The following is a 55200-nucleotide window of genomic DNA, read 5'->3' on the forward strand; positions in this document are numbered from 1 at the left end:
CCTGCTGCGCCACCGCTGGGCCGAAGGCAGGATGCAGGCCGCCCTGCCCGACGAACTGCTCGAGCGCCTGGGCCGGCGCGTGGCCGCGAGCGAACGGCGCCACAGCGGCGAGATCCGCATCTGCGTCGAGGCCGGCCTGCCGATGTCCTACCTGTGGCGCCATGCGCCGCCCCGGGAGCGCGCCGTCACGCTGTTCGGCAAGCTGCGTGTGTGGGACACCGCGCACAACAACGGCGTGCTCATTTACCTCTTGCTGGCCGAGCACGCCATCGAGATCGTGGCCGACCGCGGCATCGACGCGCACGTGGGCAGCGCCGAATGGGCCGCGATGACGCAGCGCATGGGCACGGCCTTCCGCGAAGGCCGCTTCGAGGACGGCATCACGCTGGCGCTGGAAGAGGTGTCCGCGCTGCTGATGACCCACTTCCCGCTGGCCGACGACCAACCCGACACCAACGAACTGCCCGACACGCCTGTGGTGCTCTGAGGCACCGTGCCCTGCGCGCCCGCGCCTTGCAATCCGCGCGCGCGGCCCCTATTTTTCGGGCATGACCGAATCCGAATCGCTGCACATCGTCTGCCCGCACTGCCACACGACCAACCGGGTGCGCACGGCGCAACTGGGCAGCGCGCCCGACTGCGGCAGCTGCCATCGCCCGCTGTTCACCGGGCACTCCACCGCGCTGCCGGACGTGGCCACCTTCGATCGCCACATCGCGCGCAACGAGATTCCTGTGCTGGTGGATTTCTGGGCGCCCTGGTGCGGCCCGTGCCGCCAGATGGCACCCGCCTACGAACAGGCGGCGGCGCAGCTCGAGCCGCACGTGCGGCTGGCCAAGGTCGACACCGAGGCGGTGCAGGCGCTGGGCGCGCGCTTCAACATCCGCAGCATCCCGACGCTGGCCCTGTTCAAGGGCGGCCGCGAAGTCGCGCGACAGGCCGGCGCCATGGGCGCAGCCGACATCGTGCGCTGGGTCAAGGCGCACGGCGCGGGCTGACGGATCGAGCCGGCCGCGCTCACTTGCGCGCCGGCATCTTCGCCATCGCGTCGAGCATGTTCATCTTCATGCCGTTGGCCATGACCATGTCGCCCGGCTTCTGGCCCGGCTTGCACGGGCCGACCCATTTGGCGTCGATGACGCTCGTGCCTTCGGTGCGGCCCATCAGCGGCGGGTTGTAGGTGGACTTGCTTTCCACGCGGTAGGCGCTGCTGAAGTCGCCGCTCATCACGGCGCGCGAGGTCGCGGTGCTGGAGCCGATCTTGCAGACCGAGTCGATGACCAGCTTCACGCCTTCGAGGCGCAGGTCCTGCTTCGAGCACATGTCCTTGCCCATGCCCTGCCCCATCTCGCGCATCGCCTTGTCGGTGGCCGCGTCGATGCATTGCTGGATCGTCTGGCCGGGTGCCGCCTTGGCAGTTGTCGCGCCGCCCTCGCCGGTCTGGATTTCCCACAGGCCCGGCTTGCGCGCAGGATAGTCGATGGCCAGTGCGGGGCCCGCAAGAAGACAGGCTGCGACAGCGATGGAGAACAGTCTGAAGGTCATGGCGGGCTCGGTGGACGGCGATGCCGCTTTGTACCGTCGGCGCCCGTGCGGCGGAATACCGCGATCGGTCTACGCCGCGCGCGCCGCGCCCGGCACCAACGCTGCCGAGGGGCGCTCGCGCAACGCGAAGCCCAGCGCCAGGCCCAGCCCGAGACCGCCCAGCACGTCGATCAGCACATGCTGGCGCACGGCCATCGTCGAGTACACGATGGCCACGGCCCAGACGAGGTTGAGCAGCCGCAGCCAGCCCGGCGCGCCGACTTCGCGCAGCTGCCGTGCCAGCACGATGCACGCGAACACCGAGAACGACACGTGCAGCGAAGGAAAGGCGTTGCCCGCCGCGTCGAAGGTCTTGAGGAAGTGCAGCGACGAGCCCGGCACGGCGTCGATCGCGAAGTTCGGGATCGCCGTGGGCATCCACCAGAACACGGCCAGTGCGATCGCCGTCATCACCGCGCAGCCGATGGCGATGGTGTCGAGTTCGCGCCGATCCTTGGCCAGCAGCACGGGCAGCGCGATGTAGGCCCAGAGCGTGAGGTACACCGGCAGCATCGCCGGCCAGAACGAGATCATCCGGTCCACGCCCGTGAGCGGCAGCACCCATGCGGGCCCGGCGTTGTGCATGACCCAGAAGTACAGCGGAAAGAAGCCCAGCGTCGCGATGGTGTTGCCCACCAGCTTGAGCAGCCACAGCGTCCGGCAGCGCTGCCAGAGGGCGCGCGGCCACGGCAGGGGTGAAGTCGTTGCTAAAGAAGATGAATGAGTCATGGCGGCTCCGGGTGCCACGCCCCACCCCGGTGAATCAACGGGGCCTGTGTGCGGCTACCAGGGCGTCCACTTTAATTCGCTTCCTGCCGATGCCACCGTGCGTTCGATGAAGCGCACGCCGCGCGCCCCATCTTCCACGCGCGGGTAGTCGGCCGCGAGCGGGTCGACCGCCTGCCCCGCGAGTCGTGCGCGGATGTCCGCCACCACGCCGGCATAGACGTTCGCAAACGCCTCGATGAAACCTTCCGGATGGCCGGCCGGCAGGCGACTCGCACGCCGCGCCGACTCGCACAGCCAGGGCGCGCCGCGCGTGAGCACGCGCCGGGGTCCGTCGTGCGGCAGGTGCACGAGCTGGCTCGGCTGTTCCTGGCGCCATTCGAGCGTGCCCAGCGTGCCCGAGACGCGCAGGCGCAGGTCGTTCTCCACGCCGGTGTTGATCTGCGACGCCACCAGCACGCCGCGCGCGCCGCCCTTGAAGCGCAGCAGCAGGCTGCCGTCGTCGTCGAGCATGCGGCCCGGTACCAGCGCGCCGAGGTCGGCGCACAGGCTGTCGATCTCCAGGCCGGTGACGGTGGCCACGAGGTTCTCGGCGTGCGAGCCGATGTCGCCGATGGCGCCGGCCGCGCCGCTGCGCGCGGGGTCGGTGCGCCAGTCGGCCTGCTTGTTGCCGCCCACGGCTTCCACATGGCTGGCGAGCCAGCCCTGGTTGTATTCGACGACGACCTTGCGGACCTCGCCGATCTCGCCCGTGCGCACCATCTCGCGCGCCTGCCGCACCATCGGGTAGCCGGTGTAGTTGTAGGTCACGCCGAACACCGTGCCTTGTTTTGCCACGGTGGCGACCAGCGCGTCGGCCTGCGCGCGCGTGTGCACCAGGGGCTTGTCGCACACGACGTGAAAGCCCGCCTCCGCGAAGGCTTGCGCCACCGGGTAGTGCACGTGGTTGGGCGTGACGATCGAGACGAAATCGATGCGCTCGCCAGCGGGCCGCTTCAACTCGTCGGCCAGCAGCGCCTGCCAGTCGCCGTGGTTGCGGTCGTCGGCCAGGCCGAGGTCGCGGCCCGAAGCGCGCGCCTTGTCCGGACTGGACGACAGCGCACCCGCGACCAGCGCGATCTGGCCGTCGAGTGCCATGGCCTTGCGGTGCACGGCGCCGATGAAGGCGTCGCGGCCGCCGCCGACCATGGCGCAGCGCAGCGGGCGAAGAGATGTGTCGGTCATGTCGTCTTTTTCAAGGAACACCGCGGAACCGGCTTGGCCGGGCCGTTGGTGCTGCCCCGGCTGGGGGAAGGCGCGCGCGACACGAAGTGCGCGCAGCCTGGGAGCGAGCTCAGAAAGGCGAGTTCGGGTGGTAGAAGTCCTTGGCGTTTTCCTTGGTGATCAGCACCGAAGGAATGATCGTCGTCGCCGGCAGCTTCTCGCCCTTCAGGCGCGCCTCGGCCGTGAGCTTGATCGCGTCGTAGATGAACTTGGGCGAGTAGCTCACGTCGGCGCCGATGCGCTTGTCCTTGCCGTCCATGATGGTCTTGACCATGCCCTTGGCACCCGCGCCGCCGAACACGATCTTGATGTCGTCGCGCTTGGCCTGCTCGATGGCCTTGAGCACGCCCACGGCCATGTCGTCGTCGGCGGCCCAGATGGCGTCGATCTGCTTGAAGCGCGTCAGGTAGTCCTGCGTGACCTTGAAGGCGTCGTCGCGGTTCCAGTTGGCGTACTTGGCGTCGAGCAGCTTGATGTCGGGGCTGCCCTTGAGCACCGCGTTGAAGGCGTCCATCCGCTCGTTGTCCAGCGTGGTCGCGATGCCGCGCAGCGCCACCACGTTGCCCTTGCCGCCGAGCTGCTTCACGATGTACTCGGCCGGGATCTTGCCGAAGGCGGTGTTGTCGCCGGCCACATAGGCGTCTTGCGCGCTGGTGTCGGTCAGGCCGCGGTCGACCACGGTGACGTAGGCGCCCTTGGCCTTCACCTGCGCGACCGGCTTGGTGAGCGCGGCCGATTCGAACGGGAACACGACCAGTGCGTTGATCTTGGTGACCGTCGACAGGTCCTGCAGCTGGTTGGCCTGCTCGGGCGCGTTGGCTGCGGTCTTGATCGTGATCTTCAGGTCCTTGTGCTGCTTCTCGAGGTCCTTCTTCGCCTGGTTGGCCCAGTAGTTGATGCCGCCCATGAAGCTGTGCGTGGCCGCGGGAATCGACACGCCGAGGTTGACCTTTTCCGCGGCAAGCGCGGGCAGGCTGGCGAACGCAGCAGCGGCAACGGCCGTGAGTGCGAGGCGTCGGGTGAAAGTCGTCATGCTGGATGTCTCCTCTTGGTGGGTGGAACGGAACGGGAAAGGATTAGCGGCGGCCTCTTTGGAGGAACGCAACGATGATGATCACGAAGCCCTGCACCGCCGCGTTCAGGTACACGCTGATGATGCTGGTGAGGTTCAGGATGTTGCTGATGACCGAGAGCAGCACGGCGCCCACCACGGTGCCCGTGATGCTGCCCGCACCGCCCTTGAGCGCGGTGCCGCCGACGATCACGGCCGCGATGGCCTCCAGCTCCCACAGCAAGCCGGTGGTCGGCGAAGCCGAACCGAGGCGCGGCACGTACAGCAGCGTGGCGATGCCCACGCACACGCCGAGCAGCACATAGGTGAGGATCTTCACGCGGTCGACGTCCACCGCCGCGTAGCGTGCGACCTGCTCGTTGGAGCCGATGGCCTGCACGTAGCGCCCGTAGGCCGTGCGGTTGAGGATCACGCCGCCGACGATCGCCACGAGCACGAACACCCACACCGGCACCGGAATGCCCGCAAGGCTCGCGTAGTAGACCGGCGCATAAAGGTCCGACAGCTCGTTGTCGAGCGTGAGCGCGCCGCCGTCGGCGAAGTACGTGAGGTAGGCGCGGAAGATGCCGAGCGTGCCCAGCGTGACGATGAAGGGCTCGATGCGCCCCTTGGTGATGAGCAGGCCGTGCGCCAGGCCGAACAGCGCGCCGAGCACCACGGCGAGCACCGCGCCCATCATCACCGCCATCAGCGGCGAGCCCGACGCAGGCCCGGCCCAGTTGATGAACATGATCACGCTGCCGGCGATGAGCGCCGCCATCGAACCCACCGACAGGTCAATGCCGCCCGAGATGATCACGAAGCACATGCCCACCGCGATGATGCCGATGAAGGCCGTGCGCGTGAGCACGTTCATCGCGTTGTCGACGGTGGCGAAGTCGCCGTTGAGCAGCGTGCCGGCGATGCACAGCAGCACGAGGCCGATGACCGGGCCGAGGCCGTGCAAACGCTCGGTCCAGCGCGGCTTGGCCTCGCTGCGGTGCGCTGCTGCAGCGGTGGCCGCTTCAGGCTGCGGTGGAGGTGTCTGCGGTTCCGGTGGCATGAGCGATGAGTTCCTCTTCAGTCAGGTGGGTCGCGTCGAGCGTGGCGACGAGCTTGCCGGCGCGCATCACCGCGACGCGGTGGCACAGGCCGATGAGCTCCATCAGCTCCGACGAGACGACGATCACCGCGAGGCCTTCGCGGGCGAGTCGCTGGATCAGGAAATAGATGTCGCGCTTGGCACCCACGTCGACGCCGCGCGTGGGCTCGTCGAGCACCACCACCTTGGGCTGCGGCTGCAGCACCTTGGCCAGCGCGAGCTTCTGCTGGTTGCCGCCCGACAGCGACGAGGCCCGCACGTCGAGCGAACCGGTGCGGATGCCGTAGTCCTTCACCGCCTCGGCGAGCGCGTCGCGTTCCGCATCAGGCTTGAGCCAGGGCTGTGCGTAGCGTTCGAGCGCCATCAGCGTGAGGTTCTGGCGCAGGCCGAAATGCACGTGCAAGCCCTTGCCTTTGCGGTCTTCGCTGAGGTAGGTGAGGCCGTGCTTCGCGGCGTCGCGCGGATTGCGCCAGCCCTTGCCGTGCGGCACGGGCTCGCCGCGCATCTCGACCGTGCCGCTGGCGGGGCGCAGCCCGAGCAGGCCTTCGAACAGCTCCGTGCGACCCGCGCCGACGAGGCCCGCGAAGCCGAGGATCTCGCCGGGGCGCACCTCGAAGCTCGCGTCCTGCGCCCAGCCGGGCACGCTGAAATCGCGCACGCGCAGGGCGGCCGGTGCGCCGTCCGCGACCACGGGGTCGCGCGTCGGGTACAGGTCGGCGAGTTCGCGCCCCACCATGAGGTTCGCCATCTGCTGACGCGAAACCTCGGGGGTCGGCGCGCGTGCCACGAAGCGGCCGTCGCGCATCACGATCACTTCGTCGGTGACCTGCTCCACCTCGTCGAGCTTGTGCGAGATGTAGACGATGGTCACGCCGTCCGCGCGCAGCTGCGCGATGAGCTTGAACAGGCGCTCGGTCTCGCCGGGCGTGAGCGTGGCGGTGGGCTCGTCCATGACCAGCAGGCGCGCGCGGCGGGCGATGGCCTTCGCGATCTCGACAAGCTGCTTCTCAGCCACGATGAGGCGGCGTACCTTGGTGCGCGGATCGACGCTCAGGCCGACGGCCGCGAGGGCCGTGGCGGCGTCGCGCTCCATTGCGGCGTCGTCGAGCAGGAACCCTTTTTTCTTTTCGTGGCCCAGGAAGATGTTCTGCGCCACGCTCAGGTCTTCCGCGAGGTTGAACTCCTGGTGGATCAGCACGATGCCCAGCGCCTCGGCATCGCGCGAACTGGTGAACTGCTGCGGCTGGCCGTTGATGCGCAGCGTGCCGCCGCTGAGGCTCTCATAACCCGACAGGATCTTCATCAGCGTGGACTTGCCCGCGCCGTTCTCGCCGAGCAGGCCGTACACACGCCCCGGCGCCAGCGCGAAGCTCACGCCATGCAGCACCTGCACGGGGCCGAAGGCCTTCACCACGCCGTCGAACTCGACAGCCACGCTGCCCTTGTCCTTGTGGGTCGCCGTCGTGTTCATGGCGCCACTCCCCGGGCCTTGAGCGTTTCCTGCATCGCCAGCACACCCGCGCCGACAAGGCCGCCCTGCGTGCCCAGCGGCGTGTACTGGATCTCCAGGTGCCGCGTCGACAGTGCGAGCGAGCGCTGGTAGACGCTCTGGCGCACCGCCGCGAGGAACAGCGGCCCGATGCGCGTGATGCCGCCACCGATGAACACGTGCGACGGATTGAAGAAGTTGACGACCGACGCGAGCATCTGCCCGATCAGGCTGCCCGCGCGCTGGATGATGGCGTTGGCCGCCGGATCGCCGCCGCGGCTGGCCTGCCCCACGTCGAAGGCGTCGATGCGCCCACGCGCGCGCAGGCATTCGGCCAGCGTCTGGCTTTCGCCGGCTTCGGCCGCCTGCATCGCCATGCGCGTGATCGCCGGGCCCGCCGCCATCGCCTCGACGCAGCCCAGGTTGCCGCAATGGCAGCGCGGGCCTTCCTGGTCGACGCAGATGTGGCCCACGTCACCGGCCGAGCCGGCCGCGCCGCGGTACACCTCGCCGTGGCAGACGATGCCGCAGCCGATGCCGGTGCCGATCTTGATCACGAGGAAGTTCGAGAGCGAGCGCCGCAGCCGCCACAGCTCGCCCAGCGCCATCAGGTTGACGTCGTTGTCGACGAACACCGGCGCGGCGTAGTCCTCGCGCAGGTAGTCGCGGATCGAGAAGCTGTCCCAGGCCGGCATCAGCGGCGGGTTCACGAGCTGGCCGATCTCGAAGTTGACCGGCCCGGGCACGCCGATGCCGATGCCCATGACGTTCCTGGCGCCCTGCCCGCAGCGAGCCAACAACTCGCGCATCAGCACGCGCACGCGGGCCAGCACCACGGCCGGGCCTTCGCGCACGTCGGCGGCTTCTTCATGCTGGGCCAGCACCGTGAGGTCGGGGCGCAGCACCGCGACGTCGAGGCTGGTGGCGCCGATGTCGATACCCACAAGCACGCCAAGTTCGGCATTGAGCTGGAGATTCTCGGCACGGCGTCCACCCGAGGAGCGCTGCAGGCCCGCTTCGGCGAGCAGGCCCTGATCGACCAGGCCCGCGATCAGCCCGTTGGCCTTGCTCTTGGAGAAGCCGAGCTGTTCCGCCATGGCATGGCGCGAGCCGCCGGCCGACCAGAAGGTCGATTCCAGCAACCGCATCTCGTCGGTCGTGATGCCGCTCCAGGGTGCCACGCGTTTATCTCCGCTCTTCTTTGGAAAGGCTCCGGTCGGACGATCACACGATCGGCTGCCGGGCGAAGGCGAATACTAGGAGGCCATCTTCAGCCGGACAAGGCTTAACTTCGACCAAATTCAGTCCAAACTAAAGCACCACTGAAGAGCAGACGAAAAAAAGCCGCCCGAGGGCGGCTTCTTCCTAGCGGCTGCCCGAGGGCAGCGGCGCATTTACTTTTTCTGGCGGTACTTGCGCAGCGCAGCAATCTGCGCGGCCATCACGGCCAGTTCCGATTGCGCCATCGCGATGTCGATGTCGCTCTTCGCGTTCTTCAGCGCTTCCTCGGCGGCCGCCTTGGCCTTGTTGGCCTTCTCGTCGTCGAGGTCCTTGCCGCGGATCGCGGTGTCGGACAGCACGGTGACCGCGTCGGGCTGCACTTCGAGGATGCCGCCGGCCACGAAGACGAACTCTTCGCCGCCGTCGGCCGTTTCGATGCGCACGGCGCCCGGGCGGATGCGCGTGATCAGCGGGGTGTGACGCGGATAGATGCCGAGCTCACCGGCTTCACCGGGCAGCGCGACGAACCTGGCTTCGCCCGAGAAGATCGACTCTTCCGCGCTGACCACGTCGACGTGAATGGTGTTGGCCATCTGAGTTCCCATGCCGCCTTAGGCGACCTTCTTGGCTTTTTCGAACGCTTCGTCGATGGTGCCGACCATGTAGAACGCTTGTTCCGGCAGGTGGTCGGCTTCGCCGTTCACGATCATCTTGAAGCCGCGGATGGTTTCAGCCAGCGGCACGTACTTGCCCGGCGAACCCGTGAACACTTCGGCCACGTGGAACGGCTGCGACAGGAAACGCTGGATCTTGCGGGCGCGGGCCACGGCGAGCTTGTCGTCGGGAGCCAGTTCGTCCATGCCCAGAATCGCGATGATGTCGCGCAGTTCCTTGTAGCGCTGCAGCGTGCCTTGCACGGCGCGGGCCACGTTGTAGTGCTCTTCGCCGACCACGTTCGGGTCGAGCTGGCGCGAGGTCGAGTCCAGCGGGTCCACGGCGGGGTAGATACCGAGCGAAGCGATGTCACGCGACAGCACCACGGTCGAGTCCAGGTGGGCGAAGGTGGTGGCGGGCGACGGGTCGGTCAAGTCGTCGGCAGGGACGTACACGGCCTGGATCGAGGTGATCGAGCCGACCTTGGTCGACGTGATCCGCTCTTGCAGACGGCCCATTTCCTCGGCCAGCGTCGGCTGGTAGCCCACGGCGGAAGGCATGCGGCCCAGCAGTGCCGACACTTCGGTACCGGCCAGCGTGTAGCGATAGATGTTGTCCACGAAGAACAGCACGTCACGGCCTTCGTCGCGGAACGACTCGGCGATGGTCAGGCCGGTCAGGGCCACGCGCAGACGGTTGCCCGGGGGCTCGTTCATCTGGCCGTAGACCATGGCGACCTTCGACTCTTCGAGCTTCTCGAGGTTCACGACGCCGGAGTCGGCCATCTCGTGATAGAAGTCGTTGCCTTCGCGGGTACGTTCACCCACACCGGCGAACACCGACAGACCCGAGTGGGCCTTGGCGATGTTGTTGATGAGTTCCATCATGTTCACGGTCTTGCCCACGCCGGCACCACCGAACAGACCCACCTTGCCGCCCTTGGCAAACGGGCACACCAGGTCGATCACCTTGATGCCGGTTTCCAGCAGGTCTTGCGACGGCGACAGTTCGTCGTACGCGGGGGCCTTGCGGTGGATGGAGGCGGTCACAGCCTGGTCGACCGGGCCGCGCTCGTCGATCGGCGCACCCAGCACGTCCATGATGCGGCCCAGCGTCGCCTTGCCCACGGGCACGGTGATCGGGGCTTGCGTGTTGGTGACGATCAGGCCGCGGCGCAGGCCGTCGGAAGAACCCAGCGCAATCGTGCGGACCACGCCGTCGCCGAGCTGTTGCTGGACTTCGAGCGTCAGTGCGCTGCCTTCGAACTTGAGGGCGTCGTACACCTTGGGCATCTTGTCGCGCGGGAACTCCACGTCGACCACAGCGCCAATACACTGAACGATCTTGCCTTGAACTGCTTCTGCTTGAGCCATGTCTGCTCCGATAAAAATTTAAATCTGTTGAGGTCCGAAGGGCTCAGACGCCGGCGGCCGCCGCAGCGCCCGAAACGATTTCCGAGAGCTCCTTGGTGATGCCGGCCTGGCGGGTCTTGTTGTAGACCAGCTTCAGCTCGTTGATCACGTTGCCCGCGTTGTCCGTGGCCGACTTCATGGCCACCATGCGTGCCGACTGCTCGGAAGCCATGTTCTCGGCCACGGCCTGGTAGACCAGCGACTCCACATAGCGCACCAGCAACTCGTCGATCACGCTCTGCGCATCGGGCTCGTAGATGTAGTCCCACGCATGCTGGCCCTGCTCGACCTTCAGCGAATCGGCCGCGAGCGGCAGCAGCTGCTCGACCACCGATTCCTGGCGCATCGTGTTGATGAACTTCGTGTAGCAGAGATAGACCGCGCTGAGCTTGCCTTCGGCATACGCATCGAGCAGCACCTTGACGGGGCCGATCAGCTTGTCGAGGTGCGGCGTGTCGCCCAGCTGGGTGACATGCGACACCACGCGTGCGCCGATGCGGTTCAGGAAACCCAGGCCCTTGTTGCCGATCGCGACCGCCTCGATGGCGGTACCGGCCGCCTGCTGCTCGCGCAGCTTGGCGGTCACGGCGCGCAGCACGTTGGTGTTCATGCCGCCGCACAGACCCTTGTCGGTCGTGACGACGATGAAGCCCGCGGCCTTCGCCTCGTTGGTCTTCATGAACGCGTGCGTGTACTCCGGGTTCGCCTGGCCAAGGTTGGCCGCGATGTTGCGGATCTTCTCGCTGTAGGGGCGGGCGGCGCGCATGCGTTCCTGCGCCTTGCGCATCTTCGACGCGGCCACCATCTCCATGGCCTTGGTGATCTTCTTGGTGTTTTCCACCGATTTGATCTTGCCGCGGATTTCCTTACCAGCTGCCATGAGGATTCCTTGCTTGGTCGATCAGGCGAACGACTTCTTGAACGAAGTCACGGCGGCCAACAGCTCGGCTTCCGCGTCCTTGTCGATGGCCTTGGCTTGTTCGATCTTGTCGAGCAGCGCTGCATGGCTGGACTTGAGGAACTGGTGCAGGCCGTGCTCGAAGGGCAGAACCTTCTTCACGTCGATGTCGTCCATGAAGCCCTTGTTCACCGCGAAGAGCGAAGCGCCCATCAGCGAGATCGACAGGGGGCTGTACTGGGCCTGCTTCAGCAGTTCCGTCACGCGGGCGCCGCGGTCGAGCTGCTTGCGGGTGGCTTCGTCCAGGTCGGAAGCGAACTGCGCGAACGCAGCCAGTTCACGGTACTGCGCCAAGTCGGTACGGATACCGCCCGACAGGCCCTTGATGACCTTGGTCTGCGCCGACGAACCCACGCGCGACACCGAGATACCGGCGTTGATGGCGGGGCGGATACCGGCGTTGAACAGGTTGGTTTCCAGGAAGATCTGGCCGTCGGTGATCGAGATCACGTTGGTCGGAACGAAGGCGGACACGTCGCCGGCTTGCGTTTCGATGATCGGCAGCGCGGTCAGCGAACCGGTCTTGCCCTTGACCTCACCCTTGGTGAAGGCTTCGACGTAGTCGGCGTTCACGCGGGCTGCGCGCTCGAGCAGACGGCTGTGGAGATAGAACACGTCGCCGGGGTAGGCTTCGCGGCCCGGGGGACGGCGCAGCAGCAGCGACACCTGGCGGTAGGCCACAGCCTGCTTCGACAGGTCGTCATAGACGATCAGGGCGTCCTGGCCACGGTCGCGGAAGTATTCGCCCATCGTGCAGCCCGAGTAGGCCGACACGTACTGCATGGCCGCCGATTCGGAAGCCGATGCGGCCACGACGATGGTGTAGTCCATCGCGCCGGCTTGTTCCAGAGCACGCACCACGTTCTTGATCGACGAAGCCTTCTGGCCGATCGCAACGTAGACGCAGGTCATGTTCTGACCCTTCTGGTTGATGATGGCGTCGATGGCCACGGCGGTCTTGCCGGTCTGGCGGTCGCCGATGATCAGCTCGCGCTGGCCACGGCCGACGGGCACCATCGAGTCGATCGACTTCAGGCCGGTCTGCATCGGCTGGTCCACGGACTTCCGTGCGATCACGCCCGGTGCAACCTTTTCGATCACGTCGGTCATCTTGGCGTTGATCGGACCCTTGCCGTCGATCGGCTGGCCCAGTGCGTTCACCACGCGGCCGATGAGCTCGGGGCCCACGGGCACTTCCAGGATGCGGCCCGTGCACTTGACGGTGTCGCCTTCGGAGATGTGCTCGTACTCGCCCAGAATCACGGCGCCGACCGAGTCGCGCTCGAGGTTCAGCGCCAGGCCGAACGACGGCGTGCCGTCAGCCGTGGGCGGGAATTCCAGCATTTCGCCTTGCATCGCGTCCGACAGGCCGTGCACACGCACGATGCCGTCGGTCACCGAGACCACGGTGCCCTGGTTGCGGATGTCGGCGCTGACGCCAAGGCCTTCGATGCGGCTCTTGATCAGTTCGGAAATTTCTGCGGGATTGAGTTGCATGACTCTTTCCTTCTTTCAATAAATAGGGCCAACCGCGGCTCGCCGCCTCAGGCGGTGAGCGCTGCTTTCATTTGTTCGAGACGCGCCTTGACGGAGGTGTCGAGGACTTCGTCCCCCACCACCACACGGATGCCGCCGATCAGCGAGGGATCGGATTCCACACGCGTGTTCAGCGTGCGACCGAAACGGCGCTGCAGCGCTGCGGCGACTTCGGCGAGATTCGCCGCGTCGATCGGGAAGGCGCTGTAGATGATCGCGTCGGAAGTACCGCCCTTGGCGTTCTTGAGCTCGAGGTACTGGGCCGCGACTTCGGGCAGCGCAGCAAGGCGGCCGTTGTCGATCACCGTGCGCAGGAAGTTCTTGCCGGCGTCCGGCAAGGCTTGCGGCAGCAGGCCGGAGATCAGGTCGAAGACCTGTTCCGGCGACACCTTCGGGTCGGCAGCGAACTGCAGGAGCTGAGGATTGGCAGCGATGGCGGCCAGCTGGCCGATCCATCCGGCCGTGCCTTCGAGGTCGCTCGAAGTGGCCTCGAAGAGCGCTTCCGCGTAGGGGCGGGCAATGGTCGCAAGTTCGGCCATATCGTCCTCAGAGCTCGGTCTTCAGGCGCTGGAGCAGGTCGGCGTGGACACCGGCGTTGACTTCCTTGCGGAGAATCTGCTCGGCACCCTTGACGGCCAGTGCAGCCACCTGCTCACGCAGGGCTTCACGGGCACGCACGGACTGCTGTTCGGCTTCGGCGTGCGCGGCGGCCACGATCTTGTTGGCCTCTTCCGTTGCACGGCCCTTGGCCTCTTCGATGATCTGCTGGGCGCGGCGCTCGGCATCGGCCAGGCGGCCGGCGGTCTCGGTGCGAGACTGAACCAGTTCCTGCTCGACGCGCTGGTTGGCGGAAGCGAGTTCAGCCTTGGCCTTCTCGGCGGCCGCCAGGCCCGCAGCGATCTTTTGTGCGCGTTCATCCAAAGCCTTCGCGATGGGCGGCCACACGAATTTCATCGTGAACAGCACCAGCAGCAGGAAGACGATGGCCTGAACGAACAGGGTCGCGTTGATACTCACGGCAACACCTTTCTGGAGTGGCGTTGAACCGGCTTACTTGGGCAGGTTGGCCAGCAGGGTTGCGGCGAACGGGTTGGCGAAGGCGAACAGCAGGGCGATGGCCACGCCGATCAGGAAGGCCGCGTCGATCAGACCGGCCAAGATGAACATCTTGGTTTGCAGGTCGTTCATGAGCTCAGGCTGACGGGCCGACGATTCCAGGAACTTGCCACCCATCAGCGCGATGCCGATGGACGCACCGATGGCGCCGAGACCGACGATCAGACCACAAGCGAGAGCGACGAGACCGAGAATGTTTTCCATGATGACTCCTTAGGACAGATTTAAAGCAAACGAAAAGAAAAAGGGAAACTCAATGCGCCTCATGCGCCTGGCCCAGATAGATCAGGGTCAGCATCATGAAGATGAAAGCCTGCAGCGTGATCACCAGGATGTGGAAGATCGCCCAGACGGTTCCGGCAATGACGTGCCCGATGGGCAGCATCACACCGGAGAACGAGGCCGCCATGGCGCCACCCATGAGGGCGATCAGCATGAAGACGAGCTCACCTGCATACATGTTGCCAAACAACCGCATGCCGTGAGAGACCGTCTTGGCCAGGTACTCGATGACCTGCATCAGCAGGTTGACGGGCCACAACAGGGGGTGGGCACCGAAAGGCGCGGTGATCAGCTCATGGCCCCAGCCGCCCAGGCCCTTGACCTTGACGCTGTAGAAGAGGCACAGGAGCAGCACGGAGGTGGAAAGACCGAGCGTGGTCGAGAGATCGGCGGTCGGCACGGCACGCATGTAGGCGTGGTGCGGATCGTGGCCCAGGGCCACATAGACCTTGGTCCAGATGGCCGGCAGCAGGTCGACCGGCAGCATGTCCATCGCGTTCAGCAGGAAGATCCAGACGAACACGGTGAGCGCCAGCGGCGCAATGAACTTGCGGCTCGCAGCGTTGTGAATGTTGGCCTTGGCCTGGTTGTCGACCATCTCGACCAGGATTTCGACCGCCGCCTGGAAACGGCCGGGCACGCCGGGCGTCGCCTTGCGGGCAGCCAGCCATAGCACGAAGCAACCCAATGCACCGATGATCAGCGCGTAGAGCACCGAATCAAGGTTGATGACATTGAAGTCGACAATGGCGGATTGAACGACGGGCTTGAGGCTCCAGTCGACTTGCCAGTGCTGGAGGTGGTGAACGATGTATTCACTCGCGGTCGGGGCGTGTCCTTCGGCGGCCATCTTTCAGCGTCTCTCTTCCAAAACAGTCAAATCCGGTTCAAAAATTTGGGCCGCACCAACAGTGCCACCCAGTACATCTTCATGGCGACCACCACGCCAGCCACCATGGCCAGCCAGACGAGCCCCCCGATCAGCCACGGCGCCGCAGCCAGCAAGGCAACGGTCAGCGCGATCTTGATCATCTCCCATACAAAAAACCTCAACATGACAGCCTGCGACGGCATGCCCGGCTTGCGCCGGACACCGCGGACAAACAAGGCCGCGGGGATCGCCACTGTCATGGCTCCGTAAAACGCCGAGACCGCAGCCTCGGTTCGACCCGTCCAAATCCACGCCAGGCAAGCCACCACCACACCTGCAGCCACTTGGGCCGCGATCACCCACCAGGGTGACAGCTCGGGGTTTTGCTCGCGCAACTTCTGGGCCTCTTCGGCCGTGAGTGGCTTGAAATCGGATTCTTCGGCGTCAACCTCAGGGACAGGGGCGTTGGTTGTCATTCGAATGCACCCCGTGTTTGTCCCCGGAGAATTTTACAAAGCCATTGATTATAAGTAAAACCTAGCGGGGTCCCGCCATTACGCGTCACTTCGTCGACAGTTCGGCATCAACTGTGGCGTCCGCCCATAATTTGCGGATGCAAGACATCACCTCGGCACTGCCCGACACGCCGTGCTTTCTCAACGGCGAATACACCCCGCTGCGCGACGCGAAGATCAGCGTCCTCGACCGCGGCTTCATCTTCGGCGACGGCATCTACGAAGTCATCCCCGTCTACTTCGGAACGCCCTTCTGTTTCGACGAGCACATCGCACGCCTCGAGCGTTCGCTGGCCGAGCTGCAGATCGACAACCCCCACACCCGCGACGAATGGCGCGCCATTGCCACGCGGCTCGCCGCGCCGCTGGGCCAGGCACCGCAGGCCGTGTACTTCCAGGTCTCGCGCGGCGTGGCGCCGCGCGACCACGCCATGGTCCGCGGCCTGCGCCCCACGGTGTTCGCGATGGTGAACCCCCTGCCGCCCGTGGCGGATGCGGTGCGCGCCAAGGGCGTGACCTGCGTCACCGCCGACGACTTCCGCTGGCAGAAGGCCCACATCAAGAGCACCAGCCTGCTGGGCGCGGTGCTCGCACGGCAGATCAGCGTCGAGGCCGGCGCGACCGAGACCGTCATGTTCCGCGGCGACTGGCTCAGCGAGGCCTCGTCGAGCAATGTGTGGATCGTGAAGGACGGCACGCTCATCGGCCCGCCCAGGGACAACCTCGTGCTGACCGGCATCCGCTACGGCCTGCTCGAGCGGCTGTGCCAGGAGAGCGGCATTCCCTTCGCGCTGCGTCGCGTGTCGCGTGACGAAGTGTTCGGCGCCGACGAGCTGCTGCTTTCCTCGGCCACCAAGGAAGTGCTGCCCGTGACCACGCTCGACGGCCGCCCCATTGGCAATGGCCATCCCGGCCCCATCTACAAGAGCTTGTATGCCGCCTACCAACAGGCCAAGCAACGCAACGCTGAGAAGCCAGGAGCCACTGCATGACCGAGAACACGACCCCCACCGACACCGCTTCGATCCCCGATCCGCGCAAGGAATCGCTGATCGAGTACCCCTCGCAGTTCCCCATCAAGGTGATGGGCGCGAAGGTCGACGGCTTCGTGCACGCCATCACGCAGATCGCCGAGCGCTTCGACCCCGCCTTCGACGCCACCACCGTCGAGCTGCGCGACAGCAAGGCCGGCAACTACCTGGGCGTGACGATCACCGTCACCGCCACCAGCCGCGAACAGCTCGACGACATCTACCGCGCGCTGTCCTCGCACCCGATGGTGAAGGTCGTTCTTTGACCATCGAGGCGCAGTGGCTCGGCCGGGCCGACTACCTCGCCACCTACGCGGCGATGCAGCGCTTCACGCAGGAGCGCACGCCCGAGAGCCCTGACGCGCTATGGATTTGCGAGCACGACCCCGTATTCACGCAAGGGCTCGCAGGCAAGACCGACCACATCCTGAACCCCGGCCCGATCCCGGTCGTGCAGACCGACCGGGGCGGGCAGGTCACGTTCCATGGCCCGGGCCAGGTGGTGGCCTACCCGCTCATCGACCTGCGGCGCGCCGGCTACTACGTGAAGGAATACGTCTACCGCATCGAGGAATCGGTGCTGCGCACCCTCGCCCATTTCGGCGTGACCGGCCACCGCGTGACGGGCGCGCCGGGCATCTACGTGCGGCTGGACGACCCGTTCTCCCACGCGGCCCTCACGGGTCCGATGCCTGGTACGGACCCGTTCCGGGGCCTGGGCAAGATCGCCGCGCTGGGCATCAAGGTGAGCCGCCACGCCACCTACCACGGTGTGTCGCTCAATGTCGCGATGGACCTCGAACCCTTCTCGCGCATCAACCCTTGCGGCTACGCGGGGCTGAAAACGGTCGACCTTTCTACAATCGGCGTCCAAACCACATGGGAAGAAGCCGCCAAGGTGCTGGGCCAGAAGCTCGGCGCCTTCCTCGCGCCTTGACACACCAATGAGCACCACAGAAGTCGTCCGCGACGCGCAAAGCACCGAAAACTACAACCCGCTGGCCAAGCAGAAGGCCGCGGCCAAGCTCTCTCGCATCCCCGTCAAGGTGGTGCAGACCGGCGAAGTGCTCAAGAAGCCCGAGTGGATCCGCGTCAAGGCCGGCAGCCCGACCACGCGCTTCTACGAGATCAAGCAGATCCTGCGCGAAAGCAACCTGCACACGGTCTGCGAAGAAGCCTCGTGCCCGAACATCGGCGAATGCTTCGGCAACGGCACGGCCACGTTCATGATCATGGGCGACAAGTGCACGCGCCGCTGCCCGTTCTGCGACGTGGGCCATGGCCGCCCCGACCCGCTGGACAAGGACGAGCCGCTCAACCTCGCCAGGACCATCGCCAAGCTGCGCCTGAAGTACGTGGTGATCACCAGCGTCGACCGCGACGACCTGCGCGACGGCGGCAGCCAGCACTTCGTCGACTGCATCAAGAACATCCGCGAACTCTCGCCGATGACGCAGATCGAGATCCTGGTGCCCGACTTCCGCGGCCGCGACGACCGCGCACTCGAGATCCTCAAGGCCGCGCCGCCGGACGTGATGAACCACAACCTGGAAACCGCGCCGCGCCTGTACAAGGAAGCGCGCCCCGGCAGCGACTACCAGTTCAGCCTGAACCTGCTGAAGAAGTTCAAGGCGCTGCACCCCGACGTGCCGACCAAGAGCGGCATCATGGTCGGCCTGGGCGAGACCGACGAAGAGATCCTGCAGGTCATGCGCGACATGCGCGCCCACGACATCGACATGCTGACCATCGGCCAGTACCTCTCGCCGTCGGGCTCGCACCTGCCGGTGCGCCGCTACGTGCACCCCGACACCTTCAAGATGTTCGAGGAAGAGGCCTACAAGATGGGCTTCAGCCACGCCGCCGTGGGCGCGATGGTGCGTTCCAGCTACCACGCCGACCAGCAGGCGCACGCCGCCGGCGTGTAAGCCGACCAGCGCGAGGCTGGGCTGCTGTCCGGCCTGTGCGGTGATCTCGGCCGGTCACGCACCGATCGATGCAGGCTGCGTGACCTGCCCGATGGAGGCGGGTGGAACCATGCGTCCTGGTCCACCACCCTGAGCACCAACCGACGCACGACGTCGCCCATGTGCTGGCCGATGGTGAGCAGTCCGCTATCCTGCCGGCTCGCCCCGACAAAGGACCTTCCGCCCATGCACCCCGCCCTCGAAGCCGCCATGAACCAGGAGTTCGGCGCGATCGCCGACCTCGTTCGCCTGCACGCGCAACACACGCCCGACCGCCCCGCCCTCGCGGACGCGCAGCACACGCTCGACTACCGCGCGCTCGACGCGCTGATGGACCGCGTCGCGGCCGCACTGCAGCGCGACGGCCTGCGCGCCGGCGACGCCATCGCGGTCTGCGCCGCCTCGTCGGTCCACTACACCGCCGTGTTCCTCGGCGCGTTGCGCGCGGGCGTGGCGGTGGCCCCGCTGGCCCCCGGCTCCGCGCCGGCCAGCCTGGCGCGCATGATCACCGACGCCGACGCGCGCTTGCTGTTCACCGACGCCTCGGCGGCCGAGGTCATCAGTGCGGCAAAGGCCACCGGCCTGCCGCACATCGCGCTCGACGGCTCCGAAGTCGGACGTGCCCTCGACGACTGGCTCGCCGCACCCGACGCCAGGCCGGAGCCCGTCCAGACACAACCCGGCTGGGCCTTCAACATCATCTATTCGTCGGGCACCACCGGCGAGCCCAAGGGCATCGTGCAGGGACACGGCATGCGCTGGTCGCACATCCAGCGCGGTGCCAAGTACGAGTACGACAGCCACACCGTCACGCTGCTGTCGACGCCGCTGTACTCCAACACCACGCTGGTGGTGTTCTTCCCCACCATCGCCTTCGGCGGCTGCGTGGTGCTGATGCCCAAGTTCGACGCGCTCGCCTACCTGCAGCTGGCCGAGAAGCACCGCGTGACGCACACCATGCTCGTGCCGGTGCAGTACCAGCGGCTGATGGCGCACCCGCGCTTCGATGCGCACGACCTCTCCACCTTCCGCCACAAGTTCAGCACCAGCGCGCCCTTCAACGCGGCGCTCAAGGCCGACGTGCTCAAGCGCTGGCCCGGCGGGCTGGTCGAGTTCTACGGCATGACCGAAGGCGGCGGCACCTGCATCCTCGAGGCGCACCTGAACCCGACCAAGCTGCACACCGTGGGCCAGCCCGCGCCGGGCAGCGACATCCGCCTGATCGACGAGGAAGGCAACGAGCTGCCGCGCGACAACCTCGATGCCGCCGGCGAGGTGGTGGGCCACTCGGCCGGCATGATGACCGGCTACCACCGCCAGCCCGAGAAGACGCGCGAGGCCGAATGGTTCGACGCCACCGGCAAGCGCTTCATCCGCACAGGCGACGTGGGCCGCTTCGACGCCGACGGCTTCCTCACGCTGTTCGACCGCAAGAAGGACATGATCATCAGCGGCGGCTTCAACATCTATCCGAGCGACCTCGAGGCCGTGGTGCGCGGCCATGCGGCCGTGGCCGACGTGGCCGTGGTCGGCGTGCCGTCGGAGCAATGGGGCGAGACGCCGGTGGCCTTCGTGGTGCGCCGCGAGGGCGATGCCACCACCGAAGACGCGCTGCTGCAGTGGGCCAACGCCCAGGTCGGCAAGACGCAGCGGCTGGCGCGCCTGAGCTTCATCGACGAGCTGCCGCGCAGCGCGATCGGCAAGGTGCTCAAGCGCGAACTGCGCGACCTGAGTGCCTGAGTGAGCGCATCCCCGAGCGCTGCGAACGCCGACACCGCGCCCGCCGAACAGGGCGGCGGCAACGGCCTGCTGTGGGTGCTCATCGCCGTCGCGGTGGTGTTCGCCTTCGTGCGACCGCGCGCGCCGATGGACTGGTTGCGACTGGTCGACTGGCAGACCGTGGGCGCACTCGCCGGCCTGCTCGCGATCACACAAGGCGTCGAGAAGAGCGGCATGCTGCAGGCCGCCGCGCGGCGCCTGCTGGCACACACGCACACCCAGCGCGGCCTGGCGCTGGCACTCACGGCCACGGCCGCCCTGCTGTCCGCGCTGGTGACCAACGACGTGAGCCTGTTCCTGCTGGTGCCGCTCACGCGCGTGCTCGCCAACCAGGCGCACCTGCCGCTCGCGCGGCTCGTGGTGCTGGAGGCGCTGGCCGTCAACGCCGGCTCGGCGCTCACGCCCATCGGCAACCCGCAGAACCTCTACCTCTGGCACCGCTCGGGCGAAAGCTTCTTCGGCTTCATGGCCATGATGGGCCCGACCGTGGCGGTGATGCTGTTCTGGCTCTTCGTCGCCGCGTGGTGGCTGGTGCCGCGCACGCCGATCGCCCTGCGCGAGGAGACCGAGGCCGCCCCCGTGCAACCACGCCTGCTGGCGCTGGCCGGTGTGCTGTTCGTCGGCTTCGTGGTCGCGCTCGACCGCCAGTGGCTGCTGCCCGGCCTGGGCGTGGTGTTCGGCGTGTTCCTCGTCACCTACCCGCGCGTGCTGCGCGGCATCGACTGGGCGCTGCTGGCGATCATCGCGCTGATGTTCGTCGACCTGCGCCAGCTCGCCGAGCTGCCCGCGATCGCGGCGCTGCTGGGGCACTGGCCGATCGACACCGGATGGCGCACCTACCTCGCGGCCATCGTCACCTCGCAGTTCATCAGCAACGTGCCGGCGGCGATCCTGCTCGACCGCTACGTGCACGACCTGCCCGCGCTCGCGGCCGGCGTGAGCGTGGGTGGCTTCGGCTGCGTGCTGGGCTCGCTGGCCAACCTGATCGCGCTGCGGCTGGCGAAGCTGCCGAACGGGCTGCGCGAGTTCCACCGCATCAGCATTCCCTTCCTGCTCGTGTGCGCGGCCTCGGCGCTGCTGCTGCGGCTGGGCTGATGACAGACGGCGGGGCGACACGGACAATCGCCCCAGCCATGCACGCACCTGCCCCTGTCCTCTCGTTGCGCGACTACACCCAGTCGCGCGGCAGCCATGCGCACGACTACTTCCAGGTGCTGCTCGGGCTCGACGGCGTGCTCGATGTCGAAGTCGAGGGCCGGGGACGCGGCATCGCGACGGGCGAAGCCCACGTCGTCGCGCCCGGCGACCGGCACGACTTCGAGGCCCGGCGCGGCGGCAGCGTCTGCCTGGTGCTCGACACGCCGCACGCCCCGTGGGCGCGTTGCATCGAGCAGGCGCCAACCGACGCGCCCCGGCTGCATGCGCTGGCCCGCTACCTCGCGCACTGCCTGCAACAGCCGCAACATGCGGCCTTGGCCCTGCAGCACGGCCCGGCGCTGCTGCTCGAAGCCTGGGGCGCCGCCCCTTCCGTCGCGGACACGCGCCGCCGCCGCATCGACTGGCCGGCCCTTGCGGCCTGGGCGCAGGCGAACTGGCACCGGCCGCTGAACGTGGCCGACCTCGCCGAGGTCGCCTGCCTGAGCCCCAGCCAGTTCGCGCAGCGCTGCCGCGAAGAGCAGGGGCACAGCGCCATGCTCTGGCTGCGCACGCTGCGGCTGGCCCACGCGCGCGAGCTGCGGCTCGAAGGCCTGAGCGTGGCCGAGACGGCGCGCCGCACGGGCTACCGGTCGCCGTCGGCATTGACCGCCGCACTGCGTCGTTGACCGTCGTTGCGCGACGATGCGCCGTCGTCGCGCGACGACCGCCTCGCGTAGCCTCGACCTTCATGCCCGCCACCTTCTACGCCCTGCTCGCCATCGCGCTGTGGGCCACGCTCGCCACCCTCGGCACCGCGCTGTCGCACCTGCCGCCCTTTCTGCTGACCGGGCTGGCGCTGATCATCGGCAGCGTGCCGAGCTGGCCGCTGGTGCTGCGCGACCGCAGCGCCTGGCGCGTGCCGCCGCGCACGCTGGCACTGGGCATCTACGGCCTCTTCGGCTTTCACTTCCTGCTGTTCATCGCGTTGCGGCATGCGCCACCGGTCGAGGCCAACCTCGTGAACTACCTCTGGCCGCTCCTGATGGTGGTGCTGGCGCCGGCGCTGCTGCCAGGCATGTCGCTGCGTCCGTTGCACGTGGTGGCGGCGCTGCTGGGCTTCGCGGGCGCGGCCATCGCGATCCTCGGCGCGCGCGGCAGCGGTGCGGCCGCGATGCCGGGTGCGCCCGCCACGTACTGGGGCTTCCTGCCCGCGGCGGGCTCGGCCTTCATCTGGGCCAGCTACTCGCTGTGGACGAAGCGTGTCGCGCCCTTCCCTACCTCGGCCATCGGCCTCTTCGGACTGGTGTCGGGCGCGCTCTCGCTGGCCTGCCATGCGCTGCTGGAGCCCGCCGTCGCGCTCTCGGCGAAAGACTGGTTGCTGGTCGCGCTGTGCGGCCTCGGTCCGCTGGGCGCGGCCTTCTTCGTGTGGGACATGGCGCTCAAGCGCGGTGATGCGCGGCAGATCGGCATCCTGAGCTACCTCACGCCGCTGGCCTCCACCGCGTTGCTGCTGGCGGTGACCGGCCGGGCGCTCACGGCCAGCATCGCGCTGGCGGCCGCGCTGATCATCTCGGCCGCCGTGATGGGCACGCGTGCGAAATGAGACAAATCAGGGCGATGCCCGACAAGGCTTGACGTTTTTTGTGGCTAGAGTGGAGGCTCAGGAAAAAGGAGCTCACCCCATGGATCACAAGAACAACAAGACCGAGGATTTCGAGATCACGCCCAAGCTGGTGTTCGACATGAACCTGGCGCTGTACCTCGACCTCGTGGCCGCGCTGGAGGGCGCGGGTGCCGTCACCTACCGGCAGATGGCGGCGCGGGTCCTGAACATCAGCATGGACGCCCGCGCCGACGGCGACGCCGGTCTGTCGACCGTGCTCGAAGGCATCGCCCAGGGCTTTGCAGGCCATGGCGACGGCCTTTCGATCGAACTGCTGAAGGCCGCAGGCAGCCTGCGGGAGGACGATGCGATGGGCGACATTCCCATGCGGCCCATCGACGATTGAGATTCGCGCAGCGCCTCGGCGCTGCGCTGCATTCATCAGTCTTCGGCGACTTGCAATACCAGCTTGCCGAAGTTCTCTCCCGCGAACAGCTTGTTCAGCGACTCGGGGAAGGTGTCGAGCCCCTTCACGATGTCTTCCTTGCTCTTCATGCGGCCGTCCTTCAGGTACCCGGCCATCTCGGCGATGGCGATGGGGTACCGGTCGGCGTAGTCGAACACCACGATGCCTTCCATGCGCGCGCGGTTCACGAGCAGGCTCAGGTAGTTCTTCGGGCCGGCGGCCGGCATGCTGTTGGCGTTGTTGTACTGGCTGATGGCACCGCAGATGATGATGCGGGCCTTGCGCGCCAGACGCGCCAGCACGGCGTCGAGGATGTCGCCGCCGACGTTGTCGAAGTAGATGTCCACGCCCTTCGGGCAATGGGTCTTGAGGCCTTCGCGCACCGCGCCCGCGCCGGCCTTGTAGTCGATGCAGGCGTCGAAGCCCAGCTCCTTCACCACCCAGTCGCACTTGGCGGCGCCGCCGGCGATGCCGACCACGCGGCAGCCCTTGATCTTGGCCAGCTGGCCCACGGTCTGGCCCACGGCGCCGGCCGCGCCCGAGACGACGACGGTTTCGCCTTCCTTGGGCATGCCCACGTCCATCAGGCCGAAGTAGCCGGTCATGCCGGGCATGCCCAGCACGTTGAGCCACTGGGTGATGGTGCCCACGCGCAGGTCGACCTTCACGAGGCCGTTGCGCTTGATCTGGTCCTGCGGAATCAGCACGTATTCCTGCACGCCGAGCGTGCCGTACACGGTGTCGCCCACGGCGAACTGCGGGTTCTTCGAGGCGATGACGCGGCCGATGCCGCCGGCGCGCATCACCTCGTCGATGGCCACGGGCGGGATGTAGCTCTTGGCGTCGTTGAGCCAGCCGCGCATGGCGGGGTCGAGCGACAGCGACAGCGTCTTGACCAGCACGCCGCCCTCGTCGGGCTGGGCCACGGGCTCGGTGCTGAAGCGCCAGTGCTCGCGCGTGGCCGTCCCCTCGGGGCGCTTGGCAAGACGGACCTGGTGGTTGGTGAGGGGGCTGCTCATGGTGTCTGTCTCCTTGACGTGGATGTGCCGGGGGTCGGCGATGCAGGCGCATCGTAGTCGGGGGTCGGGGCGCCGCGCGTAGCGCAGGCGACAGCGCGCCCTTCCCCCTCGATGACCTCCTCCGGCCCTGCTATGGAAGCAGGAGCAGCCCGTACGCCGCCGCCGTGGCAACGCCCAGCACCGCGGCCACGGCGCCGACGCGCCGCGCCCAGGCGGGCCGGTAGCTCGCGAGGCCGACCGTCACGAGCGCGGCGGCGGTGAGCGCACCCAGCCACAGCACCCAGCCCATGGCCGGCCCGCGCAGGCGCAGCGCGGCGACCAGCGAGAGCAGCAGCAGCGCCGCGCCGCCCAGCTGCTGCCAGGGCCGCGAGGGCCCGGGCGCCTGGCCACGTCCGTAGGCGTCTTCGTAGTGCCGGTCCATCGCCAGGCTCAGCGTGACGAAGCCGCCGAGCGCCGACGCGAACAGGGCGCACACCAGCACGAAGGCGCTCATCCGGCGCACCCCCGCGCCGGAAGCCGCGCCCTCACCGGACGACGAAGCTCAGCGTGGCGACGTGGCGCGTCTGCGTGTAGGGCTTGCCGTCCCAGGTGCCCTTGCCGTCCTTGTCGGTGTGGTTCACCTCGACCACGTACTGGCCGGGCCAGGGCGTCTGCAGCGTGACCTTGCCGGCGTCGTCGGTGGTGAACTTCTTCTCCCACTTCGGCGGGCCGAACACGACCACCTCGGCCTGGGGCAGCGGCTTGCCGGCGAGCAGCAGCGTGAAGCTGTTGCTATTGGCGGCCTGCGGCACGAGCTCGAGCGTGTGGCGCGCGACGGTCTCGGTGCGGCCGGTGCGTGCCTGGTACAGGCTCGCCACGCCCTTGTCGTTGACGTAGGCGCCCACGAGGCGCGCGTCGCCGCTGGCGTCGGCCTTGACCACGAAGTGGTCGGCGTGGCGCGTGGCGGGCGTCTGCTTGCCGTCGGCGGCGATGCCGCGCGGCGCGGTGACCAGCTTCAGGTGGCCGGTCTCGGTCTCGCGCAGGTCTTCGGCCCATTCACCGAAGTAGGCCTTGGCCTCGCCGCCCGCGGCGGGTTCGAGCCAGACGAAATGGGCGTGCGCGGCGCCCGAGAAGACGAACGCGGCCGCCGCGAGGGTGGCAAGGGAGAACAGGGGTTTCTTCATGGTCGATGCTCCTAGGTTGATTGCATGGTTGAGACGGATTGGAAGGCGCGGTGTTCAGAATTTCGCCCGCAGCGTGACGCTCACGTTGCGCGGCTCGCCCCAGAACACGCTGTCGTAGAAGCCCACGTTGCGGTAGTACTTCTTGTCGAAGACGTTGCGGATGTTCAGCTGCGCCGTGAGGTTCTTGTTGATCTCGTAGCTGGCCATGAGGTTGAAGACCGCGTACGACTTCTGCGAGATGCGCGGCAGCGGGTCCTTCATGCTGAACAGGGGCGGCTGGCCGTACCACGACTCGCCGTAGATGCCGCTTTGCGCCGTCACATCGCCGCCGACCTTCAGGCCGCGCCAGTCGCCGCTGAAGCGATAGGCGGTCGACAGGCGCAGCAGGTGCTTGGGCTGGTTGGGCACGGCGCGCGCGCCCTTGGCGGTCTTCGCGTCGAGGTAGGTGTAGCCGGCGGCCACGTTCCAGTCGGGCGTGATCTGGCCCGACACGTCGAACTCGATGCCGCGCGCGGTGATGCCGTCGCCGCTGGCCACGTAGGCCTGGCCGCCGTCGGGCAGGCGGAAACCGGCAGGCACGCTGCGGTCGAGCTCGGCGAGGTTCTTCTTCTTGACCTGGAACACGGCGGCCGAGGCATTGAGCGCGCCGCCGAAGTACTCGCCCTTCAGGCCCAGCTCGGCGCTGGTGCCGGTCTCGGGCGTGAGGTACTGGTCGTTGCGGTCCTTCGAGGTCTGCGGACGGAACAGCGTGGTGTAGCTGGCGTACAGCGAGTGGCGCTTGTCCAGGTCGTAGACCACGCCGACGTAGGGCGTGACCTCGTCCTTCGATTCCGACTTGCCCGTGGTACGCGTGTACTGCAGCGCCGTGTTGTAGGCGTGCGTGTAGGCGCGGTAGTTGCTCACGCGCGCGCCGACGATCACGTTCAGCGGGTCGGCGAGGCTGAAGCGGCCCGCCACATAGCCGCCGTTGAGCTGCTTGAAGCCCACCGTCTTGGAACCGTCGGCCAGGAAGATCGGGCGCGGGATGTTGCCGGTCCAGGTGCGGTAGTCGGGAATGGCGTTGGGGTACGAAATGACCGGCGTCCCGCCCTGCGAGGTGTAGGTCTCGTTGCCGCCGTTCCATCCGGCGATGAAGGTGTGGCGCCGCCCGAACAGGTTGAAGGGGCCGGTGGCGTAGAGGTCGAAGTTGTCGTTGACGTACTCGCCCTCGCCCCACACGCCGTTCCACAGCGACAGGCCCTTGCCCGTCAGGGGGTTGGGGTAGCCGGCGCCGCCGTTGGCCACGGTGGTGTTGTTGGTGCTGGTGGTGCGGGCATAGCCCAGGTGCACCTTCCAGTCGTTGTCGAAGCGGTGCTGCAGCGAGACGAAGACCGTGTGCTGCTTGTTGGCCCAGGTGCTCCAGGGCGTGCTGAAGCTGGTGTTGCGCGGCAGGTTGGCGAGCGAGCCGTCGTGATTCCAGTACGGCACGGCGCCCCAGGTCGAGCCCTTGGGCTTGTTGTCCTGGAAGTCGATGCCGGCGGTGAGCGGCGTGGAGCGCGTGAGGTCGGCCTCGACGATCACCATGCCCACGGTCTTGCGCTCCTGGTACATGTCCATGTACGAGTCGCGGTCCTGCCAGGCCAGCGCGGTGCGCGCGCGGATGCGGCCGTCGGCCGTGAGCGGCGCCGACAGGTCGACCTCGGCGCGCTTGTGGTTCCAGCGGCCGTAGGTGAGCGAGGCGCTGCCCTGGAACTCGCGCGTGGGGCGCTTGCGCACCGAGTTGATCGTGGCCGACGGGTCGCCCGTGCCGCCCATGAGGCCGGTGGCACCGCGGATGACCTCGATGCGGTCGTACAGCACGGTGTCGGACAGCGGCGCGTTCGGGCCACGCGGCATGCCGTCGATCTGGAAGTTGTTGATCGAGAAGCCGCGCGCCGAGTAGTTCACGCGCTCGCTGTCGGCCTGGCCGATCGTGATGCCGGTGGTCTGGCCCAGCACGTCGTCGATGCGGGCACTGCCCAGGTCGTCCATGCGCTCGCGCGTGATCACGGTCACCGACTGCGGCGTCTCGCGGATCGACAGGTCCATGCGCGTCGCGGTGGATGCCTGCTCGGCGGTGTAGGAGCGGCTACCCTCGGTGCGGCCGCTGCGGTCGCCCGACACGGTGACCTCGGACAGCGCCGCGCCGCTGGCGGCCTGCTGTTGTTGTTGCTGTTGCGCGCCGGCTGCGCCGCACAGGAGCAGGGCGACGAGGGCCACGGGAGACCGCCGGAAGCGGGCGCGTGAAAACGAATGCTGGTTCATGGCATGAAGAAAGGGGGCGGCCCGACGCATGAGGTCGGCAACCGCCCGTTGGCAGGAGATGGCTAGCGCCGCACACCCGGTCGTGAAAAGACCGGCAGCGACCTGGCTGCGGAGGAAAAAACCGGGTAACTCAGTAAGTGCCGCGCAAGGTCACGAGCAGGTGGCGCGGGGCGCCGTAGAAGCTGCTGCTGGTGCTGGTGCGGTAGTGCGTGTCGAAGACGTTGTTCAGTGCGACCGACACGGCGAGGTGCTTGTTGATCGGGTAGCGCGCCATCAGGTCGAGCGTGGTGTAGGCCGGCTGCGTGAAGCGGGCATGGCCCGACGGGCCGAGGCCGGTGCTGTAGGTGTCGCTCTGCCAGTTCAGGCCGCCGCCCACGGTGAGGCCGTTGCCGATGCTGGCGATGCGGTAGCTGGTGAAGAGCTTCAGCAGGTTTTTCGGCACCTGCGTGTTCAGCCGCAGGCCGGCCGCATCGCGCGCGACGCTGTGCGCAAAGCCGCCGCCGATCTGCCAGCCGGGCAGCAGCTCGCCGGCCACTTCGAATTCGTAGCCGCGCGTGGTCGTGCCTTTCGCGGCGCGGTAGGCGACCGAGCCATCGGGTGCGAACTCGTTGTCCAGGCGCACGGCGAGGTTGTCCTGCTTCACCTGGAACACGGCGGCGCTGAGGTTGAGGCGGTCGTTGTAGAACGCGCCCTTCACGCCCGCCTCGTAGGCGTGCCCTTCGAGCGGGTCGAGGTAGCTGCCGCCGCGGTCCTTGCCGGCCTGCGGCTTGAAGATGCTGGTGTAGCTCGCGTAGACCGACCAGTGCTTGTGGAGGTCGAACACCACGCCCGCGTACGGCGTGACGACGCCCTTCTCGCTGCGCGTGCTGAAAGTGGCGGCGCGCTCGAAGGGCATGGTGCGCGTGACGTCCTTCCAGTCGCTCACGCGCGCGCCGACGATCACCGAGAGCGCATTGGTCGGTCGCAACCGCGCCGTGGCATACGCGCCCGACTGGCGCGTGACGGTTTCCTGCCGGCCGGTCTGGGGGTTGTTCGGGCGCGCCGGCAGGTCGCCGGTCCAGGCGTGGAAGTTCGCAAGCCACGGATCGAAGCCCGCCACGTTCCAACCCGAATACAGCGGCGCGTCGCTGTGCGTGCGCGAAGCGTTGTAGCCCAGCACCAACTCGTGGCGCCGGCCGAAGAGTTCGAAAGGGCCGCTCGCGTACAGGTCGAGCGCGTTCTGCACCGGCACCGCGTTCCAGCGGTTGGCCCACAGGCCGAGCCCCGCGCCCGTGGCGCGGTTCATGTAGCCGCGCAGCGCGTAGCCGATCACGTCGTCGTAGGCACGGCGCGAGCGGTTGAAAGCGGCGTGCACGGCCCAGCCGTTGTCGAAGCGGTGGTCGAGCGCGGCGAAATACTGGCGCTGGTCCTGGTACGAGTGGGCCCAGCGCGCGGCGGCGCTGCGCGAGCGGCCGTAGTCGGCCTCGGTGCCGTCGCTGAAGTACAGCGGCAGGCCGGCGCGCGCGACACCGTCGTTGTCGTGCCGCTGCAGTTCGAAGCCGGTGCTCAGGCGCGTGCCGCGCGCGAGGTCGGCCTCGACGATGCCGTAGAACAGGCGCTTCTTTTCGTGGTGCCGTTCGATCCACGAGTCGCCGTCCTGCACGGCCGCGACCACGCGTGCGCGCACGCGGCCGTCGGCGGTGACGGGCCCGCCGATGTCGACCTCCGCGCGCCGCCGGTTCCAGGTGCCCGCGCTGAACGAAGCGCCGGCCTGCAGCGCAGGGCCCGGGCGCTTGCGCACGAGGTTGACGGTGGCCGCCGGCGTGCCCACGCCGTTGAGCAGACCGGTGGCGCCGCGCACCACCTCGACGCGGTCGTAGAAGGCCAGGTCGCCGGTCTGCAGCAGCCAGGTGCCGGCCTGCGGAATGCCGTCGACCTGGTAGTTCTCGACCTCGAAGCCGCGCGCATAGACGGCGTTGGCGTCGGTGCCGGCGTTACCGCTCTGCACGAAGCTCAGGCCGGGCGTCTGGCGCAGCACATCGCTGATCTGGCTCAGGCCCTGGTCCTCGATGCGATCGCGCGTGAGCACGCTGACCGACTGCGGCGTCTCGCGCAGGCTGAGCTCGAGCCGCGTCGCGGTGCCGATCGTGCCGTCGGTGGTGTAGGAGCCGGTGCCCTCGGTGACGGTGCCGACGTCGCGCCCGCCGGTCACCGTGACCTCGCTGAGCGCGCCACCGGAGGACGGCACTTCGGCCTGCGGCTTGGGACCTGGGCGCTGCGCCGCGACACGCAGCGCGTAGCCGCCGGACGCGCCGCGCACCGCTTCGAGGCCGCTGCCTTCGAGCAGCTGCAGCAGCGCCTCGCGCGCCGTGTAGCGGCCCTGCAGCGCGGGCGCGCGCTTGCCGCGCACCACCTCGGCATCGACGCCGAGCAGCAGCCCCGTGCGCACGGCGAGCGCGGTGAGCGCACTGCTCAGCGGCTGCGCGGGCTGGTGCCACTCGAAGGCCGCATCCACGGTGGGCACCTGCGCGGCGGCCGGCGCGGCCATCTGCGCGGCGAGCAGCACCAGGCCCGCCAACGCGAAGCTCAGGCTCAGGCGCAGGCAATGCCAACGCCGCGCGCCAGCGGGCGCGGGCGCGGTATTGGTCGGGTCTGCGGGTCCTGTCATGGTGTGGTGAATCTCTTTTCACCACCTATGACAAGCGGGCACGGGAATCGGGTAGCGGCGCGCGAAAGAAAGTTCGGCCGCCGGCTCACGGCGGCGCCGTGGTCACCCGCACCAGCCACGGCGAAAGGGTCGAGACCCGCAAGCTCGGCAACGCGCTGGCGAGCAGCGCGAGCGCGGCGTCGCTCTGCTGGATCGGCAGCACGCCGGTGAAGCGCAGCGTGTCCAGTGCCTCGTCGTCCGCCAGCAGCAGGCCGGGCCGGTGCTGTCCGAGCTGGCGCAGCACCTCGGCCACCGGCGCGTCGTCGAACACCAGCCGGCCCTGCGGCCAGGCCACGCCGCCGGGCGCGGCGGGCACGGTGTCGGTGGTGACGCCGCTGCGGTTGAAGCGCACCTGCTGCCCCGCCTGCACGTCGACCCAGCGGTCGTCGCCGCCGTCCAGCGGCTGCACGCGCACGCGCGATTCGGTGACGGTGACGACCGTGTCGTCCGCGTCGCGCCGCACGGCATAGCGCGTGCCGAGCGCCCGCGCGGAGCCGTCGCGATCGACGACGGCGAAGGGCTTGTCGCCGTGCGCGACCTCGACGAAGACCTCGCCGCGCACCAGCTGCACGCGGCGCACGCTGCCGGAGAAATCGATGTCGATGGCCGAGTCGCTGTTCAGCGCGATGCGGCTGCCGTCCTCGAGCGTGAGGTGGCGGATCTCGCCGACGCCGGAGCGCTCGTCGGCCAGCCAGGCCTGCCACGGCATCGCGGCGCCCGCCACGAGCAGGCAGGGCAGCAGCGCCAGCGCACCGAGCGCCTGGCGCGACAGGCCGCGGCGCGCGGGCTGCGGCGCAGGGGTGTCGGGCGTGACCGACTCCCACATGCGACGCATCTCGGCCAACAGCCGCGCATGGCGTTCGTCGAGCGCGCACCACGCATCGCAGGCGGCGCGCGTGGCGTCGTCCACCGCGTCGTCGGCGAGGGTCACGGCCCAGAGCGCCGCCTCCTGGCGGATGCGCTCGGCGGCCGCGTCAGGCATGGGCCGGGGCCCGGTCTTCGGAGGTGTCCTGTTCAGGCTCGGGCTCGGGCTCGGGCACGGCCGCGGCCATGCGGCCGTGGCAATGCGCCAGCACCTTGGCGAGGTATTGCTTCACGCGCGTTTCGGACACGCCCAGTTCGGCCGCGATCTCGCGGTACGAGCGCCCTTCGACGCGCGCCATCAGGAAGGCGGTGCGGCTCTTCACGTCCAGCTCGGTCGCCAGCAGCGCGAGCACCTGGCCCAGCAGCTCGCGCGCGCAGGCCTTGTCCTCGGCGCTGGGTGCGCAGTCGTCCTCGGCCATCAGCGCCACGGTGCGCAGCACCTCGGCCTCCACCTGCATGCGGCGGAACCGATTGATCATCAGCCGGCTGGCGACCACCTGCAGGAAGGCGCGCGGCTGGCGCAGCACCGGCTGCTCGGGCAGCTCGATCAGGTTCAGAAAAGTGTCGTGCGTGAGATCGGCCGCGGTGAAGCCGCAGCGCAGGCGGCCAAGCAACCAGCTGCGCAGCCAGCCCTGGTGGTCGACGTACAGCTGCCGGACTTCCGGATGGGACATGGTGTGAAGGGGCATCGAGGGCAACGATGCAATTGAGAGTTATTCTCAATTATATAGATTTGTAAAGTTTTCCTGCCCTCAAACGTCATGCCACGAGGCGCATGGCGCGGGCTACCCGTTTTGGCGTCTCGCACGTCTTAGCAACATGACCCTCGTTTTCTTCCGCAAGGGCGCCCGGTGACGGCGCCCGCTTCCCGTTCGCGCACCGGCCGTCGCCTGCGCATGGCCGCCTTCGCGGCACTGGCCCTGGCCGCCGTCGCGGTGGCCTACGTCTGGGCGAGTCCGCGCGACCCCGGCTGGGAAACCGCCGTGCTGCGCCGCGGCGACATCGAAAGCAGCGTGACCGCCATCGGCACGCTGCAACCGCGCCGCTACGTGGATGTGGGCGCCCAAGTGTCGGGCCAGATCCTGCGGCTGCACGTGCAGCCCGGCGACCCGGTGAAGAAGGGCCAGCTGATGGTGGAGATCGACCCCAGCGTGCAGCAGGCCACCGTGGACGCCGGCCGCGCCTCGCTCGCCGGCCTGCGCGCGCAGCTGGCCGACCAGCACGCGCAGCACAAGCTGGCGCGCCAGCAGTTCGCGCGCCAGCAGCAGATGGCCGCCGAGGGCGCCACGCGCGCCGAGGACGTGCAGACCGCCGAAGCCACCCTCGCCTCCGCCGCCGCGAAGATCGCGCACCTCGAAGCGCAGATCGCCCAGACCCAGGCCACGCTCAAGGCCGACGAAGCGCGCCTGGGCTACACGCGCATCTACGCGCCGATGGCCGGCAGCGTGGTCTCGGTGCAGGCGCGCGAGGGCCAGACCCTCAACGCCACCTACCAGACGCCCGACATCCTGCGCGTGGCCGACCTGTCGAGCATGACGGTGTGGACCGAGGTCTCCGAAGCCGACGTGCGCCGCGTCAAGCGCGACATGGCCGTGTACTTCACCACCCTCGGCGCCGACCGCCGCCGCTGGGAAGGCACCGTGCGCCAGGTGCTGCCCTCGCCGCCCGTGCCCGCGGGCAAGAGCGGCAGCGATACGCCGCAGGCGCCGGCCGCCAGCAAGGTCGTGCTCTACACCGTGCTGTTCGACGTGGACAACGCCGACGGCGAACTCATGCCGCAGATGACCGCGCAGGTGAACTTCGTCGCCGCCTCCGCACGCGACGTGGTGGTGGCGCCGCTGCCCGCGCTCACGGCCGTGAAGGGCCAGAGCGGACGCTTCACCGCGCGCGTGCTCGGCCCCGACGGCAAGCCCGCGCCGCGCGAGGTGCGCATCGGCGTGCGCGACCGGCTCTCGGGCGAAGTGCTCGAAGGCCTCGCCGAGGGCGAGCGCCTCATCACCGGCGAACGCGCGGCCGGCGGCGGCCCGCGGAAGTTCCAGCTGTGAGCGCCGCCGAGGCGCACACGCCCCCGCTGATCGCGCTGCACGACCTGCGCAAGTCCTACGGCGGCCACGACGGCGCGCCGGCCGTCGAAGTGCTGCGCGGCATCACGCTCGAACTGCACGCGGGCGAGTTCGTCGCCATCGTCGGCAGCTCGGGTTCGGGCAAGTCGACGCTGATGAACCTGCTGGGCTGCCTCGACCGCCCGAGCGGCGGACGCTACCTGTTCGCCGGCCAGGACGTCGCGGGCATGGACGCCGACGCGCTCGCGCGGCTGCGGCGCGAGGCCTTCGGCTTCGTGTTCCAGGGCTACCACCTGATCTCGACCGAGTCGGCACAGGAGAACGTCGAGATGCCCGCCATCTACGCCGGCGTGTCGCCCACCGACCGCGAATCGCGCGCGCGCGGGCTGCTCACGCGCCTGGGCCTGGGCGAGCGGCTGGGCCACCGGCCGCACCAGCTCTCGGGCGGCCAGCAGCAGCGCGTGTCGATCGCGCGCGCGCTCATGAACGGCGGGCGCATCGTGCTGGCCGACGAGCCCACCGGCGCGCTCGATTCGCGCAGCGGCGAAGAAGTGATGGCGCTGCTCGACGAGATGGCCGCCGCTGGCCACACCGTGATCCTCATCACGCACGACCGCGAGGTGGCCCGACGCGCGCGCCGCGTGATCGAGATTCGCGACGGCTGCATCGTGTCGGACAGCGGACGCGCGCCCGCCGAGGCGCCACCGGAGCCGGCACCCTCGCCTTTGCCTTCGCCGTCCACCACGACCGACGCCGCCGACACCCCGCGCGCCCTGCTCTCCGAGCTGCACGAAGCACTGCGCGCGGCCTGGCGCGTGATGTGGGTCCATCGCTTCCGCACCGGCCTCACGCTGCTGGGCATCGTGATCGGCGTGGCCTCGGTCATCGTGATGCTTGCCGTGGGCACCGGCTCGCAGGAGGCGGTGATGAAGCAGATCTCGCTGTTCGGCGCCGACAAGATGTACGTGGCCGCCATTCCCGACAGCGCGCGCGGACGCGGCGGCAAGCTCACGCTGGCCGACGTCGACACCATCCGCCGACTGCCCAACGTGCGCGTGGCCATGCCCTACATCGAGGGCTTCGTCATCGCGCGGCGCGGCAACGTGGACCACCGCACCGAAGGCGGCGGCGCCACCACCGACTTCGAGCAGGCGCTGAAGTGGCCGACCGCGCGCGGCATCTTCTTCGACGAGAACGACGAACAGAGCCTGGCCAAGGTCGCGGTGATCGGCGAGCGCGTGCAGGCCGCGCTGTTCGCCGACGGCACCGACCCGGTCGGCCAGCGCATCCTGCTGGACAACGTGCCCTTCGACGTGCTGGGCGTGCTCGCCGCCAAGGGCGCGGGCGGCGGCCAGGCGAGCGAGGACGAGCGCGTGATCGTGCCCTTCTCCACCGCCGCCGCGCGGCTGTACGGCAGCAACTATCCGACCTGGGTCGCAGTGGCCGTGCACGACGTCGACAAGGCCTCCGAGACCGCGGCCGAGATCGTCGAGGCGCTGGCCGCGCAGCGCCACGTGCGCGACGTGCAGGTGTTCAACCAGACCGAGTCGATCAAGGCGCGCGCCCAGACCCAGCGCACCATGACATTGATGCTCGGGCTGATCGCGGCGGTGTCGCTGCTGGTCGGCGGCATCGGCGTGATGAACGTGATGCTCATGACGGTGCGCGAGCGCACGCGCGAGATCGGCATCCGCATGGCCACCGGGGCGCGGCAGCGCGACATCCTGCGGCAGTTCCTGGTCGAGGCGGTGCTGGTCACGGTGACCGGCGGCGTCGCGGGCGTGGTGATCGGGCTGCTGGTCGGCGCCGCGCTCATCGTGTGGAACGTGCCGGTCATCTTTTCCCTCACGGCCATCGTGGGCGCCTTCTGCTGCGCCGTGCTCACCGGCCTGGTGTTCGGCTTCATGCCGGCCCGCAAGGCCGCCGCGCTCGATCCGGTCGCGGCCCTGTCTTCCGAATGATGAATGCCATGACGCGCCTTTTCTTTCCCGCCGCGTTGACACTGGCGGCGCTGCTGCTTGCGGGCTGCGCGACGCCTTCCACCGATGCGCCTGCGCGCACACCGCCTGTCGCCGATCCGTGGTGGACGGGCTTCGGCACCACCGAGCTGCCGGCCTTCGTCGCGTCGGTCGATGCCGGCAACCCCGACGGCGACGCCGCCGAAGCACGCCTGCGTCAGGCCGAGGCGCAGGAGCGCATCACCGGCGCCTCGGTCTGGCCTGAGCTGTCGGCGACCGCCGACGTGCAGCGCCAAGGCCGGCTCGGTGGCGATGCGAACGTGAGCGGCAACCGCCGCGCGCTCGGGCTCGATGCGCGCTACGAAGTCGACCTGTGGGGTCGCCTGCGCGCGCAGCGCGACAGCGCCGGCGCCTCGCGGCAGGCCAGCGCCTTCGACCGCGACGCGGTGCGGCTCGCGCTGCGCGCGGGCGCGGGCGCGGCCTGGCTGGAGGCGCTGGGCCTGCGTGAACGCACGGCCATCGCGCGGCACAGCCTGGACGATGCTGAACGCCTGCTGCAACTGGTCGAGGCCCGTGCGCGCGCGGGCGCGGCCTCGCCGCTCGAACTCGCGCAACAACGCGGCATCGTGGCATCGCAACGGCGCACCGCAGCCACGCTGCGCCAGCAGTCGCGCGCGGCGGACGTCCGCATGGCGCGCTGGCTCGGTCAAGCGGGCAGCGAGGTGCCGATCGCCGTCGCCAGCCTGCAGCAGCTCGCGCTGCCGTCGGTCGAGGCGGGTCTGCCGGCCGACCTGCTCGCACGCCGGCCCGACATCGCACGCGCCGAAGCGGCACTCGCAGCGGCCGATGCCGACGTGGCGGCGGCACGCGCGGCGATGTTCCCGACGCTCACGCTGAGCGCCGGCATCGCGGCCGCAGGGTCGCGCTTCGGCACGCTGTTCGACCATCCGGTGTACAGCCTCGCGGCAGCTCTCGCAGCGCCGATCTTCGATGGCGGACGGCGCGCGGCGGTGCGCGATCTATCGGCCGCGCGGCGCGAAGAATTGCTCGCCAACTACCGCGCCGCCACCGTGGCCGCCTTCACCGACGCGCTGACCGCGCTCGACGCCGTGGCCGCGATCGACACGCAGCGCACCGCGCAGGACGAAGAGTTGGCGCAGGCCGAACGCGCGCGCACGCTCGCCGAGTCGCGCTACCGCGCGGGTGCCGAGACGCTGCTCACGCTGCTCGACGCGCAGCGCACGCTGTTCGCGGCGCAGGACGCGCGCGCCCGGTTGCTGCAGGCGCGGTTGCAGGCCAGCGTGACGCTGTACCACGCGCTCGGCGGCGGCTGGACCGCCGAGGCGGCAGCCACCACCACTGCCACCACGGGCCTCAGCCGAAGCGCACGCTGATCTGCAGGCCGGGGTGCGCGTTGCGCACCGTGAGCCGGCCGCCGTGGGCTTCGGCGATGAGCCGGCACAGGTACATGCCCAGGCCGACACCGCCGGTGGCGCGCGCCCGTGCGCCATCGGTGCGATAGAAGGGCTCGGTCAGGCGTTCGAGCTGCGCGTCGTCCACGCCGGGACCGAAATCGCGCACCTCCAGCTCGGCGCCGCCCTCTGCCTCGGCCGGCACGCGCAGCGTGACGGTCGGCGGCTGCGGCGCGCCGGCGCTGTAGCGCAGCGCGTTGTCCAGCAGGTTGCGCACCATCAGGCGCACGCGCATGCGGTCGATGGCCTGCGGCGGCAGGCCGTCCGCGAGTTCGAGCCGCACCACCTGCGCGCCGGGCATCTCGGCCACGATCTCGCGCACCAGCACGGCCAGGTCGACCGGCTCGCGCTGCAACGCGGCATGCGGGCTGGCCAGGCGTTCGCTTTCGAGCAGGTCGCTGATCAGGTCGCGCATCTCGTTGAGGTCGCGCAGCAGCGCCTCGCGCTCGGCCTCGCCTTCGGGCGTGGCGGGCAGCAGCTCGGCATTGAGCCGGGCCCGCGTGAGCGGCGAGCGCAGCTCGTGGCTCAGCGCCAGCAGCAGGCCACGCTTGGCATCGAGCATGGCCTGGATGTCGCTCGCCATGGTGTTCACGCGCTGCGCGAGGTCGCCCAGGTCGTCGTTGCGGCGGATCGGAATGGGCTGCGTGAACTCGCCGCGGCCGAAGCGCTGCGCGCCCTCGCGGATGTCGATCAGCGGGCGCAGCAGCCGGCTCACCAGCCCGTAGGCCACCACCACGAGCAGCAGCAGCACGCACAGCGTGGTCCAGCCGGCCGCGCGCGGCGCGAGCTGCCACAGCCGGGGCGCCCAGCCGAAGATGATCTTGTGCCCGTCGGCCGTGGGGCGCACGAACCAGCGCTCGGTGGAGAACATCGAATCGTCGTGATCGCGGTCACGCAGCCAGCCGCCGCGCGGGTGCATGTCGTCGCCGGGGTTCGATTCCCAGTTCACGGTGGGCCCGACGATGCGGATGGTGATCGGCAGCCGGTCGACCAGCGCCTGCGCGCGCACCACGTCGGGCGGCGTGCCGAGTTCGGCGACGAGCCGGTCGGCGTAGTCCATCAGCATCGGCTGCGCAGCCTCGGCCCAGGTGCTGGAGAACGACCGCTTCATGCCGCCCACGAACACCGCGGCCATCACGAGCGCGAGCACCACGAACATCATCACGATGCGCACACGCACCGAGCTGCGCCAGCGCTGTTGCATGCGTGCGTGCATGCGCGCGTGCCAGTGGCGGCGCCGCTCCTTGCCGGGGCAGACGCCCTCGCCTTCATTACCTTGCCCTGCGCCGCGCCGGCCGTTGAATCTCATGAAGAAGACTCGCCCGGCGCCACGGCCAGCGCATAGCCGGCGTTGCGCAGCGTCTTGATGCAATCGAGCGGCTCGAGCTTCTTGCGCAGCCGGCTCACCACGATGTCGACCGCGCGCGTGAAGAGCTCGGCCTCGTGGCCGCGCAGCCGGTTGAGGATGTCGTCGCGGCTGAACACCTTGCCGGGCTCGCCGGCCAGCAGCGCGAGCAGGTCGAACTCGGTGCCGGTGAGTTCCACGCGCTCGCCGTGGCGCATCACCTGGCGTCGGTCGAGGTCGATCGAGAGGCCGTCGAACACGCGCAGCTGCGCATTGGGTGCGGCGGCCGGCACGCTGCGCTGACGGCGCAGGATGGTCTGCACGCGCGCCACGAGTTCGCGCGGCTCGAAGGGCTTGGGCACGTAGTCGTCGGCGCCGAGCTCGAGGCCGACCACGCGGTCCATCACCTCGCCGCGCGCGGTGAGCATCACGATGGGGATGTCGCTTTCCTTGCGGATCTCGCGGCACAGTTCGAAGCCGTCCATCTCGGGCAGCATGACGTCCAGGATGGCCGCGTCGTAGTGCCCGGCGCGCAGCTTGGCAATGCCTTCGCTCGGGCGCTTGGCGCTGTCGAGCGTGCAGCCGAAGCGGGCGAAATAGGTGGTCAGCGGCGCGGCGAGGTGTTCGTCGTCGTCGATCAGCAGGATGCGCGGCATGGCGGGATTGTGCCTCCTGACAAAGAGAGCGCGAATGGCAAAGCTTGCAATCAATCCGGCCGGCATCGCACCGTCCAGACCAGGCCGGCGGCGAGGCCGGCGAGCAAGAGCACGTGGTAGACCACGTCGGGCACCGTGCGCGGACCGATGCCCGCGACGATGGTGCCCAGACCGACCAGCGTGCCCAGCAGGGCAAAGCCCTGCCCGACAAGCGCCGCCGTGCGCGCATGCGCGGGGCGACGCCAGGTTTCAAAGGCCGCGAGCACCAGCACGGTGGCGATCACGGCTTCGGCGGTGCGTGCCTGCGGATGCGCGTGGCCGGCCACGAGCCAGCCGCCGTGCACCGCCGACGCGACAGCGAGCGTGAACGCCTCGCCCAGCAGCCAGGAGCGAGCGAGCGCCGGGCGCATCGCTGGGCGGGCACGGATCACGGCACTCACCACGGATCGGCGCGGCCGATGCGGCCGAGGTGGGTGGACGCGAAACCCGTTGCGTACTTCAGGCCGAAGCCCAGCGCATGGTCGAGCCCGACACGGGCCAGCCAGATCAGTCCGCCGGCGACCGCCCAAGGCTGCGCCGCGAACACGCCGAGCGCCAGCAGCAGCACCGGCCCGATCAGCGCATGCGCCGCGTTGTACAACGCGGCCCCCACGCGCGGACCCGCGAGGTAACCCAGCAGCGAGAGATCAGGCGCGAACAGCCACAGCGCGAACACGCCCCAGCCCATGCCGAACTGGGCGTAGGCGGCAAGTGCCACGCCGAGCACGACGACGCCCTCGAGCCGCAACACCGCACGCACGCCACCTTCGGTGGCGTTTTCGTGAGGCACCGCGGAACCGGCTCCGCCGGGCCGCAGGCGCCGCCCCCGGAGAGGGGGTAGGCGCAGCGACACGAAGTGCGCGAAGCCTGGGGGTGAGCCAAGTTCAGCCATGACGGGACCAGCGGCGGCCGCCGCGCTCCATGAAGTCGCGCACCTTCTGTTGCTGCGCGGGATTCAGGTGGTCGAAGAAATCGGCGGCGGCGGCAATCACCTCGGGGCTGCCGGTGCGCACCACGGCGGTCTTCTCTTCGATCAGGCGCGCGGCACCGGCCTGGTCGAGCGTGTTGCCCGCGAACAGGGCCTTGAACTGCGAGCGCGGATCACCCGAACCGCCCGCGCCGCGCATCGCCTGGCGCTGCGCCTGCAGCTTCTCGGCCAGCACGGTGAGCTTCTGCTTCTGCGCGGCGTCGAGTTCGAGCTTGCTGCCGACACGTTCGACCATCTTGGCGCGGAACTCGGCGCTGTCGCCGCCCCAGCCGTGGCGATGGCCGGCACAACCGGCGATGCTGCCGGCCACGACGGCCAGGCCTGCGAATCCGAAAAGCGTTCGTTTGATCCAGTGCTTCATAGGGGTGCTCCTTCATGCGCCCCTGCGCGGGGCTTCGGTGATGGACGAGGCGACGATGGCGCCTCGTCGGTTCAGAGGCGGTTGCCGCTGTCGCGCGCGGCGGCGGCACGCGCGTCGACGGGGTTCTGCATCGTCGAGATGACCTTGCTGTTCACACGCGAGCCGGAGGTCACGTTCTGGTCGGGTGCGGCGGCGGTGCGCACGGCCTCGGCGATGACGCGGGCGCGGTCGGTGGACACGGCCACGGTCTCGGGGCCGCGCGAACCACGCACGACGTTCTGGTCGGGTGCCGCGGCGGTGCGCACGGCTTCGGCGTTGACATCGGCGCGGCTCATGGCCGACACGGGCGCGTGGACGCCCTCGTAGCTTTCAGCCTTGGCGCCGGCGGCGGCGAGCATGGCGAAGGAACCGACAGCGATGAGCTGGGCGAGGGGCAGGGACGACTTGACGATCATGATGCAGGCCTTTCTTTCAGGGGTTGGAAGAGGAGACCTGATGGTGCGCGTCGATGCCCGGCGAGTCCTTTCACCGCCGTATCGCCGTATTTCGGTTTGTTTCGTCTGGCTTGGCTCGCCCCCAGGCTGCGCGCACTTCGTGTCGCTTCGCCTACCCCCTACCGGGGGCAACACCGACGGCCCGGCAGAGCCGGTTCCGTGGTGTTCCTGGTACTGCCTCCCGCTGCGAAGGGCGGGGTGGTTGTGGGCTCAGCCCGCGAGTGCGGCAGCGGGGTCGTCCGCGTCGAGCACGCCCTTTGCCCAGGGCTCGAGCTTGCCGGTGTCGGCGCGCAACACTTCCTGCTTCACGGCGAGGATGCGCGAGGGGTGCATCGAGAAGCTGCGCAGGCCCAGGCCCAACAGCAGTCGCGTGAAGGCCACGTCGCCGGCCATCTCGCCGCACACCGACACACCCTTGCCCTGCCGGCGGCACTCGGTGATGGTGTCGGCCACGAGCTTGAGCACGGCGGGGTGCGCCGGGTCGTACAGGTGCGCGACGGCTTCGTCGGCGCGGTCGATGGCCAGCGTGTACTGGATCAGGTCGTTGGTGCCGATCGACAGGAAGTCGAAGTGCTTCAGGAAGGTCTTGAGCGTGAGCGCGGCGGCCGGGATCTCGATCATGGCGCCGAGCTTGAGCGGGCCGTACACCGCGCCGCGGCTGTCGAGTTCGGCGCGCGCGAAGTCGATCAGCGACAGCGTCTGGCGGATCTCGCTGGCGTGCGCGAGCATCGGAATCAGCAGGTGGATCTCGCCGTGCGCCGCCGCGCGCAGGATGGCGCGCAGCTGCGTGAGGAACATCGCCGGATCGGCCAGGCTCCAGCGGATGGCACGCAGGCCCAGCGCGGGATTCAGGTGCTCCTGCTTGCTGGCCGACTTGCCATCGAGTGGCTTGTCGGCGCCCACGTCGATGGTGCGGATGGTGACGGGCATGCCCTGCATGCCCTCGACCGCGCGCGTGTAAGCCTGGTATTGCTCTTCTTCATCGGGCAGGCGCGTCTGGCGCGCCGAGTTCTCGCGGCCCATGAAGAGAAACTCGCTGCGGAACAGGCCCACGCCCACGGCGCCAGCCTTGACGGCACCGGCCGTGTCCTCGGGCATCTCGATGTTGGCCAGCAGTTCGACGCGCTGGCCGTCGAGCGTGACGGCGGGCTTGTGGCGCAGCCGCGCGAGCCGGCCGCGTTCGAGGTCGCCCTGGCGCTGCTTGAAGCCGTACTCGGCCAGGATGATCGGCGAGGGGTCGACGATCATCACGCCGGCCTCGCCGTCGATGATGACCCAGTCGTCCTGGCGCACCAGCTGGCTCGCGGAACGCGCACCGACGATGGCCGGGATGTCCATGCTGCGCGCGACGATGGCGGTGTGCGAGGTGCGCCCGCCCACGTCGGTGACGAAGCCCGCGAACACGCTCTTCTTGAACTGCAGCATGTCGGCCGGCGAGAGGTCGTGCGCGATCAGCACCAGCGGCACGTCGAAGCCGTCGCCCGCGGTGGGATCGTGGTCCTCGTCGTCCTGGTCGTGTGAGGCGGCGGCGCGCTTGCGTCGCGGCGGGCTCGGCGCGAGCACGGCGGCCGTGCCCTTCATGCGATGCAGCATGCGCTCGACCACCTGTTCGAGGTCGGCCTTGCGCTCGCGCAGGTACGGATCCTCCATCTCGTCGAACTGGCGCGCGATGACTTCGAGCTGCGTGGTCAGCGCCCATTCGGCGTTGTACAGCCGGTCGCTGACCCAGTGCTTCACGCCGCCGCTCAGGGCCTCGTCCTGCAGCAGCATCTGGTGCACCTCGAGCAGCGCCGCCAGCTCGTGCGGCGCGTCGTTCGGGCCCATCTGCGCCACGCTGGCCTGCAGCTTGGTGAGCTCGTCGGCCACCGCGTTGCGTGCGGTGCGCACGCGGTCGATCTCGGTCTCGATCTCCTCGGGCTTGATGAAGTAGTGCGCCACGTCGATGCGGCTGGACACCACCAGCACCGCGCGGCCGATGGCAATGCCACGGGCGACAGGGAGACCGTGGACTGCGAAGGTCATGCCAAAGTCCTTATTCGCCTTCGCCGAACTTGTCGTCCATCAGCTGGACGATCGCGTTCATCGCTTCTTCTTCCTGCGGACCGTTGGTCTCGAGCTCGACGGTCACGCCGAGCCCGGCGGCCAGCATCATGACGCCCATGATGCTCTTAGCGTTGATGCGGCGGTCGCCGCGCGACAGCCACACCTCGCAGGGGAAGCTGCCGGCAAGCTTGGTCAGCTTGGCCGATGCGCGTGCATGCAGGCCCAGCTTATTGCTGATGGTCACGGATTTCTTGATCACTGTGCTTTCTTTTCGCCTGGTTCTGGGGAGCCGCCACCGCCACCTGCATGACGCCGGCGGTGCCGCCCGCGAGGGCACGCTGCACCAGCGTGTCCAGCGGTTCGTGGCGGTAGGTGACGGCGCGCAGCAGCATCGGCAGGTTGACACCGGCCACGAGCCGCGAGCGCACGCCGTCCACCAGCTTCTGCGCGACGTTGCAGGGCGTGGCGCCGAACACGTCGGCCAGCACCAGCACCTGCGAACGCGGCGCGTGCAGTTGCTGCGCCAGCGTGATGCGCGCGGCAGCCAGCGTTTCCTCCGGCGACACGTTGGGCAGCACGTCGAGCGCCACGACCGCCTGCTCGCAGTCGGGGAACACGTGCAGCGCGCATTGCCGCAGCGCCTGTGCGAACGGGGAATGGGCAATGATGAGGATGCTGTTCATGCGGCTCGGAGGACGACGCGTCGATTATGCGGGGGCGCCCCAAGGAAGTAGAGACATGGAAGACACAACGCGGCAGCCAGGGACTACGGCCATGGCACGCGGATGGCCGGGGCGCTCGTTGGCTCGGCGGCAACAGCTATGAAAACGATAGCTGCGCCGGGCATGGCGGCCTGCCGGCCGACCCGGGTTCATGGCAGGCGCAGGCCCTCGAAGAAGGTCTTGGCCGCTTCCGGCGAAGACGGCCGGCCCAGCACGGTGGCCTGGTAGAGCGACATGCTGCCGTCCTTCTGCGATTGCGCGAACCAGAGCACCTGGACCGGCGCCACGCCCTTCTGCGCCGACAGTCCGTCAAGCCGGATCGGTGCGGGCACTGCCGTAGCGCGCGGCAGCGTGGCCGGTCCCTCGATCACCTGCGCCACGCCCAGCTGGCCGCGCGTGGCCGTGCGCCAAGCCGTGAGCCAGGCCTCGGCCTGCGCCGGGCTGGTGGCCACGGCGTGGGCCACGGCGAAGGTCGCGCCACCGGCTTCGCAGCCGGTCATGTCGACCTGCACCGACTCGGCGCCCAAAGGCAGCGCGCGCTGGGCACGGTCGGCCTTGCAAGGCAGCAGCGCGACCAGGCCGGCGTCGGCGATCGGCACTTCGCGCCAGTTGAAGGTGGGGCTGCAGGCCCCCAGCACGGCGGCCAGGGCCAGCACGGGCCAGGAAGGGGAAGGAAGCGATGGCATCGGAGGGCGATTATCGAACGCTCTCCCGAGGGATCGAGGGGAAAAGGGCCGCGCCCACGCGATCCGGCACGCGGAACTAAAATCGCCCCGCTTCTCTCATTCAGGTGCCATGAAAAAATACATCGCTGCCGCCGCCGTCGTGATCGCCCTGGCCGCCGGCGTGGGCGTGTACCTCGGTTCAGGCAGCACGGCCGCTCCGGCCTCGACCTTCGTGCTGCTCGACGGCACCACCAAGAGCACGGCCGACCTGAAAGGCAAGGTCACGCTGGTCAACTTCTGGGCCACGAGCTGCGTGACCTGCGTGGCCGAGATGCCGAAGGTGATCTCGACCTACGACAAGTACAAGGCCAAGGGCTACGACACGCTGGCGGTGGCCATGAGCTACGACCCGCCGAGCTACGTCGTCAACTTCGCCGAAACCCGCAAGCTGCCATTCAAGGTGGCAATCGACAACACCGGCAGCGTGGCGCAGGCCTGGGGCGACGTGAAACTCACGCCCACCACCTTCATCGTCAACAAGAAGGGCGAGATCGTGAAGCGCTATGTGGGCGAGCCTGATTTCGCGGAACTCCACAAGCTGATTGAAAAGCTGCTGGCCGAGGCCTGATCGGCCTTCTGCCCCAAACAAAAAGGCGCTCCGCGGAGCGCCTTTTTTGTTGCAGAAGCCGGTGGAGCCAGTGGCTTACTGGTTGCGGAAGCTGTCGTGGCAGGCCTTGCAGCTCGCGCCGGTCGGGCCGAACTGGGCCTTGAGGGCATCGATGTTGCCGGCCTTGGCGGCGGTGACGAGCTTGCCGGTTTCGGCGATCACCTTGTCCTGGTGCTCCTTGAACTTCGCGGCTTCCTTCCAGACCTCGGGCTTAGCCTTGCCGCCCTCGGTGCCGGCGCCGAAGCCGGCCCAGGGCAGCTTGGCCATGTCGGCCACGACCTCGGCATTGGCTGCTGCTGCGGCGGCGTCGTAGGGCACGCGGCCATTGGCCATGGCGCCGAGGCGGCCGAAGTGCTGGCCCATCACGAACAGCGCGCTCTGGCGGTACTTGATGGCGTCCTCGGGCTTGGCGAACTGTGCCGCGGCGGGCAGGGACATCACAGCGCAGGCGGCTGCGAGGGCGAGCGAAGCAAAACGGATCATCGTGGGTCCTTCCTTCAGGGTGTGGGGGTTTCGGCACCGTCGAACGCGATGCTGCTGGCAGTGTAGGGGTTGCCCGTGTCGGGCGCATAGCAACAACCCGGTGCAACGATCGGGCCGGACTTTGCTAATCTGCGCCTTCCGCAGCCTCGCGCCCCGGCGCCTTTTTCGATGACCGACACCCTCTCGGTGGCCCGCACACGCGTCTGGGACCTGCCGACCCGCCTCTTTCACTGGGCGCTCGCCTTCGCCGTGATCGGCCTGATCGTGACGGGCCTGAACGGCATCATGGAATGGCATTTCCGCCTCGGCTACACCGTGTTGGCGCTGTTGCTGTTCCGGCTGGTCTGGGGCTTCGTGGGCGGGCGCTGGTCGCGCTTTGCGGCATTCATCTACGCGCCAGGCTCGGTGATCGCCTACCTGCGCGGCAAGGCCCATCCCGACCACCTGATCGGCCACACGCCGCTGGGCGCGCTGTCGGTGTTCGCGGTGCTGGCGCTGCTGATCCTGCAGGTCGCCACCGGGCTGATGGCCGACGACGAGATTTCCGCCTCCGGCCCGTTGACCCGCTTCGTCTCGGGCGCGATGGTGAGCCTGGCCACCGGCTGGCACAAGGCGCAGGGCAAATGGATCGTGATCGTCCTCGTGAGCCTGCATGTGCTGGCGGTGCTGTTCTATGTGCTGGTGAAGCGGCACCGGCTGGTCGGACCGATGCTGTCGGGCGACAAGCTGGTGATCGCGGGCCCGGCCTCCAACAAGAATGGCAATGGGAACGGCGTGGCCCCGAGCCGCGACGATGCGGCATCGCGCACGCTGGCGCTGTTGCTGTTCGCGCTGTGCGCAGGCGTGGCGTTCTGGGTGGCGTCGTTGCGGCTATGAGCGGCTTTTCCGTCTCCCGTCCGCTGCCGCTGTCGGACACGCCGGCTGTCGTGCTCCTCGTGCCCGACGCACCCCATGAATTCGACGCCGTGCGCGCAATCTTCCGCGACTACGCGGGATCGCTGGCCATCGACCTCGACTTCCAGGATTTCGACGGCGAGCTGGCCGACTTGCCCGGCGAATACGCCGATCCGCGCGGCACGCTGCTGCTGGCGCTGGTCGACCCCACCCACGTGAACGAAGACGCGGGCCGCGCCGCGCCCACGTTGAAGCGCGCCGACGGCACGCTTGCTCATGTCGCGGGCTGCTGCGCGCTGCGACCACTCGACAACACAGACTACGCCAACGCTGCAGAGATGAAGCGCCTGTATGTACGCCCCGGGTTCCGGGGCCTCGGGCTCGGCCGGCAGCTGGCCGAAACCATCCTCGATGCCGCACGCAGCGCAGGCTACGCCTGCGTGCTGCTCGACACCCTCGACGACATGGAGTCGGCGCGTGCCCTCTACGAAGACCTGGGCTTCGCGGAAGTGCCGCCCTACTATCACAACCCCGTCGCCGGGGCTCACTACCTGAAGGTGGACCTTTAGCTCGCCCCCAGGCTGCGCGCACTTCGTGTCGCTTCGCCTTCCCTCTACCGGGGGCGGACCGGCCGCTTCGGGCAGCCGTGCGCGGCGGCCCCCACGAAGAATCCGGGTTTATCAGCCGCGGGCTTGTGCGAGAAGCGTGTCGGCGTCGCTCACTTCGAACTTGCCCGGGCCTTCGACGTTCAGCGTCGCGACCTTGCCGTCCTTCACGAGCATCGAGTAGCGGTTGCTGCGCAGGCCCATGCCACGACCGGTCAGGTCGAGCGTGAGGCCGGTGGCCTTGGCGAAATCGGCGCTGCCGTCAGCCAGCATGCGCACCTTGGCGCCGGTCTTCTGGTCGCGCGCCCAGGCGCCCATCACGAAAGCGTCGTTCACGCTCACGCACCAGATCTCGTCCACACCGGCGGCCTTGAAGTCGTCGAAGTGCTGCACGTAGCCGGGCACGTGCTTGGCCGAGCAGGTGGGCGTGAAGGCGCCGGGCAGCGCGAACAGCGCGATGGTCTTGCCAGCCGTGGCCTTGGCGACGTCGACTGCGTTCGGGCCGATGCTGCAGCCCTCGCCCTCGACTTCGGAATATTCCTGCAGGGTGGCCGAAGGAAGGGTGTCGCCGACTTTGATCATGTGAATGCTCCTGAAAAAGAAAAACGGCCCACATTGTGGGCCGTTTCCGGATGGGTTGCCTCGAGGGCGACCAAGAGCCTGATCAGACCAGGACGGCCTTCTCGACCAGACGGGTCACGACCCAGTTCTTGGTCTTCGAGATCGGACGGCTTTCCGTGATCTCGATGGTGTCGCCGAGGTGGTACTCGCCCTTTTCGTCATGGGCGTGGTACTTGCTCGTCTTGGCCACGATCTTGCCGTAGAGCTCGTGCTTCACACGGCGCTCGACCAGCACGGTCACGGTCTTGGCACGCTTGTCGCTGACCACCTTGCCGATCAAGGTGCGCTTGAGGGATTTTTTAGCTTCCGTCATGTTCACTCCTTACTTGGCGGCTTGGGCTTCTTGCTCTTTCTGAGCAAGAATGGTCTTGGCGCGTGCGATGTCGCGACGCGTCACGCGCAGCGTCGTGGTGTTCGACAACTGTTGCGTGGCTTTCTGCATGCGCAGGCCGAAGTGGGCCTTCTGCAGATCCTTGATTTCGGCTTGCAGGCCTGCGACGTCCTTCGTGCGCAGGGTTGCGGCCTTCGTCACCTTGGCCGAAGCCGCGGTTTCTTTCTTCTTACGTGTTGCCATGGATGTTCTCCTCTCAGGCGCCGAGCTGGCGAGCGACGAACGTCGTGCGCAGCGGAAGCTTGGCGGCGGCCAGGCGGAACGCTTCGCGGGCGAGTTCTTCGGGCACGCCGACGATCTCGAACACGATCTTGCCAGGCTGGATTTCAGCGACGTAGTACTCGGGGTTGCCCTTACCGTTACCCATCCGCACTTCGGCGGGCTTGGTCGAGATCGGCTTGTCCGGGAACACGCGGATCCAGATACGGCCACCGCGCTTCACGTGACGCGAAATCGCGCGACGAGCGGCTTCGATCTGGCGCGCCGTGAGGCGGCCGCGGTCGGTGCATTTGAGACCGAAGTCACCGAACGCAACCGAGTTACCTGTGGTTGCGATGCCGGTGTTGCGGCCCTTTTGTTCCTTGCGGAACTTTCTGCGTGCAGGTTGCAGCATGTTTTGTTACTCCGTGAGGGCCCCAGGCACTTACGTGCCCGGGAGCGACCGATTACTCGGTCTTGGCACCGTCCGCTGCTGCAGCGGGCGCGGCTTTGCGGACGCGCTTAACGGCGGGTTTCGAGTCTGCACCGGCACCGCCGGTTGCTTCTGCGGGCTTGTCGCTGCCATCGGCCGGAGCGGTGTTGCCACCGATCGGACCACGGGCACCGGCACGGGGGCCAGGACCACGACGGTCGCCACCCGGACGGTCGCCAGGGCGACCATCGCGGCGGGGACCACGCGGGCGGCGCTCTTCGTCCGGACGCGGCGTTTCGACGGCCGGCAGGTCGTTGCGACCCAGCGTGTCGCCCTTGTAGACCCAGACCTTGACGCCGATGACGCCGTAGGTGGTCTTGGCTTCCGAGGTGCCGTAGTCGATGTCGGCGCGCAGGGTGTGAAGCGGCACGCGGCCTTCGCGGTACCACTCGGTACGTGCGATTTCGATGCCGTTCAGGCGGCCAGCCGACATGATCTTGATGCCCAGGGCACCCAGACGCATGGCGTTCTGCATGGCGCGCTTCATGGCGCGGCGGAACATGATCCGCTTTTCGAGCTGCTGCGTGATGCTGTCGGCGATCAGCTGCGCATCGATTTCGGGCTTGCGCACTTCTTCGATGTTGACTGCCACCGGCACGCCGAGCTGCTTGCCCAGTTCGCGCTTGAGGTTCTCGATGTCTTCGCCCTTCTTGCCGATCACGACGCCCGGACGAGCCGAGTAGATCGTGATGCGCGCGTTCTTGGCGGGACGCTCGATCATGACGCGCGACACCGAAGCGTTCTTCAGCTTCTTCTTCAGGTATTCGCGAACCTTGATGTCTTCGGCCAGCATGCCCGCGAAATCGCGGTCGCTTGCGTACCAACGGCTGGACCAGTTACGGGTGACCGCAAGGCGGAACCCGGTTGGGTGGATTTTCTGTCCCATGTTTCTTCCAGGCCTTCTTAGTTGCCAACCGTCACGTACACATGGCACGTGGGCTTGCTGATGCGATTGCCGCGACCCTTGGCGCGCGCCGTGAAGCGCTTGAGCGTTGCACCTTGCTCGACGTAGATGGTCTTGACCTTCAGCTCGTCGATGTCGGCACCGTCGTTGTGCTCGGCGTTGGCGATGGCCGACTCGAGCACCTTCTTCACGATCACAGCGGCCTTCTTCTGCGTGAATTGCAGAATGTTGAGCGCTTGATCAACCTTCTTGCCGCGGATCAGGTCCGCGACCAGACGGCCCTTGTCGACCGACAGGCGGACACCGCGGAGGACTGCACGTGTTTCAGACATGGTCGTTCCTTACTTCTTCTGGACTTTTTTGTCCGCGGGGTGCCCCTTGAACGTGCGTGTGAGCGCAAATTCGCCGAGCTTGTGGCCGACCATCTGGTCGGTGATGTACACGGGCACGTGTTGCTTGCCGTTGTGCACGGCGATGGTCAGACCGATGAACTCGGGCAGGACCATCGAGCGACGCGACCAGGTCTTGATCGGCTTCTTGTCCTTGGTCGTCACGGCCTTGTCGGCCTTGGCCACGAGGTGGTGATCGACGAACGGACCCTTTTTGAGAGAGCGAGTCATTGGCTATCCCTTACTTCTTGCGACGCGACACGATGAAGACCTGCGTGCGCTTGTTGTTACGGGTGCGATAGCCCTTGGTCAGGTTGCCCCACGGGTCGACAGGGTGGCGGCCTTCGCCAGTCTTGCCTTCGCCACCACCGTGCGGGTGGTCGACCGGGTTCATCACCACGCCGCGAACGGTCGGGCGAATACCCATGTGACGCTTCACACCGGCCTTGCCAAGCTGGCGCAGGCTGTGTTCTTCGTTGGCCACTTCACCAATGGTCGCGCGGCATTCGATGTGAATGCGACGGACTTCGCCCGAACGCATGCGGACCTGGGCGTACACGCCTTCACGGGCCAGCAGCGTGGCCGAGGTACCGGCCGAACGTGCGATCTGCGCGCCCTTGCCGGGTTGCAGTTCGATGCAGTGGATCGTCGAACCCACGGGGATGTTGCGGATCGGCAGGGTGTTGCCGGCGCGGATCGGGGCTTCGGCGCCCGACATCAGCGTGGCACCAGCTTCCAGACCGCGCGGGGCGATCACGTAGCGGCGCTCGCCGTCGGCGTAGCAGACCAGAGCGATGTGGGCGGTGCGGTTCGGGTCGTACTCGATGCGTTCGACCTTGGCCGGGATGCCGTCCTTGTTGCGCACGAAGTCGACAACGCGGTAGTGGTGCTTGGCACCACCGCCACGATGGCGGATCGTGATGTGACCGTTGTTGTTACGGCCGGCCTTCTGGAACTGGGGTTCCAACAGGGCTGCGTGAGGAGCACCCTTGTGCAGGTGGTCACGCGAAATCTTCACCGCGCCGCGTTGGCCCGGCGAAGTGGGTTTCATCTTGATGACGGCCATGATTAAGCGCCTTCCCCGACGAGGTTGAGCTCTTGACCGGCCTTCAGCGTCACATAAGCCTTGCGAACGTTGTCGCGGCGGCCGATGGACTTGCCAAAGCGCTTGGTCTTGCCCTTGGTGTTGAGCACCGACACGCCCTGGACTTCGACCTTGAACATCAGTTCAACAGCGGCCTTGATCTCGGGCTTAGTGGCGTCTTGCAGCACCTTGAAAGTGACAGCATTCGACTTCTCGCCGACCATCGTGGCCTTTTCGGACACGATCGGTGCGACCAGCACGTTCATGAGACGGCCTTCGTCGAACTTGCGTTGTGCAGGGGTGGGGTTCACGCGGCTCATGCGAACATCTCCTTGAGCTTGTCGACGGCACCCTTGGTGACCAGCACCTTCTTGTAGTGAACCAGCGACACCGGATCGGCGTAACGGGGTTCGACCACGAGAACGTTGACCAGATTGCGCGAGGCAAGATACAGGTTTTCGTCGACTTCTTCGGCGATCACGAGCACGGACTCGAGATTCATTGCCTTGAAACGGGCTGCCAGCGGCTTCGTCTTGGGCGAATCCACCGTCAGCGAATCGACCACGGCCAGACGGCCTTCGCGAGCGAGCTGCGAGAAGATGGACGCCATACCGGCGCGGTACATCTTCTTGTTGATCTTCTGCGAGAAGTTTTCGTCAGGCATGTTCGGGAAGATCCGGCCGCCTCCGCGCCACAGCGGCGAGGACGTCATACCGGCACGGGCGCGGCCCGTTCCCTTTTGCTTGAAAGGCTTCTTGGTCGAGTGCTTGACCTGCTCGCGGTCCTTCTGGGCGCGCGTGCCTTGGCGGGCGTTGGCCTGGAATGCAACGACGATCTGGTGGACCAGGTCTTCGTTGTAGTCACGGCCGAACACGGTCTCGGGGGCGTCGTACTTCGACGCGGCCTGGCCTTGTTCGTTCAGGAGTTCGAGTTGCATTACTTCGCTCCTTCAGCCGCTTGCGGCTTGGCCTTGATGGCGGGACGCACGGTGACGAAGCCACCCTTCGAACCCGGGATCGCGCCCTTGATGAGCAGCAGTTGACGCGCTTCATCGATGCGGAACACGTCGAGGTTTTGCGTCGTGCGAGTGACGTCGCCGAGGTGGCCCGTCATGCGCTTGCCGGGAAACACGCGACCAGGGTCTTGCGCCATACCAATCGAGCCGGGCACGTTGTGCGAACGGCTGTTACCGTGCGACGCACGCTGCGAGCTCATGTTGTGGCGCTTGATCGTGCCAGCGTAGCCCTTGCCGATGGTCGTGCCTTGCACGTCCACCTTCTGGCCCACGGAGAACACGCTGCTTGCCGCGATCACGCCGCCAGCCTTGTGCTGACCTGCGGTATCGGCGGTAACGCGGAATTCCTGGATGATTTCGCCTGCTTCGACACCTGCCTTGGCGAGGTGGCCGGCTTCGGGCTTGGTCACGCGCGATGCTTTGCGCGAACCGAACGTCACTTGCAGGGCGACGTAGCCATCGGTCTCTTGGGACTTGATCTGGGTCACACGGTTGTTGGACACATCCACCACCGTGACAGGAACTGCGTCCCCATCATCGGTGAAGAGACGCATCATCCCCACCTTGCGGCCCAGCAACCCGAGGGAGTTGCTCAGACTCATTTGTTTTCTCCAAAAATGGAAGACTTCCTTCGCCGCTGCCACTTCAATTGGCGACAGCGTTTGGCTGGTTTCCCGGCCTGCGAGGGAAGGTTGATAAATCTCTGCCTGCATTGCGCCCGCACGGACGCAACAAGGGCAGAGCCAGAGATTATAGCCCGCAGTCGAGTCGGGGCGCAAGTAGCCCCTTGGAGGCCGGATTCAGGGGCTTCCGGCCCTGCGGGGGGCCGGTTTCAAGCCTATTTCGCAGGCTGCGAAATGATGTTTTCGCCGTCCGGGAGCGACTTGACCTCTCCGCCGGCCTTCATGGCAGGAGCCGCCGTGCCGGTCTGGATCGGGATGGAAATGGCGCTGGTTCGGCCGCCCTGCTTGATGAACACGTTCAGGTAGGCCAGGCCATCGCCCCGGCTGACCACGGTCACGGAGGCGTCAGAGCGCTGCCCCGGCGACAGGCTGAACGAGGCACTGCCCGACAGCGTCAGGCCGGCGTCGACGCTCAGCGTGACGCTGGCGCCCGCCGGATCGCTGACGCCATCGAACTGCAGCACCACCACGGTCGGCTTGCCGGCCTGCGGGGTGCCGTCCAGCCGGTACTGCAGCTTGACGCCGGAGTCATTGGGTTTTCTCGACGCTGTCGCCCAGGTGGAGGCCGCACCCTTTGAGGCCGAAGACGACAGCTTCGCGGTGGTGTGCGCCTGCGGCATCCCGTCGGCCAGAGCGGGCACCGGGAGTGCGGACAGTGCAAGCCCCGACAACGCGGCGGCCAGAGAGAGGCGAGTGTTCAGGATCATCGCGAGCCTTCCCTTCCTATTGAACGAGTACGCTGAGGCACAGCGGCGAAGCAGAAGAGGCCGTCATCGCGGCATCCCGTACTGCCAGAACGTACTCGCCCGCGCTCAGGCTGACCCGATTGCCCGACCGGGCGATTTCCCCGCCCCGGAAGACGTCGAAGTCCGGCAGCGTGGCACCTCCGACCGTGACCCGATAGTCCCGGTTCGCCGGCGCGGTGAAGCGCAGGTAGGCAATGTTGCCGTGCTTGTTGCCCGTGCCGGCCGTGTTGGAGACGCAGACGTTGTTGACTGTCGCGTTGATCGCCAATGGCGTGTACATCGGCAGCGCGGTGGGCACTCCGCCATCATTCGACTCGCCCGCGCCAAACGCGTCACTGGAGGTGATGTTCTGAGCGCTCAACAGGCTCGTCAGCGCCGAGGCATTGTCGGACGACGTCGCCTTGAACGCTGCGGCGAAGGCGTGGATCGACGTGACAGGCGCGCCGCTGCGGAACTGGAAGCCGGTCAGCGTGTCATGGATGGGCTTGAAGCCGGCTTGCCTGTTGAGGTTCCACAGAATTGACTGGATCGACAGTTCACGGAACCAGCCCGGGCTGCCGCTCGGCGGTCCGACGGACAGATCCAGTCGCCCCCCGTCGCTCTGCTGCACACCGGTCGAGTCCACGTAGTTGCTTCGATTCAGCGCGATACCCGACCACGCATTGCCCCAGCCCTCGGAGAAGGCGAGCCGCCGGTCCAGGCGATCGTCCCCGTCGTGATTGCCGCCCATCGAATCGTCCCGACTGAAGGCCGACTGGTAGTAGTGTCCCCATTCATGCGCGATCACCGGCGCATCGAACTCGTCGGTATCGACGTCTTCCTTGCCGAGCACATAGATCTGCCGGCCGTTGTCTCCGTTGTTGAAGAAGAAGGTCGTGCCGATCTGCCCCGCCGCCAGGCTACCGGCCGACGGCGCGTTGTTGACACTCCAGAAGACCTTCAGCAAAGGAAAGGCCGAAGCCGGCGCCACCGACAGCACCTTCTGCATGGACGTGTAGACCGTGTCGAGCACCGCGAACGGCGCTGCCACGCGCGTCCCGCTGTAGCGCGAGCCGTCCCAGCCGCTGTCCGCGCGCAGGTCGCGCGTCAACGCCGCACTTCCCGACGAGAAGCTCGCCGACTGCATCGAATAGAGCGCGTCGCTGCGGGTGTTGTCGCGCACCGTCACATCCCAGGTGGCGCCCGGGCCAGTCCGGGTCAGTTGGGCTCGCACGCGGACAGCGATGTTCGTGTTGGCCGGCACCGAGACGGAGTAGTTGCCACCGTCATCCGTGGTCGTCACGGCGAGCTGCGCCGATGTGTTGGCATCGAGCACTTCCACCGTGGCGCCACGCACCGGCTTGGCTGTGGTGCTCGCGTAGAGGAGCGGGCCGTTGTTGTTCGGCACCGAGTCGTAGGTGGCCTTCCCGCTCAAGGCGACCGGGTTCAGCACGATCGGCAGGC

General features: G+C 67.9%; 64 protein-coding genes. 17 read left to right on the forward strand and 47 right to left on the reverse strand.

The features are described 5' to 3' along the window. Position 1 precedes the first annotated feature (1 nt). Together D3H34_RS24910 and trxC are read left to right on the forward strand one after the other, a co-directional pair. Positions 2-487 carry a TPM domain-containing protein gene (locus tag D3H34_RS24910; RefSeq protein WP_286186202.1) on the forward strand — a complete coding sequence of 162 codons (486 nt, stop codon included), beginning with the start codon at positions 2-4 and terminating at the stop codon, positions 485-487. 61 nt (positions 488-548) lie between these two features. Further along, on the forward strand, positions 549-998 hold the full coding sequence (gene trxC / locus D3H34_RS24915; protein ID WP_119556925.1) for a thioredoxin TrxC: 450 nt from the start codon (positions 549-551) through the stop codon (positions 996-998). Between the two features lie 19 nt (positions 999-1017). Here the strand turns inward: trxC and D3H34_RS24920 are convergent, their stop codons facing one another. The 16 genes from D3H34_RS24920 to D3H34_RS24995 form a co-directional block, all read right to left on the reverse strand. After that, positions 1018-1545 carry a DUF3617 domain-containing protein gene (locus D3H34_RS24920; protein WP_119556926.1) on the reverse strand — a complete coding sequence of 176 codons (528 nt, stop codon included), beginning with the start codon at positions 1543-1545 and terminating at the stop codon, positions 1018-1020. A gap of 69 nt (positions 1546-1614) precedes the next feature. Next, a complete protein-coding gene (locus D3H34_RS24925) occupies positions 1615-2313 on the reverse strand; it encodes a phosphatase PAP2 family protein (RefSeq protein WP_119556927.1) in 699 nt (232 codons plus the stop codon). Between the two features lie 54 nt (positions 2314-2367). Then, a complete protein-coding gene (locus D3H34_RS24930) occupies positions 2368-3534 on the reverse strand; it encodes a Gfo/Idh/MocA family protein (protein WP_119556928.1) in 1167 nt (388 codons plus the stop codon). Positions 3535-3643: 109 nt separating this feature from the next. Continuing rightward, entirely contained in the window at positions 3644-4606 is a 963-nt protein-coding gene (locus D3H34_RS24935; protein ID WP_119556929.1) for a substrate-binding domain-containing protein, read from the reverse strand. Positions 4607-4649: 43 nt separating this feature from the next. Then, the gene (locus D3H34_RS24940) at positions 4650-5687 is read right to left on the reverse strand and encodes an ABC transporter permease (protein ID WP_119556930.1); all 1038 of its coding nucleotides are present in this window, start codon (positions 5685-5687) and stop codon (positions 4650-4652) included. Beyond that, complete coding sequence (locus D3H34_RS24945) at positions 5650-7197, reverse strand: sugar ABC transporter ATP-binding protein (protein WP_119556931.1); 1548 nt, start codon at positions 7195-7197, stop codon at positions 5650-5652. The genes D3H34_RS24940 and D3H34_RS24945 overlap by 38 nt, the downstream gene beginning before the upstream one ends. Next, the gene (locus D3H34_RS24950; protein WP_119556970.1) at positions 7194-8363 is read right to left on the reverse strand and encodes an ROK family protein; all 1170 of its coding nucleotides are present in this window, start codon (positions 8361-8363) and stop codon (positions 7194-7196) included. The genes D3H34_RS24945 and D3H34_RS24950 overlap by 4 nt, the downstream gene beginning before the upstream one ends. Before the next feature lie 246 nt (positions 8364-8609). Then, entirely contained in the window at positions 8610-9029 is a 420-nt protein-coding gene (locus D3H34_RS24955) for a F0F1 ATP synthase subunit epsilon (RefSeq protein ID WP_119556932.1), read from the reverse strand. A gap of 18 nt (positions 9030-9047) precedes the next feature. Then, entirely contained in the window at positions 9048-10463 is a 1416-nt protein-coding gene (atpD, locus tag D3H34_RS24960) for a F0F1 ATP synthase subunit beta (protein WP_119556933.1), read from the reverse strand. Positions 10464-10506: 43 nt separating this feature from the next. Continuing rightward, positions 10507-11382 carry a F0F1 ATP synthase subunit gamma gene (gene atpG, locus D3H34_RS24965; RefSeq protein WP_119556934.1) on the reverse strand — a complete coding sequence of 292 codons (876 nt, stop codon included), beginning with the start codon at positions 11380-11382 and terminating at the stop codon, positions 10507-10509. 21 nt (positions 11383-11403) lie between these two features. Then, positions 11404-12957, reverse strand: a complete 1554-nt coding sequence (gene atpA, locus D3H34_RS24970) for a F0F1 ATP synthase subunit alpha (protein WP_119556935.1) — start codon at positions 12955-12957, stop codon at positions 11404-11406. A gap of 47 nt (positions 12958-13004) precedes the next feature. Further along, positions 13005-13535 carry a F0F1 ATP synthase subunit delta gene (locus D3H34_RS24975; protein ID WP_119556936.1) on the reverse strand — a complete coding sequence of 177 codons (531 nt, stop codon included), beginning with the start codon at positions 13533-13535 and terminating at the stop codon, positions 13005-13007. Between the two features lie 7 nt (positions 13536-13542). Next, entirely contained in the window at positions 13543-14013 is a 471-nt protein-coding gene (locus tag D3H34_RS24980; protein ID WP_119556937.1) for a F0F1 ATP synthase subunit B, read from the reverse strand. Between the two features lie 33 nt (positions 14014-14046). Beyond that, a complete protein-coding gene (atpE, locus tag D3H34_RS24985; protein ID WP_056576471.1) occupies positions 14047-14316 on the reverse strand; it encodes a F0F1 ATP synthase subunit C in 270 nt (89 codons plus the stop codon). 49 nt (positions 14317-14365) lie between these two features. Beyond that, on the reverse strand, positions 14366-15244 hold the full coding sequence (atpB, locus tag D3H34_RS24990) for a F0F1 ATP synthase subunit A (RefSeq protein WP_119556938.1): 879 nt from the start codon (positions 15242-15244) through the stop codon (positions 14366-14368). Positions 15245-15270: 26 nt separating this feature from the next. Then, positions 15271-15741, reverse strand: a complete 471-nt coding sequence (locus D3H34_RS24995) for an ATP synthase subunit I (RefSeq protein WP_119556939.1) — start codon at positions 15739-15741, stop codon at positions 15271-15273. Positions 15742-15878: 137 nt separating this feature from the next. On the opposite strand from D3H34_RS24995, the gene D3H34_RS25000 reads away from it, so the two are divergent. The 9 genes from D3H34_RS25000 (at position 15879) to D3H34_RS25040 (ending at position 23703) form a co-directional block, all read left to right on the forward strand. Further along, the gene (locus D3H34_RS25000; protein WP_119556940.1) at positions 15879-16772 is read left to right on the forward strand and encodes a D-amino acid aminotransferase; all 894 of its coding nucleotides are present in this window, start codon (positions 15879-15881) and stop codon (positions 16770-16772) included. Next, positions 16769-17077 carry a YbeD family protein gene (locus D3H34_RS25005; protein ID WP_119556941.1) on the forward strand — a complete coding sequence of 103 codons (309 nt, stop codon included), beginning with the start codon at positions 16769-16771 and terminating at the stop codon, positions 17075-17077. The genes D3H34_RS25000 and D3H34_RS25005 overlap by 4 nt, the downstream gene beginning before the upstream one ends. Before the next feature lie 53 nt (positions 17078-17130). Continuing rightward, positions 17131-17748 carry a lipoyl(octanoyl) transferase LipB gene (lipB, locus tag D3H34_RS25010; RefSeq protein WP_434057713.1) on the forward strand — a complete coding sequence of 206 codons (618 nt, stop codon included), beginning with the start codon at positions 17131-17133 and terminating at the stop codon, positions 17746-17748. Between the two features lie 7 nt (positions 17749-17755). Then, a complete protein-coding gene (lipA, locus tag D3H34_RS25015) occupies positions 17756-18739 on the forward strand; it encodes a lipoyl synthase (RefSeq protein WP_119556943.1) in 984 nt (327 codons plus the stop codon). A gap of 249 nt (positions 18740-18988) precedes the next feature. After that, the gene (locus D3H34_RS25020; RefSeq protein ID WP_119556971.1) at positions 18989-20518 is read left to right on the forward strand and encodes a class I adenylate-forming enzyme family protein; all 1530 of its coding nucleotides are present in this window, start codon (positions 18989-18991) and stop codon (positions 20516-20518) included. Further along, entirely contained in the window at positions 20519-21652 is a 1134-nt protein-coding gene (locus tag D3H34_RS25025; RefSeq protein ID WP_119556944.1) for an SLC13 family permease, read from the forward strand. Between the two features lie 38 nt (positions 21653-21690). Then, positions 21691-22380 carry a helix-turn-helix domain-containing protein gene (locus D3H34_RS25030; RefSeq protein ID WP_119556945.1) on the forward strand — a complete coding sequence of 230 codons (690 nt, stop codon included), beginning with the start codon at positions 21691-21693 and terminating at the stop codon, positions 22378-22380. A gap of 62 nt (positions 22381-22442) precedes the next feature. Continuing rightward, on the forward strand, positions 22443-23297 hold the full coding sequence (locus D3H34_RS25035; RefSeq protein ID WP_119556946.1) for a DMT family transporter: 855 nt from the start codon (positions 22443-22445) through the stop codon (positions 23295-23297). Between the two features lie 79 nt (positions 23298-23376). Beyond that, positions 23377-23703 (forward strand): hypothetical protein, encoded by a 327-nt coding sequence (locus tag D3H34_RS25040; protein WP_119556947.1) that lies wholly within the window; start codon positions 23377-23379, stop codon positions 23701-23703. A 35-nt stretch (positions 23704-23738) separates the two neighbouring features. On the opposite strand, the gene D3H34_RS25045 is transcribed toward D3H34_RS25040, so the two are convergent. The 7 genes from D3H34_RS25045 to D3H34_RS25075 form a co-directional block, all read right to left on the reverse strand. After that, on the reverse strand, positions 23739-24782 hold the full coding sequence (locus D3H34_RS25045; RefSeq protein ID WP_119556948.1) for an NADP-dependent oxidoreductase: 1044 nt from the start codon (positions 24780-24782) through the stop codon (positions 23739-23741). Between the two features lie 130 nt (positions 24783-24912). After that, entirely contained in the window at positions 24913-25275 is a 363-nt protein-coding gene (locus tag D3H34_RS25050) for a DUF3325 domain-containing protein (RefSeq protein WP_119556949.1), read from the reverse strand. Positions 25276-25306: 31 nt separating this feature from the next. Further along, on the reverse strand, positions 25307-25945 hold the full coding sequence (locus tag D3H34_RS25055; protein WP_119556950.1) for a DUF4198 domain-containing protein: 639 nt from the start codon (positions 25943-25945) through the stop codon (positions 25307-25309). 54 nt (positions 25946-25999) lie between these two features. Next, positions 26000-28183: a TonB-dependent siderophore receptor gene (locus tag D3H34_RS25060; protein WP_167481272.1), complete on the reverse strand. Its 2184-nt coding sequence runs from the start codon at positions 28181-28183 to the stop codon at positions 26000-26002. A 175-nt stretch (positions 28184-28358) separates the two neighbouring features. Further along, positions 28359-30875, reverse strand: a complete 2517-nt coding sequence (locus tag D3H34_RS25065; protein ID WP_119556952.1) for a TonB-dependent siderophore receptor — start codon at positions 30873-30875, stop codon at positions 28359-28361. A gap of 85 nt (positions 30876-30960) precedes the next feature. Further along, positions 30961-31896: a FecR family protein gene (locus D3H34_RS25070; RefSeq protein ID WP_119556953.1), complete on the reverse strand. Its 936-nt coding sequence runs from the start codon at positions 31894-31896 to the stop codon at positions 30961-30963. Next, the gene (locus D3H34_RS25075) at positions 31889-32452 is read right to left on the reverse strand and encodes a sigma-70 family RNA polymerase sigma factor (RefSeq protein ID WP_205736803.1); all 564 of its coding nucleotides are present in this window, start codon (positions 32450-32452) and stop codon (positions 31889-31891) included. Before D3H34_RS25075 ends, D3H34_RS25070 begins: the two co-directional genes overlap by 8 nt. 222 nt (positions 32453-32674) lie before the next feature. Between D3H34_RS25075 and D3H34_RS25080 the strand changes: the two genes are divergently transcribed. Genes D3H34_RS25080 through D3H34_RS25090 form a run of 3 tightly spaced genes read left to right on the forward strand, consistent with a single transcriptional unit; the run spans position 32675 to position 37193 of the window. Then, positions 32675-33823 (forward strand): efflux RND transporter periplasmic adaptor subunit, encoded by a 1149-nt coding sequence (locus D3H34_RS25080; RefSeq protein ID WP_119556972.1) that lies wholly within the window; start codon positions 32675-32677, stop codon positions 33821-33823. Beyond that, the gene (locus D3H34_RS25085) at positions 33820-35802 is read left to right on the forward strand and encodes a MacB family efflux pump subunit (protein WP_286186204.1); all 1983 of its coding nucleotides are present in this window, start codon (positions 33820-33822) and stop codon (positions 35800-35802) included. The genes D3H34_RS25080 and D3H34_RS25085 overlap by 4 nt, the downstream gene beginning before the upstream one ends. A gap of 8 nt (positions 35803-35810) precedes the next feature. After that, entirely contained in the window at positions 35811-37193 is a 1383-nt protein-coding gene (locus D3H34_RS25090) for an efflux transporter outer membrane subunit (RefSeq protein WP_119556955.1), read from the forward strand. Here D3H34_RS25090 and D3H34_RS25095 read toward each other — a convergent pair. The 10 genes from D3H34_RS25095 to D3H34_RS25140 all read right to left on the reverse strand — a co-directional run bounded on the left by D3H34_RS25095 (position 37174) and on the right by D3H34_RS25140 (position 44605). Further along, entirely contained in the window at positions 37174-38580 is a 1407-nt protein-coding gene (locus tag D3H34_RS25095; RefSeq protein ID WP_119556956.1) for a sensor histidine kinase, read from the reverse strand. The genes D3H34_RS25090 and D3H34_RS25095 overlap by 20 nt on opposite strands. Then, positions 38577-39272 (reverse strand): response regulator transcription factor, encoded by a 696-nt coding sequence (locus tag D3H34_RS25100; RefSeq protein ID WP_119556957.1) that lies wholly within the window; start codon positions 39270-39272, stop codon positions 38577-38579. Before D3H34_RS25100 ends, D3H34_RS25095 begins: the two co-directional genes overlap by 4 nt. Before the next feature lie 50 nt (positions 39273-39322). Then, the gene (locus tag D3H34_RS25105) at positions 39323-39712 is read right to left on the reverse strand and encodes a hypothetical protein (protein ID WP_286186205.1); all 390 of its coding nucleotides are present in this window, start codon (positions 39710-39712) and stop codon (positions 39323-39325) included. Next, the gene (locus tag D3H34_RS25110) at positions 39709-40101 is read right to left on the reverse strand and encodes a DUF4260 domain-containing protein (protein ID WP_286186206.1); all 393 of its coding nucleotides are present in this window, start codon (positions 40099-40101) and stop codon (positions 39709-39711) included. The genes D3H34_RS25105 and D3H34_RS25110 overlap by 4 nt, the downstream gene beginning before the upstream one ends. A gap of 94 nt (positions 40102-40195) precedes the next feature. Further along, positions 40196-40660, reverse strand: a complete 465-nt coding sequence (locus D3H34_RS25115) for a Spy/CpxP family protein refolding chaperone (RefSeq protein WP_095950136.1) — start codon at positions 40658-40660, stop codon at positions 40196-40198. Positions 40661-40731: 71 nt separating this feature from the next. Further along, on the reverse strand, positions 40732-41115 hold the full coding sequence (locus tag D3H34_RS25120) for a DUF4148 domain-containing protein (protein WP_205736804.1): 384 nt from the start codon (positions 41113-41115) through the stop codon (positions 40732-40734). 249 nt (positions 41116-41364) lie between these two features. Beyond that, positions 41365-43176 carry a phosphoenolpyruvate--protein phosphotransferase gene (gene ptsP / locus D3H34_RS25125; protein WP_119556960.1) on the reverse strand — a complete coding sequence of 604 codons (1812 nt, stop codon included), beginning with the start codon at positions 43174-43176 and terminating at the stop codon, positions 41365-41367. A 10-nt stretch (positions 43177-43186) separates the two neighbouring features. Continuing rightward, a complete protein-coding gene (locus tag D3H34_RS25130) occupies positions 43187-43456 on the reverse strand; it encodes an HPr family phosphocarrier protein (RefSeq protein ID WP_119556961.1) in 270 nt (89 codons plus the stop codon). Beyond that, entirely contained in the window at positions 43425-43880 is a 456-nt protein-coding gene (locus D3H34_RS25135; protein ID WP_062478898.1) for a PTS sugar transporter subunit IIA, read from the reverse strand. The genes D3H34_RS25130 and D3H34_RS25135 overlap by 32 nt, the downstream gene beginning before the upstream one ends. A gap of 188 nt (positions 43881-44068) precedes the next feature. Continuing rightward, positions 44069-44605, reverse strand: coding sequence for a hypothetical protein (locus D3H34_RS25140; protein WP_119556962.1), 537 nt, complete (start codon positions 44603-44605; stop codon positions 44069-44071). A gap of 109 nt (positions 44606-44714) precedes the next feature. Here D3H34_RS25140 and D3H34_RS25145 point away from each other — a divergent pair, with 109 nt between their 5' ends. Continuing rightward, entirely contained in the window at positions 44715-45212 is a 498-nt protein-coding gene (locus D3H34_RS25145; RefSeq protein ID WP_101493873.1) for a TlpA disulfide reductase family protein, read from the forward strand. Between the two features lie 75 nt (positions 45213-45287). On the opposite strand, the gene D3H34_RS25150 is transcribed toward D3H34_RS25145, so the two are convergent. After that, positions 45288-45734 (reverse strand): c-type cytochrome, encoded by a 447-nt coding sequence (locus D3H34_RS25150; RefSeq protein ID WP_119556963.1) that lies wholly within the window; start codon positions 45732-45734, stop codon positions 45288-45290. 168 nt (positions 45735-45902) lie between these two features. On the opposite strand from D3H34_RS25150, the gene D3H34_RS25155 reads away from it, so the two are divergent. Then, positions 45903-46610 carry a cytochrome b/b6 domain-containing protein gene (locus D3H34_RS25155; RefSeq protein ID WP_119556964.1) on the forward strand — a complete coding sequence of 236 codons (708 nt, stop codon included), beginning with the start codon at positions 45903-45905 and terminating at the stop codon, positions 46608-46610. After that, positions 46607-47197, forward strand: a complete 591-nt coding sequence (locus D3H34_RS25160) for a GNAT family N-acetyltransferase (protein WP_119556965.1) — start codon at positions 46607-46609, stop codon at positions 47195-47197. The genes D3H34_RS25155 and D3H34_RS25160 overlap by 4 nt, the downstream gene beginning before the upstream one ends. A 111-nt stretch (positions 47198-47308) precedes the next feature. On the opposite strand, the gene D3H34_RS25165 is transcribed toward D3H34_RS25160, so the two are convergent. From D3H34_RS25165 to D3H34_RS25225, 13 genes are all read right to left on the reverse strand, one after another. After that, positions 47309-47815: a peroxiredoxin gene (locus tag D3H34_RS25165; RefSeq protein ID WP_099793517.1), complete on the reverse strand. Its 507-nt coding sequence runs from the start codon at positions 47813-47815 to the stop codon at positions 47309-47311. Between the two features lie 82 nt (positions 47816-47897). Then, the gene (gene rpsQ, locus D3H34_RS25170) at positions 47898-48167 is read right to left on the reverse strand and encodes a 30S ribosomal protein S17 (RefSeq protein WP_062478880.1); all 270 of its coding nucleotides are present in this window, start codon (positions 48165-48167) and stop codon (positions 47898-47900) included. Positions 48168-48176: 9 nt separating this feature from the next. Beyond that, positions 48177-48386, reverse strand: a complete 210-nt coding sequence (gene rpmC, locus D3H34_RS25175; RefSeq protein WP_119556975.1) for a 50S ribosomal protein L29 — start codon at positions 48384-48386, stop codon at positions 48177-48179. A 55-nt stretch (positions 48387-48441) separates the two neighbouring features. Then, a complete protein-coding gene (rplP, locus tag D3H34_RS25180) occupies positions 48442-48858 on the reverse strand; it encodes a 50S ribosomal protein L16 (RefSeq protein ID WP_007838137.1) in 417 nt (138 codons plus the stop codon). A 52-nt stretch (positions 48859-48910) separates the two neighbouring features. Next, complete coding sequence (gene rpsC, locus D3H34_RS25185; protein ID WP_062478877.1) at positions 48911-49822, reverse strand: 30S ribosomal protein S3; 912 nt, start codon at positions 49820-49822, stop codon at positions 48911-48913. 17 nt (positions 49823-49839) lie between these two features. Beyond that, positions 49840-50172 (reverse strand): 50S ribosomal protein L22, encoded by a 333-nt coding sequence (gene rplV / locus D3H34_RS25190; RefSeq protein ID WP_019657678.1) that lies wholly within the window; start codon positions 50170-50172, stop codon positions 49840-49842. Between the two features lie 9 nt (positions 50173-50181). Further along, entirely contained in the window at positions 50182-50460 is a 279-nt protein-coding gene (gene rpsS, locus D3H34_RS25195; RefSeq protein WP_007838132.1) for a 30S ribosomal protein S19, read from the reverse strand. A 10-nt stretch (positions 50461-50470) separates the two neighbouring features. Beyond that, positions 50471-51295: a 50S ribosomal protein L2 gene (rplB, locus tag D3H34_RS25200; protein ID WP_119556966.1), complete on the reverse strand. Its 825-nt coding sequence runs from the start codon at positions 51293-51295 to the stop codon at positions 50471-50473. Positions 51296-51297: 2 nt separating this feature from the next. Continuing rightward, entirely contained in the window at positions 51298-51633 is a 336-nt protein-coding gene (gene rplW / locus D3H34_RS25205; protein ID WP_056576559.1) for a 50S ribosomal protein L23, read from the reverse strand. Continuing rightward, entirely contained in the window at positions 51630-52250 is a 621-nt protein-coding gene (gene rplD, locus D3H34_RS25210) for a 50S ribosomal protein L4 (RefSeq protein ID WP_119556967.1), read from the reverse strand. The genes rplW and rplD overlap by 4 nt, the downstream gene beginning before the upstream one ends. After that, a complete protein-coding gene (rplC, locus tag D3H34_RS25215) occupies positions 52250-52930 on the reverse strand; it encodes a 50S ribosomal protein L3 (protein WP_119556968.1) in 681 nt (226 codons plus the stop codon). The genes rplD and rplC overlap by 1 nt, the downstream gene beginning before the upstream one ends. A 236-nt stretch (positions 52931-53166) precedes the next feature. Then, positions 53167-53718 (reverse strand): hypothetical protein, encoded by a 552-nt coding sequence (locus tag D3H34_RS25220; protein ID WP_119556969.1) that lies wholly within the window; start codon positions 53716-53718, stop codon positions 53167-53169. 16 nt (positions 53719-53734) lie between these two features. Then, positions 53735-55200: hypothetical protein (locus D3H34_RS25225; RefSeq protein ID WP_286186212.1), on the reverse strand; the 1466-nt coding region annotated here is incomplete at its 5' end.

The organism is Acidovorax cavernicola, assembly GCF_003581445.1.

Coding starts and splice junctions, on each gene's coding strand:
- trxC (WP_119556925.1), top strand. CDS start 549: ATGACCGAATCCGAATCGCTGCACATCGTCTGCCCGCACTGCCACACG.
- D3H34_RS24920 (WP_119556926.1), bottom strand. CDS start 1,545: ATGACCTTCAGACTGTTCTCCATCGCTGTCGCAGCCTGTCTTCTTGCG.
- D3H34_RS24925 (WP_119556927.1), bottom strand. CDS start 2,313: ATGACTCATTCATCTTCTTTAGCAACGACTTCACCCCTGCCGTGGCCG.
- D3H34_RS24930 (WP_119556928.1), bottom strand. CDS start 3,534: ATGACCGACACATCTCTTCGCCCGCTGCGCTGCGCCATGGTCGGCGGC.
- D3H34_RS24935 (WP_119556929.1), bottom strand. CDS start 4,606: ATGACGACTTTCACCCGACGCCTCGCACTCACGGCCGTTGCCGCTGCT.
- D3H34_RS24940 (WP_119556930.1), bottom strand. CDS start 5,687: ATGCCACCGGAACCGCAGACACCTCCACCGCAGCCTGAAGCGGCCACC.
- D3H34_RS24945 (WP_119556931.1), bottom strand. CDS start 7,197: ATGAACACGACGGCGACCCACAAGGACAAGGGCAGCGTGGCTGTCGAG.
- D3H34_RS24950 (WP_119556970.1), bottom strand. CDS start 8,363: ATGCGGTTGCTGGAATCGACCTTCTGGTCGGCCGGCGGCTCGCGCCAT.
- D3H34_RS24955 (WP_119556932.1), bottom strand. CDS start 9,029: ATGGCCAACACCATTCACGTCGACGTGGTCAGCGCGGAAGAGTCGATC.
- atpD (WP_119556933.1), bottom strand. CDS start 10,463: ATGGCTCAAGCAGAAGCAGTTCAAGGCAAGATCGTTCAGTGTATTGGC.
- atpG (WP_119556934.1), bottom strand. CDS start 11,382: ATGGCAGCTGGTAAGGAAATCCGCGGCAAGATCAAATCGGTGGAAAAC.
- atpA (WP_119556935.1), bottom strand. CDS start 12,957: ATGCAACTCAATCCCGCAGAAATTTCCGAACTGATCAAGAGCCGCATC.
- D3H34_RS24975 (WP_119556936.1), bottom strand. CDS start 13,535: ATGGCCGAACTTGCGACCATTGCCCGCCCCTACGCGGAAGCGCTCTTC.
- atpE (WP_056576471.1), bottom strand. CDS start 14,316: ATGGAAAACATTCTCGGTCTCGTCGCTCTCGCTTGTGGTCTGATCGTC.
- atpB (WP_119556938.1), bottom strand. CDS start 15,244: ATGGCCGCCGAAGGACACGCCCCGACCGCGAGTGAATACATCGTTCAC.
- D3H34_RS24995 (WP_119556939.1), bottom strand. CDS start 15,741: ATGACAACCAACGCCCCTGTCCCTGAGGTTGACGCCGAAGAATCCGAT.
- D3H34_RS25000 (WP_119556940.1), top strand. CDS start 15,879: ATGCAAGACATCACCTCGGCACTGCCCGACACGCCGTGCTTTCTCAAC.
- D3H34_RS25005 (WP_119556941.1), top strand. CDS start 16,769: ATGACCGAGAACACGACCCCCACCGACACCGCTTCGATCCCCGATCCG.
- lipB (WP_434057713.1), top strand. CDS start 17,131: ATGCAGCGCTTCACGCAGGAGCGCACGCCCGAGAGCCCTGACGCGCTA.
- lipA (WP_119556943.1), top strand. CDS start 17,756: ATGAGCACCACAGAAGTCGTCCGCGACGCGCAAAGCACCGAAAACTAC.
- D3H34_RS25020 (WP_119556971.1), top strand. CDS start 18,989: ATGAACCAGGAGTTCGGCGCGATCGCCGACCTCGTTCGCCTGCACGCG.
- D3H34_RS25030 (WP_119556945.1), top strand. CDS start 21,691: ATGCACGCACCTGCCCCTGTCCTCTCGTTGCGCGACTACACCCAGTCG.
- D3H34_RS25035 (WP_119556946.1), top strand. CDS start 22,443: ATGCCCGCCACCTTCTACGCCCTGCTCGCCATCGCGCTGTGGGCCACG.
- D3H34_RS25040 (WP_119556947.1), top strand. CDS start 23,377: ATGGATCACAAGAACAACAAGACCGAGGATTTCGAGATCACGCCCAAG.
- D3H34_RS25045 (WP_119556948.1), bottom strand. CDS start 24,782: ATGAGCAGCCCCCTCACCAACCACCAGGTCCGTCTTGCCAAGCGCCCC.
- D3H34_RS25050 (WP_119556949.1), bottom strand. CDS start 25,275: ATGAGCGCCTTCGTGCTGGTGTGCGCCCTGTTCGCGTCGGCGCTCGGC.
- D3H34_RS25055 (WP_119556950.1), bottom strand. CDS start 25,945: ATGAAGAAACCCCTGTTCTCCCTTGCCACCCTCGCGGCGGCCGCGTTC.
- D3H34_RS25065 (WP_119556952.1), bottom strand. CDS start 30,875: ATGACAGGACCCGCAGACCCGACCAATACCGCGCCCGCGCCCGCTGGC.
- D3H34_RS25070 (WP_119556953.1), bottom strand. CDS start 31,896: ATGCCTGACGCGGCCGCCGAGCGCATCCGCCAGGAGGCGGCGCTCTGG.
- D3H34_RS25075 (WP_205736803.1), bottom strand. CDS start 32,452: ATGTCCCATCCGGAAGTCCGGCAGCTGTACGTCGACCACCAGGGCTGG.
- D3H34_RS25080 (WP_119556972.1), top strand. CDS start 32,675: ATGGCCGCCTTCGCGGCACTGGCCCTGGCCGCCGTCGCGGTGGCCTAC.
- D3H34_RS25090 (WP_119556955.1), top strand. CDS start 35,811: ATGACGCGCCTTTTCTTTCCCGCCGCGTTGACACTGGCGGCGCTGCTG.
- D3H34_RS25095 (WP_119556956.1), bottom strand. CDS start 38,580: ATGAGATTCAACGGCCGGCGCGGCGCAGGGCAAGGTAATGAAGGCGAG.
- D3H34_RS25100 (WP_119556957.1), bottom strand. CDS start 39,272: ATGCCGCGCATCCTGCTGATCGACGACGACGAACACCTCGCCGCGCCG.
- D3H34_RS25115 (WP_095950136.1), bottom strand. CDS start 40,660: ATGAAGCACTGGATCAAACGAACGCTTTTCGGATTCGCAGGCCTGGCC.
- D3H34_RS25120 (WP_205736804.1), bottom strand. CDS start 41,115: ATGATCGTCAAGTCGTCCCTGCCCCTCGCCCAGCTCATCGCTGTCGGT.
- ptsP (WP_119556960.1), bottom strand. CDS start 43,176: ATGACCTTCGCAGTCCACGGTCTCCCTGTCGCCCGTGGCATTGCCATC.
- D3H34_RS25135 (WP_062478898.1), bottom strand. CDS start 43,880: ATGAACAGCATCCTCATCATTGCCCATTCCCCGTTCGCACAGGCGCTG.
- D3H34_RS25140 (WP_119556962.1), bottom strand. CDS start 44,605: ATGCCATCGCTTCCTTCCCCTTCCTGGCCCGTGCTGGCCCTGGCCGCC.
- D3H34_RS25145 (WP_101493873.1), top strand. CDS start 44,715: ATGAAAAAATACATCGCTGCCGCCGCCGTCGTGATCGCCCTGGCCGCC.
- D3H34_RS25150 (WP_119556963.1), bottom strand. CDS start 45,734: ATGATCCGTTTTGCTTCGCTCGCCCTCGCAGCCGCCTGCGCTGTGATG.
- D3H34_RS25155 (WP_119556964.1), top strand. CDS start 45,903: ATGACCGACACCCTCTCGGTGGCCCGCACACGCGTCTGGGACCTGCCG.
- D3H34_RS25160 (WP_119556965.1), top strand. CDS start 46,607: ATGAGCGGCTTTTCCGTCTCCCGTCCGCTGCCGCTGTCGGACACGCCG.
- D3H34_RS25165 (WP_099793517.1), bottom strand. CDS start 47,815: ATGATCAAAGTCGGCGACACCCTTCCTTCGGCCACCCTGCAGGAATAT.
- rpsQ (WP_062478880.1), bottom strand. CDS start 48,167: ATGACGGAAGCTAAAAAATCCCTCAAGCGCACCTTGATCGGCAAGGTG.
- rplP (WP_007838137.1), bottom strand. CDS start 48,858: ATGCTGCAACCTGCACGCAGAAAGTTCCGCAAGGAACAAAAGGGCCGC.
- rpsC (WP_062478877.1), bottom strand. CDS start 49,822: ATGGGACAGAAAATCCACCCAACCGGGTTCCGCCTTGCGGTCACCCGT.
- rplV (WP_019657678.1), bottom strand. CDS start 50,172: ATGTCTGAAACACGTGCAGTCCTCCGCGGTGTCCGCCTGTCGGTCGAC.
- rpsS (WP_007838132.1), bottom strand. CDS start 50,460: ATGACTCGCTCTCTCAAAAAGGGTCCGTTCGTCGATCACCACCTCGTG.
- rplB (WP_119556966.1), bottom strand. CDS start 51,295: ATGGCCGTCATCAAGATGAAACCCACTTCGCCGGGCCAACGCGGCGCG.
- rplW (WP_056576559.1), bottom strand. CDS start 51,633: ATGAGCCGCGTGAACCCCACCCCTGCACAACGCAAGTTCGACGAAGGC.
- rplD (WP_119556967.1), bottom strand. CDS start 52,250: ATGCAACTCGAACTCCTGAACGAACAAGGCCAGGCCGCGTCGAAGTAC.
- rplC (WP_119556968.1), bottom strand. CDS start 52,930: ATGAGTCTGAGCAACTCCCTCGGGTTGCTGGGCCGCAAGGTGGGGATG.
- D3H34_RS25220 (WP_119556969.1), bottom strand. CDS start 53,718: ATGATCCTGAACACTCGCCTCTCTCTGGCCGCCGCGTTGTCGGGGCTT.